The sequence below is a fragment of the Rhizobium hidalgonense genome, from assembly GCF_002914525.1.
GTDB lineage: Bacteria > Pseudomonadota > Alphaproteobacteria > Rhizobiales > Rhizobiaceae > Rhizobium > Rhizobium hidalgonense.
In genome coordinates, this window is record NZ_LODW01000049.1 from 54980 (window position 1) to 111406 (window position 56427).

A 56427-nucleotide genomic window follows, 5' to 3' on the forward strand; every position below is an offset into this window, starting at 1 on the left:
CAGGCCGCCTGAGCCCCTTCATCTGCCATGCGGGGGTGCGACATTCTGGCGTTAAGCATTTACCCAGCTTGACTTTTTTCGCGTTCGGGACCACCTACCATCTCACGCGGAAGGCACCTGCCTTCCGCGGATTTCAACGGAGCCATCTTAACGATGCCAAGCGACAGTAGCAGTCGATTGCCTTTGCCGTACGCGGCCCTCGTGCGCTGACCGACTCCTGTCGGCTCGCCCGTTCGGGACGCTACGGCGGATCGACGGAAAGGCGAGCCTCAAATGAATATCAATCGCTTCCCACTTCGGGCAGGCCATGCCGCCCGTGCCTTCATCAACAATAGCCGCGGCGCAACGATCGCCGAACGCGTCGATGCGTTGAACGCACTCACCGTCCAGGATGCGGGCCGCGTGCTGACAGGCATGCCGCTCGACTATGCCGTCAATATTCTCGACCGGCCGGAGCTTCGCAACGCCGCGCAGATCCTGGCGCTGATCAGTGCCGACGATGCCGCACGGCTGCTGCACGGCATGTCCAACGACCGCGTCGCCGACGTGCTGCTCGAACTCGACGGCGAGACCCGCGCCCGGCTGTTTTCCAGCCTCGACGAACCGGTGCGCATCGCGATCCAGCATCTGATGGGCTATCCGCCGCGCACGGCCGGCGGCATCATGACGACGGAATTCGTCAGCGTACCCGATAGCTGGACCGTCGCCCAGACGCTCGACCATGTCCGCCAGGTCGAACGTTCGCGCGAGACCGTCTACGCAATCTATGTGCTCGATGAGATCAGCCATGCGCTGCAGCATGTGGTGACGCTGCGCCGCCTGATCACCGGCGAGCCGGACGCTTCCATTCTGTCGGTGGCACAGAAGGGCGCGCCGGTTTCGGCCGATCCGCTGATGAAGCAGGAGGATGTCGCCCGGCTGATCCGCAAACACGACCTGCTCGCTTTGCCGGTCACCGACGATCATGGGCAGGTGCTCGGCATCGTCACGGTCGACGACGTCATCGACACGATGATCTCGGACACGACGGAAGCGGCCCAGAGGTTCGGCGGCATGGAGGCGCTCGGCCAGCCCTATATGAAGATCGGCTTTGCCGGCATGATCCGCAAGCGCGCCGGCTGGCTCGCCGCCCTCTTCCTCGGCGAAATGCTGACGGCAAGCGCCATGCAGCATTTCGAAGGCGAGCTGGAAAAGGCCGTGGTGCTGACGCTGTTCATCCCGCTGATCATGAGCTCGGGCGGCAATTCCGGTTCGCAGGCGACCTCGCTGATCATCCGGGCGCTGGCGCTCGGCGAGCTGAAGCTTTCGGACTGGTGGAGGGTGCTGTTGCGCGAGCTTCCGACCGGCATCGTGCTCGGCGCGATTCTCGGCCTCGTCGGCTTCATCCGCATCGTCTTCTGGCAGTCGGCCGGGCTCTACGATTACGGCCCGCACTGGCAGATGGTCGCCATCACGGTGTTTGCCGCCCTGATCGGCATCGTCACCTTCGGCTCGATCTGCGGCTCGATGCTGCCCTTCCTGCTGCAGAAGCTCCGGCTCGATCCGGCCAGCGCCTCGGCCCCCTTCGTCGCCACGCTGGTCGACGTCACCGGGCTCGTCATCTACTTCTCGGTGGCGCTGCTCATCCTCAGCGGGACGCTGCTGTAGAGCCTAAGACCCCTCCCCAACCCCTCCCTTGTGGGGAGGGGTTTTTACTAGTGAGAAAAAAGTTTGGGAAATTATCTTCCCTCGGGCAGTTTCAGCGGTCCATGCGTCTTAATGCTCCGGATGGCGAAGTTGGAGCGGATGTCGCTGACATTCGGCAGGGTCAACAGCGTTTCGGTCAGCAGCCGATCGTAGGCGGCGAGATCTTCCACCACCACTTCGGCGAGGAAATCGGCGGTGCCCGAAATCAGGAAGCAGGAGACGATCTCGGGGATGGCGAGCAACGCCTTGTGCTGCGCCTCGGAATTCTCGCGGCTGTGATGGGCAACCTTGAATTCGACGAAGACGGTCAGGCCGAGCCCGACTTCCTTACGGTCGATGTCAGCCGTGTAGCCGCGGATGATGCCGGAGCGTTCGAGATTGCGGATGCGGCGCAGGCAGGGCGACGGCGACAGGTTCACCTTCTCGGCGATCTCGACATTGGTGGCCCGCGCATCCTCCTGCAGGTATTTCAGGATGGCAATATCGAATTTATCGAGATTTGGCATTTTCTCGATCCTTGTTGGCATGGATTGGCAGAAGATTGCGCATAGCATGATTTTTGAGCTAGAGATAGCAAGGACATGCCCCGGCACCTCAAGCTAATCTTCTCTTCAACCGGACAGGATCCGGATGGAGGAAAGGATTAGGACGATGAGCACGATCGCATTTTCAAACGACAAATCGCCTTCGCAAACCCTCGGTTATGCCGCCGGCACCATTACCGTGCTGATCTGGGCTTCCTGGTTTCTGGCAACCCGCCACAGCGCGACGACGTCGCTCGGCTCGATCGATATCGGTCTCATCCGCTTCGGCATTCCGGCCGTGGCGCTGTCGCCGGTCTGGCTTCGCATCGGCCTGCTGCCGAAGGGTCTGCCGCTGCATCTTTTGGCAATCATGGTTGCCGGCTGCGGCGCGGTCTTCTTCCTGGTGACGACGCTTGCCATCCACTCCACACCGGCAGCCTCGTCGGGCATCCTGCTCGGCGGCTCCATGCCGCTTGCCACCGCACTGATCGGCATTCTGCTGTTTCGGGAGCGGCCGGATGCTACGCGCATCGCCGGGCTGGCGGCGATCGTCGGCGGCGTCCTGATCCTGCTCGCCCGCAGCCTTGCCGATGCCTCCCTGCCTTGGACGAGCTTTGCATTGCTGCCGGCGGGTGCCGTGCTCTGGGCAAGCTATACGCATGCCTTCCGCCGCTCCGGTCTGACGGCCGTTCAGGCCAGCGCGTTGATTGCCGTCTGGTCCTTCCTGATCATGGCGGTGCTCGCCCTCATCTTCGGCATCTCGCTGCCGCAGGCCCCGCTTTCGGAAATCGGCCTGCAGGTGCTGAGCCAGGGCATTCTTTCCGGCCTCGTCGCCATGGTGGCCTATGGCACGGCCGTTCGCACCCTCGGCGGCACACAGGCCGCCGCCTTCACGGCGCTGACGCCTGTTCTCGCGACCGTCGGCGGCGGTTTCCTGCTCGGCGAACCGGTCGGAATTGCCGAAATCAGCGCCGCTGTGATCACCGGCATCGGCGTGGCGCTGTCGACGGGAATTGCGGCGCGGCGCCGTTGAAACACTAAAAGCAAAAGCCGCCGACAGCGATTGCTTCGGCGGCTTTTGCACGTCTGCTGCCCAGGATCAGGCCTGGATGACGACAACCCTGGCGCCGACTTCGACACGGCTATAGAGGTCGATCACGTCGTGGTTCATCATGCGGATACAGCCGCTCGACATGGCAAGACCGATCGATTGCGGCTGGTTGGTGCCGTGAATGCGGAAATGCGTGTCGCCGCCGCCCCGATAAAGATACATGGCGCGGGCGCCGAGAGGGTTATTCGGGCCGCCCGACATGCCGCCGGCGAGCTTGCGATAGCGTTCCTCGCGGCGCTGCATGTTTTCCGTCGGCGTCCAGCTCGGCCATTCGGCCTTGCGGCCGATATAGGCGTTGCCGGCAAAGGCCAGCCCCTCGCGGCCGACACCGACCCCATAGCGCACCGCCCTGCCGTCGCCGAGGACATAGTAGGCGCGCCGGGCCGGCGTATCGACGATAATCGTGCCGGCTGCATGCGTGGTTTCGTAGGCTACTTCCTGACGGCGGAGCTCCGGCTTGATCTTGTCGATCGGCACCTGCTTCAACGGGAATTTTTCATCCGGAAGTGCGGCATAATTCGTCTGGCTGTTCAGGCCGGTCGAAGAGCAGCCGGCGACAAAAAGCGGCAGAGCGATCAGGAAGCCCCGGCGGGAGATCGTCATGAATGTGTCCTTAGTGCGTCAACATGATGTCGCAAGCTAAGGAAATTATGGTTAACGAACGGCTAACGGCGGCCCGCAACAAGTGATCACCAGGGTGTCAGCACGCAAAAAATTGTCGGCGGTGGGGATAATCCGCCTCACATATTCGGATAGACCGGTCCCTCACCGCCCTGCGGCGGTACCCAGTTGATGTTCTGGTTGGGGTCCTTGATGTCGCAGGTCTTGCAGTGCACGCAGTTCTGGGCGTTGATGACGAAGGTGTCCTTGCCGTCCTTCTCCACCCATTCATAGACCCCGGCCGGACAGTAACGCGTCGACGGGCCGGCATAGATGTCATGCTCGGAACGCTTCTGCAGGCCCATGTCCTTGACCTGCAGATGCACTGGCTGGTCCTCCTCATGATTGGTGTTCGACAGGAACACCGAGGACAGACGGTCGAAGGTCAGGACGCCATCCGGCTTCGGATAGGCGATCGGCTTGTGCTGGGAGGCCGGCTCGAGCGACTGCGCGTCGGTCTTGCCATGCTTCAGCGTGCCGAAGAACGAGAAGCCGAACAGCGTATTGGTCCACATGTCGAGACCGCCGAGCGCCACGCCGATCGCCGTGCCGAACTTCGACCACAGCGGCTTGACGTTGCGAACCCGCTTCAGATCCTTGCCGATGTCGGTGGCGCGCCATTCGTTTTCGATTTCGGCGACCTCGTCATGGCTGCGGCCGGCTGTCATCGCCGCGGCGAGCTTCTCGGCCGCCAGCATGCCCGACAGCACCGCATTGTGGCTGCCCTTGATGCGAGGAACGTTGACCAGACCGGCCGAACAGCCGATCAGCGCGCCGCCGGGGAAGGAAAGCTTCGGCACCGACTGGTAACCGCCCTCGGTGATGGCGCGCGCCCCATAGGAGAGCCGCTTGCCGCCCTCGAAGGTTCCGCGGATCGCCGGATGGGTCTTGAAGCGCTGGAATTCCTCGAAGGGATAGAGATAGGGGTTCTTGTAGTTCAGGTGGACGACGAAGCCGACGGCGACCAGATTGTCTTCGAGGTGATAGAGGAAGGAACCGCCGCCGGTCTTCATGCCGAGCGGCCAGCCGAAGGAATGCTGCACCAGGCCCGGCCTGTGGTTTTCCGGTTTGACCTGCCAGAGTTCCTTGATGCCGATGCCGAATTTCTGCGGCTCACGGTCTTTCTGCAGATCAAACTTGGCGATCAGCTGCTTGGCGAGCGAACCGCGCACGCCCTCGCCGATCAGGGTATATTTGCCGAGGAGTTCCATGCCGCGGGTATAGTTCGGGCCGGGCTCGCCATTCTTCTCGATGCCCATATCGCCGGTGGCGACACCGATGACCGCACCGTCGTCATTGTAGAGCACTTCGGTTGCGGCAAAACCCGGATAGATCTCGACGCCGAGTTCCTCGGCCTTGCCAGCCAGCCATCGACAGACGTTTCCGAGCGAAACGATGTAGTTGCCGTGATTGTTCATCAAGGGCGGCATCAACATATTCGGCAGGCGGATCGAGCCGGCCGGACCGAGCAGCAGGAAGTGGTCGTCCTTGACCTCGGTCTTGAAGGGGTGGTCGGCTTCCTCGCGCCAGCCGGGCAGCAGCCGGTCGATCCCAATCGGATCGACGACGGCACCGGAGAGGATATGCGCGCCGACTTCCGAACCCTTTTCCAGCACGACGACCGAAAGCTCGGGATTGACCTGCTTCAGCCGGATCGCCGCCGCCAGACCGGCCGGACCTGCGCCCACGATCACAACGTCGAATTCCATGCTCTCGCGATCGGGCAACTCAATCGTCTCGGTCATTCACTCGTCTCCGCTCGGCGGCGCGCGGCCGTCATCCAATGGGCACTTTCTTGTCAAAACGAGAAAGCATTGTCGAGCCGGGATACGACAAGCAATCTTCAATTCGCACAATGATGTGCCCTGTGGGCTCAAATTTTATAACGTTTACGTTAACGTCAATTTGGGAGCACCATCGAACCGGTCACTCTCCCTTTCCTTTTCCGCCGCTTGCGCCTTATACATCCCTCACAGATATTGGAGGACAATCATGGATCTCGGCATCGACGGCAAACGGGCGCTCATCCTCGCCTCCTCGCGTGGGCTCGGCCTCGGCATCGCCGTAGCACTGGCGCGTGAAGGCGCTAACGTGCTGCTCTGCGGACGCAGCGGCGAGCAGCTGGAGGCCAATTGCAAGGCCATCAATAGCGAAGGCAAAGGCCGGGCCGACTGGATCTGGGCCGACCTCGGCGACGAACGCTTCGTCGAGACGGTAACGAGCGCGGTGAAGGAGAAGTTCGGCGGGCTCGATATCCTCGTCAACAATAGCGGCGGACCGACGCCGGGCACGACCGAGGACATGACGGGTGAAAAGCTCGAGAGCTATTTCCTCTCCATGGTCGCCCGCGTGATCACGCTGACCAATGCGCTGCTGCCCGGCATGAAGGCACAGGGCTGGGGCCGCATCCTGACGGTCGCCTCCTCAGGCGTGATCGAACCGATCGCCAATCTGGCGCTGTCGAATACGCTGCGCCCGGCCCTTGCCGGCTGGAGCAAGACACTTGCCTCCGAAGTGGCGGGCTTCGGCATCACCACCAACCTGCTGTTGCCGGGCAGCATCCTGACGGGCCGTCTCGACGACCTCGACGGCGCGGCGGCAAAGCGGACCGGCAAGAGCCTCGAACAGATCCGCACCGACAAGGAAGCGCGTATTCCGGTCGGCCGCTACGGCCGGGTGGAGGAATTTGCCGCAACGGCTGCCTTCCTGTGCAGCCAGCCGGCAAGCTACATCACCGGCTCGCTGATCCGCTGCGACGGCGGCGCGGCGCGATCCGTCTGACGGCTGCTTTAAAGCGCGTCGCAGCAAACTTGCTTCATGCGACGCGCTTGAGCTCTTGGTTTTATGCGTGTCGTTATCCCGGAACCGCTCCACACTTCCGGGCGACATGCATTAGCCGACATGGGCGGCGGCAGCCCATGTCGCAACATTTTGGACCATCAAGCCGACATGGGCCGGATCGTCTGCGAGTTCGGCGAGCTCGGAAAGACGATGGAAGCCCGTCAGGATCGCAATGCGCCGCCGGTCGAGCCGGCGTCCGGTCAGCATCTCATAGGCCGATACGATGCGTGCGGTCAGATCCGGCGAGATGAAATTCGAGTAGATGAATTCCTGGTGCAGCGGGCCAAAACCTGAATCGGCGAAATCGTAAATACCGTTGAGCCTCCCTTGCGCATGGTCGAAGGCCATGTTCCAGCCATGGCCGTCGAAGAAGCCGAAGACCGTGCCGTGGGGATCAGGCGGCAAGGCTTCGAAATCGGCGATGACGGGCTCGGCAAAACCCCTGATGTCGGGCGGCAACAGCGGCAAGGCCTTCGTTCGCACCGCCTCGGGCGATTGCCATGGCTGGATGGCTCCGACCCCGGCTTGACGCAGACGATCGGCATCAACATCGTGCAACTCGGCGTAAAACCGTGCGAGGTCATCGGCGAGGTGCCGGCGAACGCCCTGCCCCAGCGCATCGTAATCTTCGGTGATGAGATGCTCGCCGTCGAGCTTGGCATGGCTGGAGAAGATCGGCGGCCCGTCGTGAATGTGCATGTCGGGAACCGCCATCGACAACGACGGCCGAACGATGTCGAGCAAGGCGGCTTCCTTCACAAGCGCTCTTTCTGCGCCTGGATGGCGGGGGAACTTGAAGATCAGCGTGTCGTCGACGTCTACGGCAAGCGAATCCCAGCCCTTCGCTGCCAGCTTGAAGACGGAGGCCGTGAGTTCAGGAAACACGCTTATGATGAGAGAGCGAAATTCGCTTGCGTTCAATTCGGTCATGACGACCTGCCTTCTCTTTTTCCGTGTTTTTTCGCCGGGCGACGAACGGCACGCGGACCGATCTCGTCTTGTCGCGAGCCGCCCGCCCTCCGCCGTCAAACGGCACCGGGGTTACACTGGCCTATATTAGTATAGTTTGAATATTACGGAATATTCATTACAAAAATTTAAGCCATTATAACCACTTAGTGATTGCGACCCGGGAATTATGTCTTTTTTGCGCCGCAATATAGGCGGCTCAATCAGAGCATAAAAATCGCAAACCCCGTTCAACCCCCGGTCTCGCCCATGAAGAAATTTTGGATCACTGTCAGCGTTATCGCAGTTGCCGCCGTCGGCGTCTGGCAATTCGGGAATCTTGTCCCTTATGCCTCCCGCATGCCCTACCTCTCGCAGTTCATCAAGCAGCCGGTCAGCGGCGATGACGGGCGGCCGGCACAGGGCGATCAGGCGCAGGCCGATCAAGCGCAGAACGGTGGGCAACACCAGGGCGGCGGGCGCCGACGCGGCGGCGGTGGCCCGACAGTCGTGAAGACCGTGGCAGCCGTGAAAACGACGCTACCGACGGATGTGACGGCTTCCGGCTGGGCCGATGCCGACGACAACACCACCATCGCCGCGCAGGAACAGGGCCTGATCGTCAGCATCAGTGGCCAGGATGGGGCGACCGTCAAAGCCGGCGATCTGATTGCCAAGCTCGACGACCGGACAGCCAAGGCCGCCGTCGACAAGGACAATGCGATGATCGTGCGGGACACGGCGACGCTTTCGGAATCCGAAACCGCACTGGTGCGCGCGCAGGACCTCTTCGACCAGAAGGCCGGCACCCAGCAGAGCCTCGATCAGGCGAGAGCCGCCCGCGATACCGCCGCCGCCACCGTCGATGCCGATAAGGCGACACTCGCCTCGGATCAGATAATCCTCGAAAATACCGATATCCGCGCACCCTTCGACGGAAGACTCGGCGATATCGCCATCAGCAAGGGCGCTTTCCTCAATGCCGGCTCGGCGATCGTCACCATCGCCAAATACGATCCGATCTATGTGAAATTCCATCTGCAGGAACGCTATCTCAGGCAATTGAAGACCGCGCTCGCCGCCGGCCCGGTCGAGGTCAGCACGGTTCCCGCATCCACCAAGGGGCAAGTCCGCAAGGGCGAGATCAGCTTCTACGACAACACCGTCGATACCGCTTCGGGCACGATCCTCGCCAAGGCGAAATTCGAGAATGCCTCCGGCGCCCTCTGGCCCGGCCAGTCGGTCAACATCATGGTGCATTTCAACAGTAACGAACAGCAGGTGGTGGTGCCGACGGTCGCCGTCAGCCCCGGCCCGGAAGGGTTCTTCGCCTTCGTCGCCAAGGACGGCAAATCGCATCTGACGCCAGTCACCGTTGCCCGCGCCAATGGCGGCTTCACCGCCATCGAGTCGGGTCTTTCAGAAGGTGACCATGTGGTCGTCGAGGGCCAGGGCCAGCTCAGCGACCAGCAAGCGATCAAAGAGCAGTTCGACGAAAAGGCGCTTGATGTCGCCTCCGCCGATGAGCCTCGGCAACCCCAGCAATCCGAGACGATCGCCGTGGGAGCTCAGCAATGATCCCGAATTTCTGTATCCAGCGCCCCGTCGCGACGACGCTGCTTGCCATCGGCGTCATTCTGGCCGGCCTTGCCGGTTACCGGCTCGTGCCGGTTGCGGCACTCCCCCAGGTCGATTTTCCCACAATCAACGTTTCGGCGCAGTTGAGCGGCGCCTCGCCGCAGACAATGGCGACCTCGGTTGCCACACCGCTGATCAAGCAGTTCGAGACCATTCCCGGGATCAGCGAAATCAGCGCCTCCAGTTCGCTCGGCAGCAGCAGCATCGTGCTGCAGTTCGACCTCAACCGTGATATCGACGCCGCTGCAGCGGACGTGCAGGCGGCGATCTCGCATGCCACCCGCCAGCTGCCCGACAATCTGACGACGCCGCCGAGCTACCGCAAGACCAACCCGGCCGATGCGCCGGTCATGCTGCTCTCCGTGCAGAGCAACACCATGCCGCGCAGCAAGCTTGATGAGATCGCCGAGGACATCATCTCGCCGTCGCTGTCGACTCTTCCCGGCGTTGCCCAGGTCAGCGTTTACGGTGCGCAGACCTATGCCGTGCGCGTCGAGGTCGATCCCAACAAGCTGCTCACCCGCGGCATCGGCATCGATACCGTCAACAAGGCGCTTTCTGCCGCCAACAGCCAGCAGCCGGTGGGAACGCTGCAGAACAGTTCGCAGAGCATGACCATCACGGCGAACACGCAGCGCACCAATGCCGAACAATTCCGCTCGCTGGTCATTGCCAATCCGAACGGGGCGCCGATCCATCTCGGCGACATCGCCGATGTGCAGGACAGTGTCGAGAACCAATATACCGGCAGCTGGTATGACGGCCAGCGCGGCATCATCCTCGCCATTCAGCGCCAGCCCGACGCCAATACGGTCGATGTCGTCGATGCGATCAACGCCAAGCTGCCGCAGCTTCACGCCGAAATCCCGCCTTCGGTCAACACGGTCGTCATGAACGACGCGGCGAAACCGATTCGCGCCGCCATTGCCGACGTGAAGTTCACGCTGTTCCTGACGATCGGCCTCGTCGTTCTCGTCATCTACCTCTTCACCGGCCACGCCACAGCAACGATCATTCCGGGCCTTGCCGTTCCGCTGTCGCTGATCTCGACCTTCGGCATGATGTATGTGCTCGGCTACAGCATCGACAACATCTCGCTCTTGGGACTGACGCTCGCGGTGGGGCTGGTGGTCGACGACGCGATCGTGATGCTGGAAAATATCCTGCGCCATGTCGAGGAAGGCATGCCGGTGCGGGAGGCGGCGATCAAGGGGGCCGGCGAAGTCAGTTACACCATCATCTCCATGTCGGTCTCGCTGATCGCGGTCTTCATCCCGATCCTGTTGATGGGCGGCGTCGTCGGCCGCGTGTTCAACGAATTCGGCATGGTGGTCGCCATTGCCATCATCTCGTCGGCGATCGTCTCGCTGACCGTAACGCCGATGCTCGGCTCGCGCCTCTCCAACAACCACAGCCGTCCGCCGCTCCTCATCCGCCTCTTCGATGCCGGCTTCGAGCGGACACTCAACGGCTACGACCGGGCGGTCGGCTGGTGCCTGCGCCACCGCGTCACCATCCTCGGGGTTTTCCTCGCTTCCGTGGCGCTGACGGTCTATTTCTTCATGACGCTGCCGACGAGTTTCTTCCCGCAGGAAGACATCGGCCGGCTGACGATCAGCACCCAGGCGAGACAGGACATTTCCTATACCGCCATGGAGGCGCTGCAACAGCAGGCGGCAGCCGCCGTCAAGGCGAACCCGGCGGTCAACCACGTGATGTCGACGATCGGCGGCAACCCGAACAAACCGCAGAACAATGGCTCGATGTTCGTCGAACTCAAGGACAAGAAGGAGCGCCCGCCGCTTGACCAGACGCTGCGCGAATTGCGCACGGCGATCAACAGGATCCCCGGATTGCAGGCCTTCGTGACGCCGAACCAGAGCCTGCGCTTCGGCGGCCGCCAGACCGCCAGCCAGTATCAGCTGGTGGTTCAGGCACTCAGCGCCGACCAGACCAACCTCTGGGCCGGCAAGATCCAGGCGGCGATGCGTGGTGACCGAGGCCTGTTCACGGATGTCACCTCGGATGCCCAGAACAACGCCCTGCAGGCCAATATCGTCATCGATACCGAGCGGGCAGCGGCCTACGGCATCGACAACGATACGCTGCGCACGACGCTGCAGGAATCCTTCAGCGGCTATGCGGCCGCGGAAATCCAGTCGACCGGCGATAGCTATGACGTCATCGTCGAATACGACACCAGCAAGCCCTGGGACGACCAGAAGCTGTCGGAAATCCGTATCGCCTCCTCCAATGGCAGCTTGGTGCCGCTGTCGAACTTCGCCCATGTGCAGCGCACCACCGGCCCGGTGACCATCAATCAGACCGGTCAGCTGGTCTCGACCACGGTGTCCTTCAACCTGCCGGACGGCGTCTCGCTCAGCGACGCGACGGCGGCGGTCGAACAGATCAAGAAGGATATCAGCGTGCCGGCCGACGTCTTCACTTCATATGGCGGTACGGCGGAGATTTTCCAGCAGTCGCAGGGCAATACGCCCTATCTGATCCTGGCGGCCGTTTTGACCATCTATGTCGTGCTCGGTGTGCTCTATGAAAGCTTCATCCATCCGCTGACCATTCTCTCCGGCCTGCCGGCCGCGGCCTTCGGCGCGCTGCTGGCATTGAAGATCATGGGCTTCGATCTGTCGATCATCGCGCTGATCGGCCTGCTGATGCTGATCGGCATCGTCAAGAAGAACGCGATCATGATGATCGACGTGGCGGTGGAGACCATGCGCACGACCGGCGAAAAGGCGACAGCCGCGATCCACGAGGCCTGCGTGCGACGCTTCCGGCCGATCATGATGACGACCTTCTGCGCCCTGCTCGGCGCCCTGCCGATCGCGCTCGGCACCGGCGCAAGCTCGGAACTGCGCCAGCCGCTCGGCATCGCCGTCGTCGGCGGCCTCATCGTCTCGCAGATGCTGACGCTTTTCATCACCCCCGTCATCTTCGTCGAGATGGACCGCTTCGGAAACTTCCTCGGCCGCCTGATCGGTGGAAAGAAGGTCGAGAAGCCGGTGCAGGTGCAGGAGGCAAGGGCAATGGCCGCCGAATGATGATGGCCCTCTGAGTTCGGCAGTGCTGAATGCCCTTCTTGCGGCGCACTTCTTCATCCCAGCGGGAGAAGAAGTGCGCCTCGATCACATCAACTTTCGCTCCTCTTGAATGTGTCACGCCGCTGTGGCATCACCCGCCCTCCTTGATCCGGGCGTTCGCACGCCCTTCGCGGAGCCATGCTCCGTCTCCAATAACAATCGGCATGAAAGAGGTGCGGGCATGGCTCAGGCGCTGGGTTTGGACTTCGGCACGACGAATACGGTTCTCGCCACGGCGGATGGCGGGGCGACGCGTTCGATGGCATTCACGAGCACGGCAGGTACGGCCGACAGCATGCGAACGGCGCTTTCCTTCATGAAGGATGCGCAACTCGGCGCTTCGGCGCTGAAGGTAGAGGCGGGCCATGCGGCGATCCGCCAGTTCATCGACAATCCCGGCGACTGCCGTTTCCTGCAATCGATCAAGACCTTTGCGGCAAGCGCGCTCTTCCAGGGCACGATCATCTTCGGCAAGCGGCAGAGCTTCGAAGACCTGATGGAAATCTTCATCCGGCGCCTTCGCCATTACGCCGGCGAAAGCTGGCCCGATGGCAGCAACCGCATCATCGCCGGCCGGCCGGTGCATTTCGCCGGCGCCAGTCCGGACCCGGCGCTTGCGGTGCAGCGCTATAACGAGGCGCTGACGCGGTTCGGCTTTCCGGAAATTCATTATGTCTACGAGCCGGTTGCCGCCGCCTTCTACTTCGCGCAGAATTTGAAGTCCGATGCGACCGTGCTTGTCGCCGACTTCGGCGGCGGTACGACGGACTATTCGCTGATCCGCTTCGAGACCCAGGCCGGTAAACTGACGGCAACGCCGATCGGCCATTCGGGTGTCGGTGTGGCCGGCGACCATTTCGACGCGCGCATGATCGACAACATCGTCGCGCCGCAGATCGGCAAGGGCAGCCATTTCAAGAGCTTCGACAAGATCCTTGAGGTGCCGTCAAACTACTATGCGAGCTTCAGCCGCTGGAACCAGCTGTCGATCTTCAAGACCTCGCGGGAATTCGAGGATCTCAAGAAGCTGGTGCGCACGGCGCTGGAACCGGAGAAGCTGGAAATCTTCGTCGACCTGATCGACCATGACGAAGGCTATCCGCTTTATCAGGCGGTCTCTGCTACGAAGATGGCGCTCTCCTCCGCCGAAGAGGCTCCGTTCGATTTCGCCCCGCTCGGCCGTGGCGGCCATCGCATGATCAAGCGCAGCGATTTCGAAGGCTGGATCGTCGATGACCTCGCCCGTATCGAAGGGGCGCTGGACGATGTACTGGAAAAGACCAACACCGATGCATCCGGCATCGACAAGGTATTTTTGACCGGCGGCACCTCCTTCGTGCCGGCGGTGCGGCGCATTTTCACCGAACGCTTCGACAGCAACAAGATCGAGAGCGGCGGCGAACTGCTGTCGATCGCCCACGGCCTGGCGCTGATCGGCGAACGCGACGACATCGCGCAATGGACTGTGCAATAGAGCTTGCAAGGGCGGCCAATGTGCGGCCTGCCCTTTCAATGCGCATTTCTCTCCGTTAAACTTGCCGCATGATTTCCGCCAACGACCTTTCCCCTGCCGAGCTTGCAGCGCTTCTGCATTTCCATGCGGATGCCGGCGTGGAATGGCTGCTGGAGGAAGAGGCGGTCGACCGCTTCGCCGAATTCGAGGCGATGAAGGCCCGGCGCCCGGCGCCACAAGCGCAGCCTCAACCTGGCGCCGCCGGGGAACGTCCCGCGTCCAGCGAAAGCCGGACACCGCCGCGCCCGACTACGGCGGCGCGCCCTGTCCCGGCAGCGATCGCGGCTTCCGGTCCGCAACCAGCAATCCCGGATGGCGAGGCGGTGCAGCAGGCGCGCTTCGTCGCCGAAACTGCGCGATCCCTGGCGGAACTCAAAACCGCGATCGAAGCCTTCAACGGCTGCAACCTCAAGCACAGCGCCCGCTCGACCATCTTTGCCAGCGGCGATGCCGAAAGCGGTATCATGGTGATCGGCTCGGCGCCGGGCGCCGAAGACGATCGCGAAGGTGTGCCCTTCTCGGGGAAATCCGGGCAGCTGTTCGACAAGATGCTGGCGGCGATCGGGCTGACGCGCTCGAGCGTGCTGCTGACGCAGGTCATCCCCTGGCGGCCACCCGGCAATCGTCCGCCTTCGGCCGCGGAAATGGACATCTGCCGGCCCTTCATCGAACGGCAGATTGCGCTGGCCGAACCGAAGGCGATCCTGCTGCTCGGCAATTTTGCCGCCCGTTTCTTCTTCGGCGAAAACGACACGATTCACGGCCTGCGCGGCCGTTGGCGGGAGATTGCCGCTGCTGACTGTGTCATTCCTGCCATAGCCAGCCTGCATCCGCAGGATCTGTTGACCGCGCCCGTCAACAAGCGGCTGGCCTGGAACGACCTGCTCGCCTTTCAAGCGAAGCTTAAGTCCCTCTCTTTGCTTAGAAATTAGCCAAAGTTGAATAATTTATGAATCGACCCATGCGTTTTGCGCATGACTGCATCCCGTCGTGACGCATTGCGGAATCAATGCTGCACCGCAATATAAGGTGGTGTCTTGGGAGGAACCACAGGAACCAAGGCCATGAACAAGCATTTTCGTCCTATCCACAGCGGGTTTGAAACCCTTCGCCTCGCCGGCGACCAGGTTCGTTCCACCCACGGCTACAGCCGTTTCGGCTTTGCCGCCAACGAACAGATGACCGCCCGCGGCACCGGCATCAACGGCCGCACGGCGCGCCCCGACGCCATTTTCTCGGACTTCCAGCAATATTGAGCGGCAGGCGCTTCGCCTGCTGTTCCGCGTCAAGAGTACCCATGAAATGACTACAATTCTGATATCGCTTCTGCGCAATGTCGACACGTTCGAGCATATCCGCTCCGCAATCTGCGCCGCGCGGGAGTATGAGCGCGAAAGACTCGCTCCGGCGGATGCCGGCGTTGCGGCAATTGCTCTCTGATCATACGGTCATTTCCTCGAACTGGGCTTTCGCCCATTCGAAGGCTTCGTCGACATAGGCGAACTTGACCGCCTGCCAGGCGCAATATTGCTCGACGAAATCCCGCGAAATCCAAAAATGCGTCTTGCGCGGTTCGTCATCCCAGCCGACGGAGCCGCGCTGCGCCGCCTTTGCCAAAAGCCGCTGCAGATGGGTGCGCGACATCATGAAGTCTGCCGCCAGCGCACGGGTGTCGACGCGGCCGACGGAATACCTCTCCGCATCGGTGTTTTCTATATCCATGCGGGCAATGAAGTTGTCGACCACGAGGCCGCCGGCTTCCGTCCAGAGGAACAACGCCACCTGTTCCGGCGGCTCGCGCCAGGCGGCATCTTCCAGGCAATTGCGGGCAATCCGCGGCTGAACCAGCCGCATCAACAATGGGTTCGCCTGGAAAAACGCTGCCCTTTGACCACCATCAAGCAGATCGAGTGCGCCGAGATTGCCGAGAATCCAGGCAAACATCGCCTGATGGCTGACATCGGCCGGCTCGAAATGCCGCGGCCGCCGCCGCTCGTCGCCGGGTGTGTGCACAATGAAGCGGTAGGTAAAAAGTTCTTCGATGAAGGCGAGCACGGTGTTGCGGCTCGCCACTTTATGCGCGGTGATACGTCCGGTCAGCCGAACGGCGGTAAAACCCGAGGTCGGGTCGCGCGCGTCATATTCCAGATTGAGGGCATAGGCAGTCTGGGTCAGAAGCCAGCGCTGATGCGAGGCCAGCAATCGCGCCAGGCGCGGGCCGGCATCGAACATGCCGCGCATCTGCCCAGCCAAAAAGCGGATGCTCAGCAGAAAGGAGCAGTTCCCCACCAATTGCTCCGCCGTGAATGCCATTGCGCTTCTCTCCACCTCCCCTCGCCGGCCGACGATGGAAGCAACGACACCGAGCGCTCCCTTCCGGCATCAGGGCCATTCAGACATGCACAGCTTCGAAAAATGATAGTCTCTCATCTTCAACAAACATATTCCGGGAAGCAGCGATATCCCAAGAATTCACCCCTCTTTTCACCCATTGCGAGCAATTTTCGAGCCGCGGCAATTCTTCTATTAAATCCTTTCCTATCATCAGTTTGCCGGTATCAGGCTGGCGGCATCGTGGCTTTGCGCGCCTCTCTCTGCTCGATGCCCAGTTGACGTTCGCGGTAGATGATGAAGATGCCGGCGGAGACGACGATGAGCGTGCCGATCAGCATGGTCACGCTCGGCACATCGCCGAAGACGAAATAGGCGACGATGCCGCCGAGCAGGATCGAGGTGTACTCGAACGGCGCGATGGTGGAGACATCGGCATGGCGGTAGCTTTCAGTCAACAGGATCTGCGCGACGCCGCCGCAAAAACCGGCCGCGATCAGATAGAGTGCCGATAACCATGGCAGGACGAGCCAGCCGAACGGCAGGGAGGCCAGCGAGAAGACCGAAGCGGTGAGCGAGAAATAGAGCACGATCGTCGCCGTCTTCTCCTCCTCGACGAGCCGGCGCACCTGGATCATCGCCATGCCGCCGAGAACGGCAGAGAACAACACGCAGAGCGCGCCGACGGCCTGTTCTGCCTCCATGCCGCCGTCGCGAAACAGGGTGAGCTTCGGCCAGGAGACGATGGCGACGCCGACCATGCCGACCAGGACGGCGCTCCAGCGATAGATGCGCACGGTCTCACCGAGAAAGACGGCGGCGAAGATAACGGCGACGAGCGGCAGCGCATAGCCGAGAGCGATCGCCTCCGGCAGCGGCAGATGCAGGAGGCCGTAGAAACCGAAAGCCATCGAGAGAATGCCGATCGTGCCGCGCTTGAGGTGACCGACCGGATTGGCGGTGTAGAAAGCGGCGCGCAACTGCCCGATATAGGCGAGATAGGCGATGATCGGGAAGAGCGCGAAGAAGGATCGGCAGAAAGTGACCTGACCCGGCGGGATGTCCGAGCCCGCCAGCTTGATGAAGGTCTGCATGGCCAGGAAGACCACGACCGACGAGACTTTCAGCGCAATGCCTCTCATCGGGTTTTTGAGAACCGCGTGCATGATCCTGGCTCTTGATACTGACTTACAGGTACGGGAAGACGCGTTCGACTCGGGAACGCAGGGATGACGTCCTCCATCGTAGCGAAAGAAAATCCCGAGTGGCAAAAAATCGCAAGCAGCGCGGAAAAATCGGGAAATTGCTTCCCACCGCAGGCCGAGGATGCGGCGTGCTTGCGCCAGCGTCGAATTTTTCCTGTTTCAAACCAATTCCCCTAAAATGTTCGCCTGGGACCGCCCGGCGTTAACCAATTGAAAACCATAGGCACGCATCGTTTTGTATGACTAATTCCGAAATTTCGTTCGTCAGCAGACGATTGCCCGCCCCTTCCAGGACCATTTGATGAAGCCGCTCAGCGCAGAAACCATTGCCGAGTCGCAGAATGCGACCCCGCGCTCGATGCGCGTCGTCACCGACGGCATCAGCACCGATCTCGAGCGCTTCAGCGCCGACAACACCCATATCGTCAAGCAGATCAAGCTGCTCGCCATCAATGCGCTGATCGAGGCGGCACGCGCCGGCGAGACCGGCAAGGGCTTTGCGGTCGTTGCCAATGAGGTGCAGCGGCTGGCGCAGATCGCAACCGACATCACCGGCAGGTTCGAGAGCAACGTGCTCGGCCGCATCGGCCTCAGCCGCGCCATGGCGGATTCGCTGGTCGAGGAGATGGAAGGCGTTCGCCTCACCGATCTGGCGCAGACGCTGGTGCAGCTTATTGTCCGCAACCTCTTCGAGCGGACCGCCGATGTGCGCTGGTGGGCGACCGACCCGGCACTCTGGCAGGCGCTTGAGAATCCAGATCGGGAAACCATCGCCTATGCGGCGGAGCGTCTCGGCGCCATCAATCGCTTCTACACGGTCTATCTCGATCTCGTCATGACCGATCTTTCGGGCAAGGTGATCGCGTCGGCCAATCCCAAGTTCCAGCGCAAGATCATGGGGACAAGCCTTGCCGGCGATCCGTGGTTCCGCGTGGCGTCGGCGTGCTCCTCCGGTGACGCCTACAGTGTCGACGAGGTCAAGGCGAGCGCGCTCCACGACAACAGGCATGCGCTCGTCTATGCCACAGGCATCCGCGAAGGCGGCAAGATCGACGGACGGCTGATCGGCACGCTCGGCGTCTATTTCGACTGGCAGAACCAGGGCCAGGCGATCGTCGAGAAAGAGGCGAACCTGCCGCCGCAACTGGCGGAGAAAACGACGGTCATGCTGCTCGACGGCAAGAGCCGGGTCATCGCCACCACCAATCCCGCCCTGCTGTTTTCCCATTTCGCCCTCGCCAACCCGTCCGGCCGGGCCAAGGGCAGCTATTACGACAATAGCGGCTCGATCGTCGCCTTCGCGCGCACCCTCGGCTACGAGGATTACGACGGGCTCGGCTGGTACGGCGTCGTCGTCCAGCGGACGGAAAATGACGCGACGATCAAAGCGGCGCTCAATCTGAAATAGTGCTGTCCGGCGGGCAGCGGCGCTCATCCGCGCCAAACAGGATATTTTGCCCGCGAACTTGGTGTTCGCGGGCAATTTGCTTTAAGTTTAGTTCAGACTTTAATGTAATCATGCCCGGCAAATTTATGGCAGAGTGCGCCCGCCTCTGTATTCCGCGGTTGTCAAATAACGGTCTTCAGGAAACACCATGCGAACAGATACCGGCCAGGTCATTCATCTGGCAGATTACCGTCCCACCGACTTCGTGCTGGAACGCGTGGACCTGACCTTCGAACTCGACCCGACGGAGACAAAGGTCGAGGCACGGCTGATCTTTCATCGCCGCCCGGGCGCCGATCCGGCAGCGCCAATCGTGCTCGACGGCGACGAGTTGACGTTGTCGGGGCTGCTCTTGGACCAGGTGGAGCTCGACCCTTCGCGCTATGACGCAACAGCGGAAAGCCTGACGGTGCGCGACCTGCCGGAAAGCGCGCCTTTCGAGCTGACGATCACCACGGTCATCAACCCCGAAGCCAACACCCAGCTGATGGGGCTGTACCGCACCGGCGGCATTTATTGCACGCAATGCGAGGCGGAAGGCTTCCGCCGAATCACCTATTTCCCCGATCGTCCCGACGTGCTTGCGCCGTTCACGGTCAACATCATCGCCGACAAGGACGCCAACCCGCTGCTCTTGTCGAACGGCAATTTCCTCGGCGGCGCCGGCTACGGCCCCGGCAAACATTTCGCCGCCTGGTTCGACCCGCATCCGAAGCCGAGCTATCTCTTCGCGCTCGTTGCCGGCGATCTCGGCGTCGTCGAAGACACATTCACCACCATGTCGGGCCGCGAAGTGGTACTGAAGATCTATGTCGAGCACGGCAAGGAGCCGCGCGCGGCCTATGCGATGGACGCGCTGAAACGCTCGATGAAATGGGATGAAGAGAGGTTCGGACGCGAATACGATCTCGACATCTTCATGATCGTCGCCGTCTCCGACTTCAACATGGGAGCGATGGAGAACAAGGGCCTCAACGTCTTCAACGACAAATACGTCCTTGCCGATCCGGAACTCGCGACCGATGCCGACTATGCCAATATCGAAACGATCATCGCGCATGAATATTTCCACAACTGGACCGGCAACCGCATCACTTGCCGCGACTGGTTCCAGCTCTGCCTCAAAGAAGGCCTGACGGTCTATCGCGACCACGAATTCTCGTCCGACCAGCGCTCGCGCCCGGTCAAACGCATCGCCGAGGTGCGTCACCTGAAATCGGAGCAGTTCCCGGAAGATGGCGGCCCGCTCGCGCATCCGGTGCGACCGACGACCTATCGCGAGATCAACAATTTCTACACGACGACGGTCTACGAAAAGGGCAGCGAAGTCACGCGCATGATCGCGACGCTGCTCGGCAAGGACGGCTTCAAGAAGGGCATGGACCTCTATTTCGATCGCCATGACGGCCAGGCCGTAACGATCGAGGATTTCGTCAAATGCTTCGAGGATACGAGCGGCCGCGACCTCACGCAATTTTCGCTGTGGTACCATCAGGCCGGCACGCCGCTCGTCACCGCATCGGGTAGCTATGATGCGGCCGCCGGCAGCTTCACCCTGTCGCTCGAGCAGATGACGCCTGCCACGCCCGGCCAGCCGAGCAAGGAGCCGATGCATATTCCGCTCAGCCTGGCGCTCTTCGGCGAAAACGGCGGCAAGCTCGAGCCAAGCTCGGTCGATGGCGCCGAATATGCCGGCGAGGTGCTGCATCTGACCGGCCGCACGCAGACGGTGGTGTTCCACGGCATTGGCTCGCGTCCGGTCGTTTCGATCAACCGCAGCTTCTCGGCGCCGATCAACCTGCATTTCGATCAGAGCCCGGCCGATCTCGCCCACCTCGCCCGCCATGAGACCGATCACTTCGCCCGCTGGCAGGCGCTCACCGATCTGGCGCTGCCGAACCTGCTGAAAGCCGCCCGCGACGCCCGCGAGGGCAAGCCCGTCGTCTGCGAGGCGACCTTCGTCGAGACGCTGATTGCGGCCGCCGCCGACGACAGCCTCGAGCCGGCCTTCCGCGCCCAGGCCCTAGCGCTGCCGAGCGAATCCGATATTGCCCGCGAACTCGGCGGCAATAACGATCCGGATGCCATTCATGCCGGCCGGCAGGCGATCTTGAAGCAGATCGCCGATGCCGGAAAGGATGTTTTTGCCGGCCTTTACGCAGCGATGACGACGTCGGGCGATTTCAGCCCGGATGCGAAAAGCGCCGGTCTCAGAGCGCTGCGCAATACGGCGCTGACCTATCTCTCGCATGCCGAACAGACGCCGGCCCGCGCCAAGGCGGCCTTCGACGCGGCCAACAACATGACCGATCTTAGCCATGCGCTGACGATCCTCGCTCATCGTTTCCCCGACAGCGCCGAGACCAGCGAGGCGTTGGCAGGCTTCCGCGACCGTTTCGCGGAAAATGCCCTCGTCATCGACAAATGGTTTGCAATCCAGGCCGGCATTCCCGGTGCAAAAACCCTGGAACGGGTCCGCACCCTGATGGACGATCCGCTGTTCAAGCGGACCAATCCGAACCGGATGCGGTCGCTGGTCGGCACCTTCGCCTTTGCCAATCCGACCGGCTTCGGCCGCGCCGACGGCGAAGGCTATCGTTTCCTCGCCCGTCAGATCCTCGATATCGACGAGCGCAACCCGCAGCTTGCCGCCCGCATTCTGACTTCGATGCGCTCCTGGCGCTCACTCGAACCGGCGCGCGCCGAGCTCGCCCGCGCGGCGCTGACTGAGATCGAACAGGCTGCTGCTCTTTCGACCGACGTGCGCGACATCGTCGAGCGCACGCTCAAGGGGTGATTTGCTTCGGCGGGCCGCTGCGAAAGACGCGGCGGCTCATTTCCGCGGCGATTCGAATCGCCTGAAAAACGCGAAATTATAAATAGTTAACGGATTTTTACCTTTGCCTCTGGACAAGGCGAATCACCCATGATTCTCTAGATCAGGTTCGAGCGAGCGGCGCGCGAATCACACGAGGGACAAGGCGAAGAGATGATGGACGTGCGACGGGCAACCGTGGCCGGTGGACGGCTGCGTGTCGATTTTGACGGGCTGAAAGCCTGGCGAGACAGCCTCTCCGGTCATGCGACATCGGAACCGCTTCTGCGTCATCTGCCGAAGGCCGAACTGCTCCTGAAGCGCGCCATTCCGGCGCTGATCGTCGCCTTCCTCTTCGTCGTCGCCGCCTCGCATTTCTTCGGCATGGTCAGCGAATATTCCCGCCTCGAAGCCTCGGCCCGCCATGCCACCGCGCTTTCGGCAGCGACCGCCTCCGCGGTGTTTGCCGATGCCTCCGACATCTTCGACAGCGGCGATATCGCAGAAGCGCAAGCCCGACTCGCCAAGTTCCTGCCGCAGGACCGGCTCGACACTGGCGCTTTCGTGCTGCTCGTCCAAGCAAGCGGCAAGGTCTTTGCCGCAACGACCGCCGGACTTTCGCATGTCGGCAGCAATGTCGGCGATTTCTTCCCGGAGGTCTCGGCGATCCGGCGTTTCGGCGATCGCGCCGGCGTCATCGAAACGACGATCGGCGGCGTGCCGCACTATGCCGAGATCACGCTGATGGGCAATGCCGGCGGCTATATCGTCGCCGCCACCTCGCTCGACGAGATCAGCCGGCTCTGGCGCGAGCAGCTGGCTCTCAACGTCACGCTGTTTGCCGGCATTTCCTCCATCCTGCTGGTCATCCTTTACGCCTATTACACGCAGGTGAAGCGCGCCCGCGACGCCGACGACATCTTCCTGGAATCGAACCTGCGCGTCGAGACGGCGCTGTCGCGCGGCCGCTGCGGCCTTTGGGACTTCGATTTCGAGAACCGCGAATTCTTCTGGTCGCGCTCGATGTACGACATGCTCGGCCTGCCGGGTTCCGACAAGACGATGGGCTTCGGCGAAGCCGCCCGCCTAATGCATCCCGATGACGGCGGGCTCTACGAGATTGCGCGCGCCATCGCCAAGGGCCATTCCGGCCAGGTCGATCAGATCTTCCGCATGCGCCACGCCGGCGGCCACTATGTCTGGATGCGCGCCCGCGCCCAGGTGATCCGCAGCAATTCCGGCCGCGTGCACCTGATCGGCATCGCCATGGATGTGACCGAGCAGCATCGGCTCGCCCAGCGCTACGCGGAAGCCGACCAGCGCCTTGCCGACGCCATCGAATGCACCTCGGAAGCCTTCGTGCTCTGGGACAAGAACGATCGGCTGGTGATGTGCAACACGCATTTCCAGCAGGCTTACGGCCTGCCGGACAGTGTGCTCGTGCCTGGCACCGAGCGCTCGATCGTCAATGCCGCCGCCGCCCGCCCAGTCATCGAGCGGCGGATCGCCGATGCCGACGGCCCCGGCTATTCACGCACGACGGAGGTGCAGCTTGCCGACGAGCGCTGGCTGCAGATCAACGAGCGGCGCACCCGCGACGGCGGCAGGGTCTCGGTGGGGACCGACATCACCCTGATGAAACGCCATCAGGAACGGCTGCGCGAATCCGAGCGCCGGCTGATGGCGACGATCGGCGATCTCTCCGCCTCGCGCCAGACGCTGGAAATCCAGAAATCCGAACTTTCGACCGCCAACGCCAACTACCAGGCCGAGAAGGAACGCGCCGAGGCCGCCAACAAAGCGAAATCGGAATTCCTCGCCAATATGTCGCACGAGCTGCGCACGCCGCTCAACGCCATCCTCGGCTTCTCGGAAATCCTGCAGAACCAGATGTTCGGCCCGCTCGGCTCGCTGAAATACGACGAATATGCCCGCGATATCCATGACAGTGGCAAACATCTGCTCAACGTCATCAGCGACATTCTCGACATGTCGAAGATCGAGGCCGGCCATCTCAGGCTGCACTGCGAGCGCATCGATCTGGTGCCGCTGATCGAGGAAAGCCTGCGCTTCACCGCCATTCCGGCGGCCGAGAAGAACATCGTCATCGACCAGCGCATCTCGTCCGGCCTGACACTGACGGCCGACCGCCGGGCGATGAAACAGGTGCTTCTCAACCTGCTCTCCAATGCGGTGAAGTTCACCGACAATGGCGGCCGCATCGCGGTGCGCACCCGCCGCATCAATGGCGCCGTCCTCGTCACCATCGCCGATACCGGCATCGGCATTCCGCGCTCGGCGCTGTCGAAGATCGGCCAGCCCTTCGAACAGGTGCAGAGCCAATATGCCAAGAGCAAGGGAGGCTCCGGCCTCGGGCTGGCCATCTCCCGCTCGCTGACCGCGCTACATGGCGGCCGCATGAAGATCCGTTCCCGCGAAAGTGTGGGCACGGTGATCTCGCTGCGCATCCCCGATGATGTCTAAGCCTTCACGACATTCAAAAATATTTTGCGCACTGCTTTCGAAAGCCGCTTCAGCTCCCCCTCCAACGTCCTGATGTCAGGGTAGTCGCCGGCACGGCAGACGAGTTCGATGAGGCCGGCCGGGGCGTCGTCCGGATCGAAGAGGCCGTCGATAGAGAGGCGGATCAATTGCGACAGGCCGGTATAAAGGGCGAAGGCTTCGAGGCAGATGTCGAGATCGGCGGTCGCCATCAGCCGGTCGCCAAGCACCTTCAGCGCCTCGCCGGTGCTTTTTCCGTTCACGGCCATGCCGACGCCCTTGGTCGGGGCGATCAGCGCCAGATACTGGGCGATGAATTCGAGGTCGATGACGCCGCCGGGGATCAGTTTTAAATCCCATGGGCCGGAGGACGGCTTTTCCTTGTCGATCAGTTCGCGCATTTCGGTGACGTCATGTGCCACCTTGGCGATGTCGCGATCGGCCGACAGCACCTCACGGATGATGTGTTCGGCCTCTGCAATCAGACTGTCATCGCCTGAAATCAGCCGGGCGCGGCTGAGCGCCATATGCTCCCAGGTCCATGCTTCCTGGCGCTGGTATTTGCCGAAGGCATTGATGCGGGTGGCGACCGGCCCCTTGTTGCCGGAGGGACGCAGCCGCATATCGACCTCATAGAGCACGCCTTCGGCGGTCGGCGCCGACAGGGCGGCGATCAGGCGCTGGGTAATGCGGGTGAAATAACGCGTCGCGTCGAGCGGTTTCGGGCCATCGGATTCGGAGGCCGCGTCGTCATAATCATAGAGCAGGATCAGATCGATGTCGGAACCGGCCGTCAACTCGAAGCTGCCAAGTTTTCCCATGCCAGCAACGGCGATGCGCCCGCCCGGATAATCGCCATGCGCGGCCCGCATTTCGCTCACCACCGCCTGGAGTGCCGCCGCGATGATGAGGTCGGCGAGATGGGTAAAGGCGCGTGCAGCCATATCCCCATTGATTGCGCCGGTCAGCAAGCGGATACCGATCAGGAAGCGCTGCTCGGCGGCGAAGATGCGCAGACGGTCGAGGACCTCCTCATAGTGACGCGCCTGGGCAAGCGAGGCTTTCAGCCGTTCGCCGAGATAATCGCGCGTCGGCAATTCGGCCATCAGGCCGGGATCGAGCATGCCGTCGAAGACATGCGGCCTCGCGGCGATCACCTCGGCAAGGCGAGGTGCCGAAGACATGATGTTGACGATCAGCGATAAGAGGGCCGGATTGCTGCCGAGCAGCGAAAAGAGCTGGATGCCGGCGGGCAGGCCCGAGATGAAGCTGTCAAAACGCAGCAGCGCCTCGTCGGCGCGCTTGCTTTCGCCGAAAACGCGCAGGAGTTCCGGCGCCAACTCCGTCAGCCTTTCGCGCGCCTCGACCGATTGCGTTGCCCGGTAGCGGCCATAATGCCAGGTGCGGATGATGCGGGAAATATCGGAGGGCCTGGTGAAACCGAGCTTCTTCAGCGTCTCCAGCGTATCGGGATCGTCACCCTGGCCGGTGAAGACGAGGTTGCCGGTGCCGGTGGAAAGCTTGCTTTCCTGTTCGAATAGGTGGGCATAACGGCGCTCGACCGTCTTCAGCACGCCGACCAGCCGTTCGGCGAAGCTCGGCGTATCGGTAAAGCCCATCATGAAGGCGATGCGCTTCAGGTCGGCATCGGTCTCCGGCAGCAGGTGGGTCTGTTCGTCGCGCACCATCTGGATGCGATGCTCGACATCGCGCAGGAACCAATAAGCCTCGGTCAGTTCGTCACGGGTCGCCGCGTCGATCCATTTCGCCTTGGTGAGTTCACCAAGCGTTTCTTCCGTCGCCCGGCCGCGCAGGGCCGGCATGCGGCCGCCGGCGATCAGCTGCTGCGTCTGGACGAAGAATTCGATCTCGCGGATGCCGCCGCGGCCGAGCTTGACGTTATGGCCTTTGACGGCGATTGCGCCGTGGCCCTTATGCGCGTGGATCTGCCGCTTGATCGAATGAATATCGGATATCGCCGCGTAATCGAGATATTTGCGGAAGACGAAAGGGGAAAGGCCGCGCAGGAATTCGCCGCCCGCCGCAAGGTCGCCGGCAACGGCGCGCGCCTTGATGAAGGCCGCCCGTTCCCAGTTCTGGCCCCTGCCCTCGTAATAGATCATTGCCGCTTCGACCGGGATCGCCAGCGGCGTCGAACCGGGATCCGGGCGCAATCTCAGATCGGTGCGGAAGACGTAGCCGTCGGCGGTGCGCTCCTGCAGGATGCGCACCAGCCGGCGCATCATCCGGGGAAAGATCTCGATCGCGTCATCGGGGTCGGGCACGATGCCGGCTTCTTCGTCGAAGAAGACGACGAGATCGATATCGGAGGAATAGTTGAGCTCGCAGGCGCCGAGTTTGCCCATGCCGAGCACGATCAGCCCGGAACCGTCGCTGGGAGCCGCCGGATTGCGCAGCTTGAGCTTTCCGCTCTCATGCGCCGCAAGCAGCAGATGGTCGATCGCCGCGGCAACCGAAGCCTCGGCAAGCTCGCTCAGCCAGGCTGTCGTCGCCCGCCCGTCAAAGATGCGCGCGAGATCGGCGAGCGCGACGAGGAAAGCGACCTTGCGCTTGATGATGCGCAGCCTGGTCATCACCGCCGATTCCGCCGGCGCGGCCCCCTCGCCGTCCGGCCGCCAGCTGCCGCGCGCCTCGGCAACCAGCGCCTCGATCTGCGGCTCCAGCGGCTCAGTGATAGCCCCGGCGAGAACGGCGGGATCGAGATTGGCGATTTCGCGCAAATAGGGCGACAGCGTCAGCGCCGCCGCGATAAAATCGCGCAGCGGGCCTTCCGTGTTCAGCATCGCAGCCACCGACGGCTCGCTTTTGCCGGCTTCCTGAAGGTCGGCGAGCGCCAGCTTCAATTCGGTCTGGTTCAAGGGGCGCAGCAGTCCTTCGGCCACATCCGTCAGACCATGCGTCGATTTCGTCAGCATGCGCTCTCCCTGGCTTTTGAGCGGAAGAAAACGGCCGCATGGAATCGCGAACCGCCTGCTTCGATCGGCATTAAACTAGGGTCTCGGCGGCAAACCGCCAATACGCGATTCAGCGGATCGCAATTCGGCAGCAGAGTTCAGGCAGCCTTGGCCGGGAAGATCATGCTGACAGTCAAGCCGCGCTGTCCGGGCCTGTCGGGATCGGTATCGGAGAGCTCCAGCCGACCATTGTGCAGCTCCATGACCGCTTCGACAAGCGAAAGCCCGAGCCCGGTCCCCGGCTTCGAACGGCTTTCATCGAGGCGAACGAAGCGCTTAACCACATCGTCGCGCCTGTCGGCCGGAACACCCGGCCCATGGTCGGCGACCGAAAGGCAGATCCCATCCGGATGGCGGGCAAGCTTCAGCGACACCGTGCCCGCCCCTTCGGTATCGGAGGAATATTTGATGGCATTGTCGAGCAAGTTGAAGATTGCCTGGCCGATCAACTCGCGGTTACCCTGCACCTCGACGCCCGGTTCGACGCTGGCGCTGAGGCCAAGCCCGGCTTCCTCGGCCGCCGGTTCGTAAAGCTCGGCGCTGTCGGAGACGATCGCCGAAAGTTCGACAGGCGACATCTCGGCGGCGACCGACCCGGCCTCGACGCGGGAGATCATCAGCAGCGCGTTGAAGGTACGGATCAACTGGTCGGATTCGGAAATAATGCCTTCGAGCGCAGTGCGCCGCGTCTCGCCATCGCCGAGATCGAGCGCATCGGCAGCCTTGTTGCGCAGCCGCGTCAGCGGCGTCTTGAGATCATGGGCGATATTGTCGGAGACCTGCCGCAGACCCTCGTTCAGTTTCTCGATGCGCTCCAGCATGGTATTCAAAGACATGGACAGGCGGTCGAATTCATCGCCAGAGCCGCCGACCGGCAGGCGCTGAGAGAGATCGCCGGCCATGATTTTCTTGCTGGCATCCGACATGCGGTCGATGCGTTTCAGCGCATTTCGGCCGATGGCGAACCAGATGATGATGGCGCCAAGTCCCATGATCGCCAAGGCCACCATCAGCGCCTGGCGCACCAAGAGACGGAAACGCTCGGGATCGCCGAGGTCGCGGCCGATCAGGATCCGCAAGCCGTTGTCGAGCACGAAGATATTGGCGATCGCCTTATGGCGGCGCTCGACGCCGCTGTCGGTATAACGCTGGTAGCTGAAGGGTGCCGAGGCCCAGCCGATTTCCTCGAAAACGCCAGGCTGCACCGAGGCGACGTTGCCGGCGAGAATATCGCCCGAGGGGCCGGCGATGACATAGAGATTGGCGCCCGGCTGGCGGGCGCGCCGCTCCATCGTGCGCAGCAGAAGGTTCATGCCGCCGCTATCATAGGCGCGCTGCACCTGCTCCACCTCCTGCTTGACGGCGTCGCGGATCTGGCCGGTCAGCAGCCGTTCCGACATCGCCGTCACATAGAAGACGAGCGTCGCGGCGCAGATGGCGAAAAGCAGGATATAGAGTGCCGAAAGGCGGACTGCGGTGGACTTGAATAGAACCCTGAAGCGGCTCATCCCTCGTCCTTGATCATGTACCCCGCGCCCCTGATGGTCTTCAGGAGCGGCTGGCTGTAGTCCTTCTCGATCTTCGAGCGCAGGCGCGAGACGTGGACGTCGATGACGTTGGTCTGCGGGTCGAAGTGATAGTCCCAGACGTTTTCGAGCAGCATGGTGCGGGTCACCACCTGGCCGGCATTCTTCATCAGATATTCGAGCAGGCGGAATTCGCGCGGCTGCAGGGGGATTTCCTTGCCGCCGCGACGCACCTCGTGGGAGAGCCGGTCGAGTTCGAGATCGGCGACGCGATAGACGACGTCCTGATCCGGCGTGCCCTTGCGCCGGCCGAGCACCTCGACGCGGGCCAGCAACTCGCTGAAGGCATAGGGCTTCGGCAGATAGTCGTCGCCGCCGGCGCGAAGGCCAGTGACGCGGTCATCGACCTGGCCGAGGGCCGAAAGAATGAGAACAGGTGTATGGATCGCCTTGCGGCGCAGCTCGCTGATGACGGAGAGCCCATCGCGGCGCGGCAGCATGCGGTCGATGACGATGACGTCGTAGGTATTTTCCGACCCCATGAACAGGCCGGCCTCGCCGTCGCTGGCGTGATCGGCGACGATGCCCGCCTCGCGAAAGGCTTTCGTGAGGTAGACGGCGGCTTCGAGATCATCTTCGATGATGAGAATCTTCATGCGGCCGACATTACCCACCGGCTGCGTTTCGGCAAGGCTCAAAGCATCTTCCTGCGGGGCGGCGCTCATCGCGATCATCCTTGAAAATCAGAACAATCGAGCCGCGCGGGTTTTCGCCCGCACGGCTCCGGTTTTCTTAAAAATTCAGCCCTGGCCGTTGATCGGAAGCGCAACGAAGCGGCTTCCTTCGCTGGACTGGATCTGGAACAGCGCCCTTGTGCGGCCGTCCTTCTTCGCCTGGTTCAGCACCTTGACGATATCGGCGGCGCTGGAGACTTCCTGGTTGTTGACCGATGTGATCTTCTCGCCTTCCTTAATGCCCTTGTCGGCAGCGTCGGAGTCCGGGTCGATGCCGGTGATCGCCAGGCCTTTGCCGTCATCGGAAGGACCAACCGTCAGGCCGAGATCGGCAAGCGCCTTTTCGGACGCCGGTGCCTCAGGCTGCTGCGGCTGGCTGTTTTCATCGGCAGAAGCATCCTTCTGGTCGGCCGGCAGGGTGCCGAGTTCGACGGTCAGGGACTGGGCCTTGCCGGCGCGCCAGACCGATAGCTCGGCCTTGCTGCCCGGCTGCATCGCACCGATGCGGCGGCTGAGATCACGTGCATCCTTGATCGTTTCACCGTTCAGCGCGGTGACGACGTCGCCGGCCTTCATACCGGCCTTGTCACCCGGCGATCCCGCCTGCGGGGCGACGACGAGGGCGCCGCTCGGCTCGGAAAGGCCGATGGATTCGGCGATGTCCTTGGTCACGGGCTGGATCTGGACACCCAGCCAGCCACGCGAAACTTGGCCGTCCTTCATCAGATCGGCGACGACATCCCTGGCGGTCGAAGCGGGAATGGCGAAGGCGATGCCGACGCTGCCGCCGGACGGCGAGAAGATCGCCGTGTTGATGCCGACGACTTCACCGCTGAGGTTGAAGGTCGGACCGCCGGAGTTGCCGCGGTTCACGGCGGCATCCACCTGCAGGTAATCGTCATAGGGGCCGGAGCCGATATCGCGGCCGCGGGCCGAAACGATGCCCGCGGTGACGGTGCCGCCGAGGCCGAAGGGATTGCCGACAGCGACGACCCAGTCGCCGACGCGGACATTGTTGTCATCGGCCCAGTTGACATAGGTGAACTTCTTGCCCTTGCCGTCGACCTTCAAGACAGCGAGGTCGGTGCGCGGATCCTTGCCGATCAGCTTGGCATCGAGCTCGGTGCCATCATTCATGACGGCGACGAAGGCCTGGCCATCGGAAACGACGTGGTTGTTGGTGACGATATAGCCGTCCTCGGAGATGAAGAAGCCTGAGCCCTGAGCGACCGGACGCAGACGGCCCTTGCCGCCGGGGCCATTCGGGCCGCCCGGACCACCGGGGCCGTTCTGGCCGAAGCGCCGCTGATGGCCCTGCTGGTCATTCGGCTCCTGGCCGAACTGCTTGAAGAAGCGCTTCAGCGGATGATCGTCGGGAAGATCGTCGAAGCCGCGGCCGTTGAAATCGAAGGAGAAGCCGTCATTGTTGTCGGAGACGGGATTGACGCGGTTTTCGACGCGAACCGAAACAACGGCCGGGGAAACGGCATCGACGACATTCGCGAAGCTCGGCACGGCAGGCGCCTGAACCTTGACGGCTTCAGCGTAAGACCGGGTGATTTCGAGCGGAACGCCGGTTGCGAGCACAGCGGCTGCAATACCGGCAACGGTAGAAGCCTTGAGCACGGTGGCGAGGGACGGACGTCCGTTGAAATTCTTGAGCATTGGAGCACCTTCTCTTGTTCTTAGTTCTCAGACCGGCGACGCCGGATCAGTCGATGAATGAAGATATAGGATGCCGCACCTTACTGCGAACTGTCCGGCCGATGAAAAGTTGGTAATGTTTGCAATGTTTGGCAAAGGGCTGAGTGCAGATGGCCTCAGCCGCGCCGGCCTGGGGCTCCGAAATTCTGCGCTCCGCGCGCTGCTTTCCTGCCGGAGGGGCGCGGCCGGAATTGCTGGCGGCCGATTATTTCTTCAACAGCTCGGTCAGTTGCGCCTGCTCCTCCGCCGTCAGCTTGCTGCCCGTCGGCTTTCCGGCCCTCCTGCGGGCAAGGAAGAGCAGCGACAGGCCGCCGGCGAGCACCAGCAGTACCGGGGCGCCCCAGAGCAGGCCCGTCTTCATGCTGAAACGCGGTTTCAGCAGCACGAACTCACCGTAGCGCGAGACGATATAATTCAGCACCGCCTCGTCGCTGTCGCCATCGGTGATGCGCTCGCGCACCAGCAGGCGCAGATCCTTGGCCAGATCGGCGTTGGAATCATCGATCGACTGGTTCTGGCAGACCATGCAACGCAGTTCCGCCGAAAGGGCGCGGGCGCGCGCCTCTAGCGCCGGGTCGGCCAGCACTTCGTCGGGATTGACGGCGAAGGCGGGTGCGGCCATCAGCATCATTGCCAAAACCAGGAAGAGGCACCGGATCATTCGGCTGGCCCCAGCGCCGGTCGCGTCTGCTTCGCCTTGCGGCGCGGCGCGCCGACGCGCAGGCGGCGGTCGCTGAGCGAGACGAGGCCGCCGAAGGCCATGAGCACAGCGCCGCCCCAGATGCACAGGATGAACGGCTTCCACCAGATGCGCACGACGATGCCGCCGTCCTTGGTGGCGTCGCCGAGCGAGACGTAGAGCTGGCTGAGCCCGAAGGTCAGGATGCCTGCCTCGGTCGTCGGCATTTGGCGGGCGGTGTAAAGGCGCTTGGCCGACCAGGTGTCGGCAACCGCAACACCGGCGCGCCGGACGGCGAAGTGGCCGCGCTCCTCGGTATAGTTCGGCCCGGTCGCCGGCTGCATGCCGTCGAAATGCAGGCTGTAGCCGCCGGCATCGGTCGTCGCGCCGGGCTTCATCTCGATGACGTGCTCGGTCTGAAAGGTCGTGACCGCGACGATGCCGAGTACGGTGACGCCGAGCCCGGCATGGGCGAGCGCAGAACCGAAGGCCGAACGCGGCAGGCCGGTAAAGCGGCGCCAGGCGACATTGCCCGCCACTTTGCCGATGCCGGCGCGATACCAGAGATCGGCAGCCGCGCCGAGGACCAGGAATAGCCCGGCCGCCAATCCGAGCACCGACAGCACCGGCCCGCCCTGTTCGAGATAGAAGAAGATCAGTGCCGCCGTAAAGGCGAGACCCGCAACGACGTAGAGCCGCTGAAAGGCGCCGAGCAGATCGCCGCGCTTCCAGGCGAGCAGGGGCCCGAAGGGCACGATGACGATCAGCGGCGCCATCAAGAGGCCGAAGGTCAGGTTGAAGAAGGGCGGCCCGACGGAAATCTTGTCGCCGGTGATCGTCTCCAGCAGTAGCGGATAGAGCGTGCCTGTCAGCACCGTGCCGCAGGCAACCGTCAGTATCAGATTGTTGACAACAAGCGCGCCCTCGCGCGAAATCGGCGCAAACAGCCCGCCGGCCGACAGCTTCGGCGCGCGGAAGGCAAACAGCGACAGCGCCCCGCCGATAAAGATCAGCAGGATACAGAGAATGAAGACGCCGCGGCTTGGGTCGCTGGCAAAGGCATGCACCGAGGTCAGCACGCCGGAGCGGACCAGGAAGGTGCCCATCAGCGACAGCGAGAAGGTGAGGATGGCGAGCAGCACCGTCCAGATCTTCAGCGCCTCGCGCTTTTCCATAACGAGCGCTGAATGCAGCAATGCGGTGCCGGCGAGCCAGGGCATGAAAGAGGCGTTTTCCACCGGGTCCCAGAACCACCAGCCGCCCCAGCCGAGTTCGTAGTAGGCCCAGTAGGAGCCCATGGCGATGCCAAGCGTCAGGAAGGTCCAGGCGGCCAGCGTCCAGGGCCGCACCCAGCGAGCCCAGGCGGCGTCGATGCGCCCTTCGATCAGGGCAGCAACCGCAAAGGAGAAGCAGACGGAGAAGCCGACATAACCGAGATAGAGCAGCGGCGGGTGGATCGCCAGACCGACATCCTGCAGGACGGGATTGAGATCGCGGCCCTCGGCCGGGGCCGGATCGAGTCGCAGGAAGGGATTGGAAGTGAGCAGAATGAACAGCGTGAAAGCGACCGAAATCCAGGCCTGCACGGAAAGTACATTGGCCTTCAGCGTCTCCGGCAGGTTGCGACCGAAGACGGCGACGAGCGCGCTGAACAGCGTCAGGATCAATAGCCAGAGCATCATCGATCCCTCGTGATTGCCCCAGACGCCGGAATATTTGTAGATCAGCGGCACCAGCGAATGCGAATTCTCCCAGACGTTCTCGACGGAAAAATCCGAGACGACATGGGCATAGGTCAAGACGCCGAAGGCGAAGGCGACGAGCGAAAACATCGCCAGCGAACCAATCGTCGCCACATCCATCATCGCCCGGTCATGGCGGCGGGCGCCCAACGCCGGCACGATCGAGAGGATGAGCGCCGTTGCGAGCGCCAATACCAGAGCGTAATGGCCGATCTCGATGATCATTGCGTGGCTTTCGCTTCCTGGGCTTTATTTTCTTTCCCCGGGCTTTCCTGCCCTTGGCCTTCTTTCCACAGCCCCTGCTGCTTCAGCCTGTCGGCTACATCTTTCGGCATATAGGTCTCGTCATGTTTGGCAAGCACGGTGTCGGCAACGAAGACGTTGGTCCCGGCGCTAAACATGCCTTCGGTGACGACGCCCTGCCCTTCGCGGAAGAGATCGGGCAGGATGCCGGTATATTGAACCTTCACGGCATTGGTGCTGCTATCGGTGACGGCAAATTCCACGGTCGAGCCAGCGCCGCGCACGACGCTGCCCTCTCCCACCAGGCCGCCGAGCCGGATACGGGTTTCCGGCGCCACCGGCGTCTTTGCCAGATCGGCCGGCATGTAGAAATAGGCGACCGACTGATTGAAGGCGAACATGACAAGCAGCACGGCGGCGGCAATGAAGCCCATGCCGCCTGTGATCACCGCCAGGCGCTTCTGCTTGCGCGTCATTCCGTCACTCCTTCCGTGGCGATGCCGAGCTCATTGGCAAGCGCCAGCAATTGCCTGCCCTGCTCGCTGCCCGCCGGAAAAGCAGCAAGCCCGCGTTTCAGGGCGCCGGCGGCGCGATCCTTATCGTTCAAGACCGCGTAAGAGCGGACGAGCCGCATCCAGCCTTCAAAATTGTTCGGATCGACGCTGAGCTTGGCGTCGAGGCTCTCGACCATGCCGCGGATCATCTGCTGCCGATCGCCGGTGCTCATATTCTCCGCCGCCGCCACATCTTGCTGCGTGGGATTGCCAGGGGCACTCGGATTGCCAGGGGCAGCCGGTTCGGCGTCCGGGGCAGCCGGCTCGCCGCCATTCATGGCGATATGCTGGTTGACCAGCGGCAGCCAGGGCGCTTCTGCTGGTGATTGTTTTGCCAGCGCCTCGAAGGCCCGGCGCGCTTCATCGGGCCGTCCCGCCTGCTCCATGCTAAGGGCGACATAGAAGCGGGCGCGCGGATTATTCGGTTCCAGCGTCAGCGATTGTTCAAGCACCCGACGCGCTTCCTCCGTCACTACGCCGTCGGAGACCGCCATCAGCGTCTCGGCCAGGCCATCGAGCCGGACCGGGCTTGGGCCAAGAAGGCGGATAGCATTGCGATAGGCGACCTGCGCGTCGTTCACGCGCATCGTGCGGAAATAGATCGGCGCCAGCACGTCCCAGCCCTTGCCGTCATCGGGACTTTGCGCCAGGTGCCGTTCCGCCTTGGCGATCAGCACCGCCACGTCGTTGCCGGGATTTTCCAGCCGCGCTTGCAGCGGCTGCGAGGGCAGGTCCGGCCTGCCGGTCGTCAAATAAAGACAGAGCCCGAGAAGGGGCAGAAGCAGAAGGACGAAGGCTTCGGTGAAACGGTGGTGCCGGGCGGGTTTCGGCGCCTCTTCCGGCTCGTCGGCAGAGACGGCGATCAGCCGCCGGCCGATTTCCGCCCGGGCATAATCAGCTTCTTCCGGCGTAATCAGTCCGCCATTCAGATCGCGGTCGAGTTCACGCAGCTGGTCGCGATAGACCGCCGCATCGCCGACACGGCTATTCTCCGCCGCCTTCGCTCCGCGCAGAAGGGGGTAGAGCAGGATGGCGGCAACGGCTGCCGTCAAAGCGGCAACGAGAATCCAGAACAGCATATCGGCCCAAATACGCGAAGCGCGCCGTCATTCCAACTGCCAAAGCCGGAATGACGAAGATTTGAGGCTATTGGCCGCAATTCGGAACGGAAATCGTCTCAACCGAGTGGCGACCAGCTGCCGTCCTCGTTGCGGCAGGCAGCGCCCCGCACCACGGTGTCCTTGCCGTCGACGGTCAGCGTATGGGTGTATTGCCGGCAGTTCTGCGAACCGACCTGATAGGGTGCTGCGGCGACAACCTTGCCAGTGACGTCCTTGCCGGTCCACAGCGTCGGCTGGCCGACGGCGGCACCTTCCAGCGCCCGATATTCCGCCTCGAGCGCCCGCTGCCTGTCGCTGTCGCTCAAGTTTACGCCGCTGCGGCCGACAAGGCCGCCCTGCAGCGCAGTGAGGAAGGCGGCTGAGGCCGAGGGCTTGCTCGAAAAAATGCCGCGCGAAGCGGCACCCTTCGTCGTCGTGCAGCCGGTGAGCGCGACGGCGACGAGAAGAGCGGAAGCGATCATGCCTTGCGAGCGTAAAATCATTGCGTCGAACCACGATCAGGGGTCAATTTCAGCCGATCGAAGTGCAGCGTCCCCGTGTCAGCATTAAGGCAAAGCATGCTATACATTTGCCAGTATCTTTGTGACATCAAGCAGTTGCTCATGCAACATCCTTTGTGATGCCGGGCAGGATAAGCTTCGCCTTCAGCCCCCCCCATTCGCCGCGAGAAAGCTCGAGCCGTCCCTGATACTCACCGGAAATCTCGGTGACGATCGAGAGGCCGAGGCCGGTGCCGGGCTTGCTTTCGTCGAGCCGGCGGCCGCGCTTCAGCGCCTCGCGGATCTGATCGGGCTCCAGGCCGGGCCCGTCATCCTCGACGGCAAGCTCCACCCAGTGGCGCCGCGCGCTTGCCTCCGCTCCCTTGACGTCGTCGCCGGCCTCGACGGCCGAAAGCCGTACCTTGCTTTTGGCAAAACGCGCCGCATTCTCCAGGAGATTGCCGACGGTTTCCTCGAGATCCTGCTGCTCCATGGCGACGGCCAGATGCGGCGGCGAGACGACGAGATCGAATTCGGTATCGACGTTCAGCCGGCGCATGACGCGCACTAGCCGCTCGAGCGCCGGTTCGGCATCGGTGCGGGCGAGCACGGATTCGCGCTGCGCGGCGATGCGCGCTCGGTTGAGATAGGATTGCACCTGCCCCTGCATCGATTCCGCCTGGCTGCGCACCAGTTCGCCATGGGATTTTTCGAGAACACGCGCCTCGTTGAGCAGAACGGCAATCGGCGTCTTCAGAGAATGGGCGAGATTGCCGACCTGCATGCGCGCCCGCTCGACGATGCGGCGGTTGCTGTCGATCAGTGCGTTGACCTCGTTGGCGAGCGGCAGGATTTCGCGCGGGAAATCACCTTTCAATTGCTCGCTCTCGCCGGCGCGGATGCGCTCCAACGCGGCACGCGCCTTGTCGAGCGGCTTCAGGCCGTACAGAATCGCCAGCGCATTGACGATCAGACTGCCGACGCCGAAACCGGCGAGCGCCAGATAGAGGCTATGGGAAAAGGTGCGCACGTCGTCTTCGACGACATCGACATTGCCGGTGACCCGCACGCGCGCCGCGCGCCCATCGGTATCGAGCACCACTTCGGTCTCGGCTACCTGGACGCGGTTACCAGAGGCATCCGTCACTTGGTAATAGCGTTCGTAATTTTTGTCGAAGGGCGCTTCGACGACGGAGGGAACCGGAATGAGCGCCGAGCCGAGCGAGGGCGAGACCAGCGGCGCCGTCGTATAGGTACCGAGCGGTTCTACCACCCAATACCAGCCGGTCTTCGGCTGAGCAAACCGCAGGTCGCCGAGCTGCGGGCTTCCGCTCAACGCCCCCTGATCGCCGATCGTCACCGAGTTGATGACGTTATAAAGCTGCGCGCGCAATAGATCCTGAAAACCACGTTCGGCGCTCTTGCGGTAGAGAGTGGAAATCAACAGGCCGATCACGACAAGCGCCACCGTCGACCAGACCGTGGTCAGCAGCAAGACACGTGCGGTGAGCGACTTAATTCGCATGTTTCGGCGCTTGGATGCGGTAACCGAGACCGCGCACCGTTTCGATCAGATCGACGCCCATTTTCTTGCGCAGGCGGCCGACAAAGACCTCGATCGTGTTGGAATCGCGGTCGAAATCCTGGTCGTACATGTGCTCGACCAGTTCGGTGCGCGAGACGACCTCGCCCATGTGATGCATGAGATAGGCAAGCAGCCGGTATTCGTGCGAGGTCAGCTTCAGCGTCGTACCATTGACCGTCGCCTTCGAGGATTTGGTATCGAGCCGCACCGGCCCGCAGATGATCTCGGATGAGGAGTGTCCCGCCGCACGCCGGATCAGCGCCCGGATGCGAGCCAGCACTTCCTCGACATGGAAAGGCTTGGTGACGTAGTCGTCGGCGCCTGCGTCGATGCCGGCGACCTTGTCGCTCCAGCGGTCGCGCGCCGTCAAGATCAGCACCGGCACGCCGCGGCCGGCGCCGCGCCATTTTTCGAGAACTGTCACCCCATCCAGTTCCGGCAGGCCGATATCGAGGATGATGGCGTCATAGGGTTCGGTATCGCCGAGGAAGTGACCCTCCTCGCCGTCGAAGGCCTGGTCGACGACATAACCCGCCTCCTTCAGCGTGTCGGCCAGCTGCCGGTTTAGATTGACGTCGTCTTCGACTACCAGGATGCGCATCGGTCCGCCTTCGTCCGCTTCAAATCGATCATGTTCTGAATAGACCGATTCCGACTACATCGGAACCTTTACCGTTACTTTGCGTGGACGCTGGCCGTTGCCCGACACCAGAACGGTGATGATGCAGGTATCGCCCACCGGTTGCACGGATAGGAGCTGGCCGCCTGTCTGCTCGACGACCTGGGCTGCGGCGGCGCTGCAATCGGCTGCCACGCGCAGGACGAGGGTGCCCGCGCCGTCTGGCGAGGGCGCCGATACCACCAGTGCGGCGGCCAGTGCTGCGACGCTCAGAGAAAAGGCCATGTGCTATGCTTTCAAGGGTAATGCCAACGTGCTGCGAATATGTACTCACACGACCTGAATGGCAAATGAATGCACTGTAATGCAGGGCATTTAGAACCATTCTCGACTGTTGGCGGCAGCCGGCGTCAGCGGCTGAAAACCGCTGCCGCGGCACGCTTCGGCTGCCTTTCCGTTCATCGGAAAATGGCGTTCCGCCTTTGGATTAACGAGGTTCTTCATCCTCTTCCCACGAAGGCAGGCGCAGGCCGAGCCGACCCCATCCAGCCGATCCCATGACGGTCGTCTTCGAATCGGCAGCACCGTTTTGTTTGCCACGTTTCAGCTGCCGGTATCGGCCCGACTTTCCTGCGCTTGACTTGAAATTACCACTCTATCTTTTCGCCCTTAGCGGGAAAAATGCAGGCCGCGGGGGGGGGCGAATTGCGATCGCGGCTTTGACCGGCCGATTGAAACTGTTATGTCCTTGTGGCTCCCGCATTCAGGCCATTTCAGCACCCATGCTAAATTCCTTTCGCTTTCGCTCGGCGCAGACGGTCACAGTGCTTGCCGTCACCCAGCTGATCGGCTGGGGCACGACCTTCGACATGCTCGGCGTCATGGGCCGCGTCGTAGCGCCCGCTCTCGGCTTGGCGAATGAGGTGGTGTTTGCCGGGCTGACAATCATGATGATGGTCAGCGCCATCGTTGGTCCGGCGACCGGCCGCTGGCTCGGCCGCTACGGTGCCGCCCGGGTGCTTTCGGCCGCCTCGCTGACCTTTGCGCTTGGCTTGCTCCTGCTTGCCGCCGCAAACGGCATCGTGCTCTATGCCAGCGCCTGGGTGGTCATCGGCATCGGGGGCGCATTTGGCCTTTCGGCACCGGCCTATACCGCCGTCGTCGAGCGCGAAGGGGAAAACGGCAAACGCGTCATCGCCATTCTTATGCTGTTCACCGGGCTTTCGAGCGCCATCTTCTGGCCGATCCTCAGCCTGCTCAACGAGACGCTCGGCTGGCGCCTGACCTTTCTCGTCTGCGCGGCGCTGCAATTCTTCGTCTGCCTGCCGCTGCATCTTTTCGCCTTGCCGAAACCGATCGTCACGCAGATCGCAGGCGGCGCGGCAGACATTGCCCCGGTGCCGCTCACCGCGGCGGCGCGGCGCAAAGCCTTCCTGCTGATTGCCGCGGCGACGACGATCTCGACCTTTATCACCTTCGGTATTTCGCCATCGCTGCTCGAAATCTTCCGCCAGTCCGGCGCCTCGCCAGCCTTTGCATTGCAGCTTGGCTCGGCGCGCGGCGTGCTCGGCATCTCGGCACGTTTCCTCGACATGCTGCTCGGCCGCCGCGGCAACTCCATGCTCAGCGCGGCCATGGGCATCGGCCTGATGATGATCAGTTTCCTGATCATGCTGGTCGCCAGTCAATCCGCACCGCTGCTTGTCACCTTCATCCTGCTTTACGGTTTCGGCGCCGGCGTCATGACCGTCGCCCGCGCGCTTCTGCCGCTGGCGCTGTTTTCGCCTGCCGAATACGGCCTGCAATCGGCCCGGCTGTCGCTGCCGCAAAACCTCGCCAACGCCATCGCCCCGGTCCTCTTCACCGCCATTCTCGACCGCGCCGGCACCGGGCCGGCGCTCGTCGCCTGCGCCGCTTTTGCGGCTTTGGCACTGGCCTTCGTGCTGATGCTGATGGCGCTGGTGCGCGGCGCCCACGCGTCACAGCCGAGCCCCGTCGCATCGTGAGAGCCCGGCCCGTCACGTCAGCCATTCTTAATATGTCTTGATTATCATCGACATTGGGACGAGAGCGGCTTTCCGTCCAGGCATCGCGGCTGTTGCCGCCAACTCACAACCAACGCGCAACCGCTTTTGGCGAATCTCTTGAATCGCTTGCCACCGCTTTTTCGAAAGTTGAGTCCGGCGGCTCAGAAGTTGAGTCAGCTTGGCATGGCCGCCGAATGTTTGCGAATTCAAAGCGGCCGCGTCACCGCCGTGCGGCTGTCGTAATCGGCGGCGATGCGCTTTTCCCGGAGCGGCCGGACACGCTCGATCGACAGCTGATAATCGGGATGGGCCTTGTAGGCGGCAAGGGCCGCCTCGTCGTCGAATTCGCCGTAGACCACGAGATCGATCTCGGTGCCCAGTTGATCGGTCTTCACATTGGTGCCGATTTCCAAGAGCCTCGCATAAGGAATGCCGGTGAGGATCGAAAGCCCGGCCCTCACCTCTTGCAGATGTTCCTCCTGCACGGTGAAGAAGACGATATGGCGGATCACGCGGAATCTCCTGTCGGATTTTATCTAGATGCCAGAGCGACCTTGGCGCGTCCTATCGGAGATGCGGCGCTCCAGCGGTCAGCCGGGCGATAACACGCAAGACCCATAGCTTCAACCGCACGAGCATGCCATGCGCCGTGACGGGACGTAACGCCGCATCGAAGACCACGGCATAGGCTGCGAGCTTTTCCGCCCGGTCGGTGCCGTTGACGATGCGGCGCGCATTCACCCAGTCCTCGTTCGTCTCGCTCAGGTGATCGGCAAGTTTGTGGCCAGTAAAACTTCCCTGCAGCATACCTTCGATCAGGATCGTCACCGCCGTATCCATCTCCATGGCCCGGTCGGGAGCGGCGACAAGGTCGATGCCGGTCAGCACGCTCATCGCCTCGTAGTTCCGCTTGTGGGTGAGTTGCACCAGGCCGCGCCCGAGCCAGCAGCAGCCATCCTCGTCCGGCCGCCAGTAGGGCGTTTTCACCCAGGAAAGCCGGCCGGCGGCAAAGGCTGTCTCGAGGATCTCGACCGCGCGGGTATCGCTTTCCGCCAGCGTCTCGCGAACCGGCTGCATCGTATAGGCGGTTTCGTGGTAGGCGGTTGCGAGGATGTAGGCGAGCCATCGCCGGTCGGCATGGGCAAAGCGCTTTTCCCAAGCGTCGAGGATCGCCGTGATGCCCACTACCTGAGGATGCGTCATCTCTCCCTTGAAGAGTTCTTGCCGCACCGCATCGAAAAAGAAACTTCGGTCCATGTGGACAACCATTCCCTCGCTTCCCAAAAACATCAAGGTTAAAACCGTCTTAATCGATTAAAATCTATTTAATCGTTTAAAGCGTTTAAGCTACTGATTTACACGCCTTTTGTCTTGTGTAATTCATCTTCCTGCCCTGAAGCCTTGACCCCGAAAAGAGGAGACTTCCGATGCAGGCGCCCGCCACTACGCAGCCCACCATTCCCCAGCATGTCGTCGACCAGATGGAAAACGAATGGCGCCAGATTCGCCCTGAACGGGAAAATCCGCGCCCGGCCCAGCAGCCTCAACAACAACGCTGATTATACGCAAAGCGGCACCGATGTAAGATCGAGCGCCGCCCAGCGCCCGATCGATGCCCCGGCCAGTCGATGTGGCCGGGTGAATTCCTTGCAGTGGCAATAAACCCTCCAGCGACTTGACCACCCTCTCATTGCATCACGGCATCGAGCCGTTTTGCCAGGGTCTGCAGCGATCGGGTGAAGACCGCTGTGTCATCAAGCGCCCGTGACAGCACCAGTGCGCCTTGAATGCCGGCAACGGCCTCCTCGGCAAGCGCCTGCGCCTCTTCCTCCGCACAGCCTGCCCGGATCAACGCCGAACGCAAGGCGGCGACCCAGCGGATGAAATAGTCGGCGACTGCCGCCGAAAATCGTTCCCGGGTCTCGTCAAGGGCGAAGGCACCGACGAGGCAGATGCGGCGGCCGGAGCGAAAATACGCGTTCACATCCGCCAACATTGCCACGATCGCCTCGCGGGTGTCGCCGTGTCTCAGCGGCCGGTAGATCGCTTGCTCGAACCAGGAATCGACATCGGCGAGCACGGCGCCCGCCATCTCCTCCTTGCCGCCGGGAAAGAAGTGATAGAGGCTGCCCTTGCCGATGCCGGTGCGTTCGGTGATGCGGCTGAGCGACGTACCCTGATAGCCGAGTTCGCGGAAGATTTCCGCCAGCAGCGGCACGATGTCGGCGCGTTCGTAGACGGTTTTCACCGGCGGGCCTTCCTTGCAGTGTTCAGAGGCCGAGTTCGCTCAGGCCGGGATGGTCGTCCGGCCGCCGGCCGAGCGGCCAGTGATACTTACGCTCCGATTCCCGGATCGGCAGGTCGTTGATGCAGGCGAAGCGGCGCTGCATCAGGCCGGCGGCGTCGAATTCCCAGTTCTCGTTGCCATAGGAACGGAACCAGTTGCCGCTGTCATCGTGCCATTCATAGGCGAAGCGCACGGCGATGCGATCATCGGTGAAGGCCCAGATCTCCTTGATCAGCCGATAGTCCAGTTCCTTCGCCCATTTGCGGGTGAGAAAGGCGACGATCTCGGCGCGGCCGTTGACGAATTCGGCGCGGTTCCGCCAGCGGCTGTCCGGCGTATAGACGAGCGACACGCGCTCGGGATCACGGCTGTTCCAGCCGTCCTCGGCAAGGCGGACTTTGCGGATCGCGGTCTCAAGGGTGAAGGGTGGGACGAGGCTGGACATGGGCGCTCCTGTACTGAACGGTTTTGTTTGTACCGATTGGTACAACGATTGGCAAGATGCGGGCGCAGCGTTTCGCTCTAGCGGTCGTTCAGCCAGACGGCTGCCTCACCCGCGGGAACGGCGCTGCAGCTCAGCGCTCTCCTGCCTCCATCGCAGTGGCAGAGCATCCGGGCGAAGCACGATCTGTTCGGGCGTGAAACGCCACAGCCGTTCCGCCCCTTGAAAGCCTGTAATTTCGGGCGAATCCAGCAGCACCTCGGTCCTCCCCGTCATCTGCAGCATATCGCCGGTTTCGAAATCGACGAAGACCAGCCCGGCCTTCGGGTTGACGAGGAAATTGCCCAGCGTGTTGAAGAACCGGTTGCCGGAAAAATCGGGAATGGTCAGCCCGCCCTCGGCGCTGACCCGCACGAAACCGGCATAACCGCCGCGATGGGAGACGTCCACCTGCCGCTCGCCATCCTCGCGATCGACATAGGAGGCGACGAAGAAGGTATCGGCGCTCTCGATCATTCGCCGCGTGCGATCATCGAGGTGACCGGAATGCAGCGGCGTCATCGCTGTCGGCACATCGGGGTCGCGGACAAATTCTGAAGAGCGGGGCTGGATATATTGGGGGCAATTGCCGAAACTCTGGCCGACGCGCACACGGAAAGCGCCGGTATACGTCCTGCCGATCAGGCCGTTCAGCCGGTTGCGCCGCCGGGTCTCGAGTTGGATGCCGAGCATTGCGATCGCGTCGCCATCTTCCATGCCTGAATCCGCAGGATCGGCCGGGTCGCGCGGCAGACGGACGTCAAGAACCTCCGGCTCCGGTGAGGACATGAAACCCGGCCGCCCGGCCCGCACCGTCGCCCAGACATCGCCTTTGGCATCGACGGCGCCGAGCACTAGGAACGGCAGCATCGGAAAGAAAGCCCGATGCTGCTCCGGCATGGCCTTGCGGACGAAATTCCGTCCCGGCCCGTCCATGCGCTCGACGACGCCGACGCTGCGCTGCATGGCGAGTTCACCCTCATGCCAAGGCGAACTCACATCCTGTCTCGTCTGCTCAAGCATCACGAACCTCCTTACGGGCAACTTTGAGAAACCGGGACGGCGATCCCGCCCCGACGGGTTTTATGCGGCGAGGCCGATCTTCGTCTTGCGAAAGCCGACGAAACCCGGCAGCGCCTCGATGCGCGCAAGCCAGGCACGCACACCTGGATAGGCCGAGATATCGACATTGCCCTCCGGGGCGTTGGCGATGTAGCTGTAGAGCGCGATGTCGGCGATCACCGGTCTGTCACCGAGCAGGAAATTGCGGCCGGAGAGCTCCGCCTCGATCAGCGTGAGAATGCGATGCGCCCGGGCGATCACCTCGTCGGTGCGGAAATCGGCGCCGAAGACGGTGACCAGGCGGGCAGCACATGGTCCGTAGGCGATTTCGCCGGCTGCAACCGAGAGCCATTTCTGTATACGCGCCGCGGCCAATGCCTCTTCCGGCAGCCAGTTGGTGCGGCCATATTTGCGCGCGAGATAGACGAGGATGGCGGATGAATCGGCAATGACCGTGCCGTCATCGTCGAGAACAGGCACTTGACCGAAGGGATTGAGCTTCAGAAATTCCGGCGCCTTGTGGGCGCCTGCCGCCAAGTCGACCTCGACCAAATCATAGGGCACGCCAAGCAGCGACAGGAACAGGTGAGCCCGGTGCGAATGGCCGGAAAGCGGGTGATGATAGAGTTTCATGATGGTTTCCTTCGTTATTCCCGATTGGCGGGGATTGACGATGGCCGCTTCGAACCATCTGCGGGGCAATTTATTGCCTTCCACTTCAATGCAGTAGAATGCTAAACTGGAAGGCATATTATCAATTTATGGAAGGATAGGATGGATCGCCTGGACGCCATGACCGTGCTTTTGGCCGTTGTCGAACAGGGCAGCCTGTCGGCCGCCGCACGGCATCTGCGCTCGCCACTCGCAACCGTCAGCCGCAAGGTTTCGGAACTGGAAACACATCTCGGCAGCCGGCTGCTGCAAAGGACCAACCGGAAGGTGGCGCTGACGGAGGCCGGCCGCTCCTATGTCGAGGCGGCGCGGGAAATTCTCGATCGGGTGGAAGAGGCGGAACGGGCGGCGGCCGGCGAATACAGCGCGCCGAAGGGCGAGTTGACGATGACCGCACCAATCGTCTTCGGACGGTTGCATGTCTTGCCTGTGGTGGTGGACTTCTTGAAGGCCTATCCCGATATCAATCTGCGCCTGATGCTTGGCGACCGGCTGTCGAACCTCGTCGAGGATCATATCGATGTGGCGCTCCGGATCGGCAACCTGCCGGACAGCAACCTGATCGCCATCAGGCTGGGCTCGATCCGCCGGACGGTCTATGCCAGTCCGGATTACCTGACGCGGCACGCGACACCGCGGCATCCGGGCGATCTCTCCACCCATGACTGCGTCACCTTCGAGGGCATGGCCTCGAAAGTGAGCTGGACTTTCGCCGAGGGCAAACGCGATCTCCCCGTGTCGATCCGTTCACGTCTTGCCGTCAACACCGCCGAGGCCGCGGTCGATGCGGCGGTCGCCGGCCTCGGCATCACCCGGGTGCTCTCCTACCAGGCCGCACGCGCCGAGGCGGCAGGCCTGCTGGTGCCGCTGCTTGCCGATTTCGAAGCGCCGCCGGCGCCGGTGCATCTCGTCTACCCCACACAGGGATTGGTGCCGCTGAAATTGCGGGCCCTGCTCGATTTCGCCACGCCGCGCCTGCGCGCGACGCTCAACAAGTCTCAAGCCAGCCTACCCTCTTCTGCCTTGTAGAAATACTGGCTGGCGACCAGCCAGCCCTTCAGCGGCCGCAGTGGTGGAATGCAGGTGGCGAGCATGAATGGGCCGGTGATCAGAAGATGCACCCAGATCGGCGCCGTAAACGCCACCTCCAGCCAGACGCCGAGCAACACGCTCGGGATGCAGGCAAAGCAGATGACGAAGAAAGCCGGGCCGTCAGCCGGATCGGCGAAGGAATAATCGAGGCCGCAAGCCTCGCATGCCGGCTGCAACGTTAGGAAGCCCTTGAACATATGGCCTTGGCCACAGCGTGGGCAACGCCCCCTGATACCGGTCTGCAGCGGAGGAAGCGGGGGAAATTCGGTCTCCATGATGATCTCGCCTTGTTCTGCGCGGGCATTCAAACCTATCAATGCCCAGCAATGTATGCATACAATATAGATACATTGCCTACACATTACCAGTCAACTCGTCAGAATGCCGCACACTTCCCTTGGCCCGGCGGCGGCTGACCGCAGATTTTCCACGCACCATCGCGACCCGCAGGCCCGACGCCTCAACCGATAGCGGGAAACCCAGCGGCGCAGTTCGTCGAGACGGATAGTCTCGCGGCGATCGGCCCGAGCGCTTCAAATCGGATGCGCATGACGGGTTCAGCGGCGATGCTAGCCTCAGAAGAACGAGGCGGCCATCTCAGGCGGGCCTTCCAGCGCATGGGCCATGAATTCCAGCGCGCCCTGCAGCTTCTCCCGGGTAATCGGTCCACCGAGACAGATCCGCACGGCCTCCGGTGCAGCGCCCTCGGCCGTGAAGGCGTCGCTTGCGACGACGCCGATGCCGGAGGATCGCATGTGGCTGCCGAAGGTGGAGCGGGTCCAGCCATTGAAGAGCGGCAGCCAGATATTGAAACTGATCGGATCCGCACGGTAGCTGCCGGCCGGCAGGATGGCGGCGACCATCTGCTGACGGGCGGCGGCTTCCATGCGGATGAAGCGCAGGATCGCATCGGCGGTGCCGTCCTCGATCCAGCGGGTGGCGAGCGCCACGGTCAGCGGCGAGGCCATGACATTGTTGGCGCGCATGGCGCTGACGAAGGGCCAGACGGCCTTGCTGTCCGGCGCCACGACATAGGCAAGACGCAGCCCCGCGCCGATGCATTTCGCCAGCCCGCCGATATGCCAGGTGAGATCGGGCGCCGTTGCCGCAAGCGGCGGCGGACCTTCCAGCGGAATGAAGCCGTAGGCATCGTCCTCGACGATCGGAACGTGATATTTGCGGGCAACGGCTGCGATTTCCTCGCGGCGTTTGGCCGGGATGGTCAGCGTCGTCGGATTCTGCAGCGTCGGATTGAGATAGAGCGCCTTCGGCTTCAATCTCTCGCAGGCTGTGGTAAAAGCGTCCGGCAGAATACCGTCCTCGTCCATTGGCAGACCGGTCAGATTGAGCCGCAACTGGGCGGCGATCGAGCGAATGCCGGGATAGGTGATGCTTTCCGAAAGTACGGTCTCACCCGGTTTTGCCAGCAGGCCGAAAATCGCCAACAGAGCCGGATGTGCGCCCGGCGTCACGAAGATCCGCTCCTGCGAGGGCTTTAGACCGCGACGGTCGAGCCAGGCGGCGGCAGCCTCCTTGTCCATGCCGGAGCCGCCGAAACCCTGATAGCGCAGAAGCGGAATGAGGTTGGCTGTCACCGCAACCATACCCTCGCGCATGCGGATGATCAGTTCCGGGTCATCCGGTTCCGGCGGCATGTTCATCGAAAAATCGACGACGGCGACGCGGCGCGGATCGGGCGCAGCGCCCGGCGCGAAACCCTGGCGCTGCTTGTCCACACCGCCGGTGACGAAGGTGCCGCGGCCGACATGCGAATCGACAAGCCCGCGCTTCTGCGCCTCGACATAACCTCGCGCCACCGTGGTGAAATCGACATTCAGCCGCTTGGCGAGTTCGCGCTGCGGCGGCAGCCGGTCCCCGAGCACCAGAGCGCCGCTGCGCAGATCCATTTCGATCACATCGGCGATCGCCATATAACGGGGGCTGCTGCTGCGGCTGAGATCGGGATGCCAGTTCTTCATGTCGTAATCCGCGTCAGTCTGATTGCTGATGGGATTGACTGTATATTGTTGCGTGGCGCCGCTGTCCACTGCGCCATGGAGTTGGTTTCGCAAATTCCCTCCCCTGCAGTCTTGCCGCCGCCCAACCATCTTCTTACTTATTCAAGGTGGAATGCGCCGGATTTCAGTCCTTCGTACCGGCGGCCCAGCGGGATGAAAGCATGAATATCGATCCGATTTTGCGGTCAGTCGTGGCCGTCCGTTCCTCCATTCCGGAAGATGCCTTTACGGCGGAAACGCTGGGAACCGTCCGGGAAGGCAGCGGCGTGGTCATTCGCGACAATGGGCTGGTGCTGACCATCGGCTATCTCATCACCGAGGCCGAAGAGGTGTGGCTGACCACCCATGACGGGCGTGTCGTTCCCGCCCATGCCCTCGCCTATGATCAGGAAAGCGGCTTCGGCCTGGTGCAGGCGCTTGGGGTGCTTGATGCGCCGGCGGTGGATCTCGGCGACGCGGCAAGCGCCAAGGCCGGCGACCCCGTCGTGCTTGCCGATGGCATCGGAGAATTCGTCGAGGCAAACATCGTCGCCCGGCAGGAATTCGCCGGCTACTGGGAATATCTGCTCGATGAGGCGATTTTCACGGCGCCGGCTCACCCCTCATGGGGCGGTGCGGCGCTGATCGGTTCGGACGGGAAGCTTCTCGGCATCGGTTCGCTTCGCCTGCAAATGAGCCAGGGCGACGAAGTCGCCGATATCAACATGGTCGTGCCGATCGATCTGCTCACGCCAATCCTCGACGATCTGTTGAATCGCGGCCAGGTCAACAAGCCGCCGCGGCCCTGGCTCGGTGCATTCTCCGCCGAGAGCAATGGCGGCGTGGTGGTAATGAGCGTGGCCGAAGGCGGGCCGGCAGCCCAGGCGGGCCTGCGGCAGGGCGATATCATCTCGGAGATCCGCGACGAAGAGGTCGACGGCCTGGCCGATTTCTACCGCAAGGTCTGGAACAGTGGCCCGGCCGGCGCCGAGATTCCGATGCGGATCCTCAGGAATGGCCGTGAAGCCTGGCTGCGCATCAAATCCGCCGACCGCAACAGCTTTTTGAAAAAACCGCAATTGCAGTAAGGCCGCGCCGCCCTTCGCGACCTCTGTCTGCAGGCAATTCTATCGGCGGAGATCCCCGGCGACCCAGCCGATCACCGCCTTCACCCGTCGCGGCACGAACTGCCGAGACGGGTGAACGGCATGGATGGGCAGGCTGTACTTTTCCCAATCGCCGAGCACCTCGGTCAGCCGTCCCGCGGCAATGTCTTCCTCCACCAGAACCTCAGGCGCATAGACGATGCCGGCACCTTCCACCGCGGCAACCCGCATGGCTTCGCCATTGTCGATACCGATATTGCTGTTGATCTTTGCCGCCACCACCCGTCCATCCCGATCTTCGAAATGCCATTGATCCCGCGGGACGAGGTTGAGGCTGAGGATGCAGCGATGCCGTTCCAACTGCTCGGGATGAGCCGGCACGCCGTTCTTGTCGAGATAAGCGGGAGAGGCGCAGCAGACGAAGCGATAAGTGCCGATCCTTCTTGCGATCAAGGAAGACGGGCGCAACTGCGCCACCCGAATGGCAAGGTCATAACCTTCCGAAATCATATCGACGTTACGGTCGGTAAGATTGAGCTCCAGGCTGACAGCGGGATGTCGATTGGCGAAGCGAGCGATGGACGATGCCAGCCGCTTTACCCCCAGAGTGGTCGGGCCGCTGATGCGGAGGTGGCCGGATATCTCGTCGTTCTGCGGCCCGGCGAGATCGTTCAACTGCTCTAGCTCATCGATGACCCGGCTTGCTCTCTCTAGAAACCTGACACCGATCTCGGTGAGCCTCTGGGTTCGGGTGGTGCGCTCGATCAGCTTGACGCCATAGTCCGTCTCCAAAGCCTGAATACGGCGGCCCACCATGGCGGGCGACAGGTTGAGCCTGGCGGCAGCCTTCGCGAAGCTACCTGATGTCGCAGCGGCGACAAAGGTCTGCAGGTTGGTGAGATCGTTCATTCGATACTTTTATGCAATTATATAATCGCATTCAATGCCATTAAAGATGGGATCGCGGTCGGCTATATCCGAGACATTCAATCTCACCAAGGAGACGACCACATGAAAACCGCCATCATCGGAACTGGAAACATGGGTGCCGGCCTGGCCCGTCGGCTGGCCGGCAAGCGCGATCTCATCCTCGCATCGCGCAACGAGGCCGCGGCAAAGTCGCTGGCAGCGGAGATCGGTGCTTCGAGCGCGCCGATCGCGAGCGCCGTGGCGCAAGCCGACATTGTGGTGCTGGCGCTGCCTTATGCTTCGGCACTCGAGTTTGCCGGCGCTGCGGCGCTGGAAGGCAAGATTGTCATCGACATTACCAACCCGCTCAAACCGGATTTCTCCGGCCTGCTGTTTGGCCATGATACGTCGGCCGCCGAAGAGATCCAGCGCCAGGCCGCAGGCGCCAAGGTCGTGAAGGCCTTCAACACGATCTTTGCCGAGCTTTTTGCTGCCTCTCCCGATCAGACCGTCACTCTTCCGGTCTTCCTGGCCGGCGACGAAGACGCCGTCGAAACCGCCGCGGCGTTGGTCAAGGACGCCGGCTTCGCTGTCGAGAAGACCGGATCGCTGGACGCCGCTCGCCTGCTCGAGCCCTTGGGCATGCTCAACATCCGCCTCGGTTACGGCTTGGGCCGCGGTACCGGCATTGCTCCGAAATGGGCTGCCGTGAAAGCCTGATGTGAGGACTGGCCGCGCGCGTGCGGGGCCAGTCATTCGGGCTGCTGGGCCGGAAGGGTTTGCTGGCAATGGTCACGCCGACCGCTCCCGACAGCGGGTTCGTTGACTTCGGAGAGCGGTTGAAAGATGGTGATGCCGCATCACCCCGAATCCGGATCGGCGTGTTATAGGAGTTTGCGGTCCATGTTCGATCATATCTCCCTCGGCGTCAAAGACCTCGAAAGAGCCCGGCGCTTCTACGATGCAGCGCTGGCGCCGCTCGGATATGAGCGCCTGGCCAATGCCGACACGATGATCGGTTACGGCCCGGAAAGGGTCGGGTTGTGGATCATGCAAGTCGAGCATCCGGTTGTTGCCGATCTCAGATCCGGACTGCATTTCTGCTTCGTCGCCCCCAACGAAGCCGCGGTCGATGCCTTTCATGCAGCCGCCGTTGCATCCGGCGGCACGGATAATGGCGAACCGGGCATCCGGCCGGATTACGGGCAGTTCTATTACGCCGCCTTCATCATCGACCCGGACGGCTACCGCCTCGAAGCCTATTTCCACAAGGGTGAGCTCTAACCGGCTCTATCTTTAAGCAATTCCGGACGGAACGCGGCGACATGTATCACGCCGCCGCTCTCGATATTGCGACGCGGCAGCCGGAGGCTTCGAGCGCCTCGCCGGCGACGTCGAGGAACAGGCGGCGGAACCAGCGCGCCCGGCCATCGGCCTGGTCGACCCGGCGATAGAGCATGGTCACCGGATCGGCCGGCAGCGAAATCGGCGGCGTTGAGATGGTCAGCCCATGCAATTGCGCCGTGCAGCGGCCGATCGATTCCGGCACGGTGGCGATGGCGGGCATCGCCCGCAGCGCCGTCGGCAGGGCGGAAAAGCGCGGCACCGTCGCCACCACCCGCCTGACATGGCCGGTGCGGCTCAGTGCGGTGTCGATGCTGGTCGAGGCATTGCCCTCGAACGAGACTGTGACGTGCGCGACATTGGCGAAATCCTCAAGACTCAATGGCGCTTTCAGTTTGAGCTGAACCTCGTCGTAAATGCACATCGAAGCTTGGTTGAACAGCGGCGCGCGGATGTGCCAGGAGGCCGGCTCGTCATGCATGGAAACGCTGAAATCGAAGACGCCCTCGTCCAGCCGGCGAGCGGCATCGCGCTTTTCCGAAGCGATGCCGATCAGCCGGGCGCCAGGTGAGAGCTGCAGCAGGCGTGCGGCAAGCGGGCCGAAGAAGGCCGATTCGAGATTGTCGCACATGCCGATGCGAAACTCGCCCTGCCAGCTTGCCGGATCGAATTCGGCCTGCGGGCGGATGGCGCGCTCGATACCCGACAGCGCATCCTCGATCGCCGGCGCAATGGAAAGCGCGCGCGGCGTCGGCTGCAGGCCGCGGCCGACGCGCACGAACAATTCGTCGTCCAGCGCCTCGCGCAGCCGCCGCAAAGCAGCCGAGAGGCCGGGCTGGCCAAGCAGCAGCCGCTCGGCGGCGCGGCTGACATTGCGCTCCTGCATCAGCACCGAAAAAGCCAGCAGCAGGTTCAGGTCGATTTTGCGAAGCGTGGCATCATTCATCATTGTGAGTAATACCTGGCATAGCTACTATCAATTTGCAATAGGAATGGAAGCTGTACATTTTCTCGTTCCCTGCCGCCCGGCGGCAGCAAAGAAGGAACGATTTCGATGACATTTTCCAAATCGAAAAGCGGAGCGGGGCTGGCATTGCTGCTGCTCTGCACCGCCAACTTTCTCGACGCTATGGACGTCTCCACGATCGGCGTCGCGCTGCCCGCCATCCAGGCCGAGCTCGGCATGGAGGCGACATCGCTGCAATGGGCCGTCAGCGCCTATGTGCTCGGCTATGGCGGCTTTCTCCTGCTCGGCGGCCGGGTCGCCGACGTCTTCGGCCATCGCCGCGTCTTCCTCTGGTCGCTGGCAATCTTTGCCGCCGCCAGTATCGCCGGCGGCTTCGTCGACAGCGGCCCGACGCTAATCGCCGCCCGGTTGATCAAGGGCATTGCCGCCGCCTTCACCGCGCCTGCGGCCCTTGCGCTGCTGCTCTCCGTCTTCGGCGAAGGAACGGCGCGCGCAAAAGCGCTCGGCGTCTTTGCCTCCACTGGCGCCACCGGATTCGTGCTCGGCATGGTGCTCGGCGGCGCGGCGACGATCTTCAGCTGGCGGGCGACGCTGGTCATGGGCGCGCCCGTTGCCATCATGACGCTCTTTCTTGCGCCGCTGGCGCTGCCGGCCGACCCGAAAAGGACGGGACCGCGGCCCGCTTTCGACTGGGCCGGCGCGCTGACGATCACGCCCGGGCTGCTGCTCTTCGTCTTCGGCATCACCAATGCTGCGGCCGCCGGCTGGCAGGCTTTTGCCACCTGGGGCTCGCTGATCGCTTCGCTGGCGCTGATCCTGCTCTTCCTCGCGGTCGAAGCGCGCCACGCCGATCCGATGGTGCCGCTTGGCATGTTCCGCCGGGCGAAACTCCGGCACGCCAATGCGATTGCCGCCCTCTTCCAAGGCGCCTATGTCGGCTTTCAGTTCCTGGCGACACTCTATTATCAGAACGTCATCGGCTGGTCGGCCTTCACCACAGGCTTCTGCTTTGCGCTTGGCGGCGTCTTCGTCATGTTCCTGGCGCCCCGTTTTGCGAGCCTCGCGCAAAATCGCGGCGCCACCGGACTGATGGCGATAGGTGTCGGTCTGCAAGCCTTCAGCTACATCTTCTGGGTGACCGCCCTCGGACATGTCGACCCGATCCTGCTCGTGCTGTGCTCGCAGATCCCGCTCGGCCTCGGTTACGCCCTGACCTACCCCTCGGTGCAGGTCGCGGCCCTGTCCGACGTCGAGGATGACAAGTCGGGGCTCGCCTCCGGACTGCTCTTCGCCTCCTTCCAGATCGGCGGCGGCATCGTGCTTGCAGCCGCCTCGGCCGTGTTCGGCGCCGCACCGCATTTCGGCTGGGATCCTTATGTCGCCGGCATCGCCTTCGTGGCACTGCTTGCGGTCGCGATCACCCTGCTTGCCGCCGCCGGTCCGCGGACATCGGCCGCCCGGCCGTCGGCCTATCAGGCGGCGGAATGACCGCCGCGCCCGCACCTTGAGGGGTGCGGGCTCTTCATAAGAAAAAGCGCATATTAGCAACAAGAAACTTATTGCCTTGCCTCGGCGAAAGGTGCATGGTCTCGCCGTCGGCAGCCATGGTACGGGCGCTGCCGACTGGGGGTTTTGGCCCCTCGCCCCGACGAAAGGAGGACCGATGTCTTCCCCTTCCGCAAAGCCGCATCTGACCTCGTCCGATCTCGACATGCTTCAGGGCGTGCTCGACGAGGCCGGCTACGACGCCAGAATCCCGACCGACGACGAATGCGTCTTCAACGTGGCGGCGGTGCTGCTGATCAAGCTGTTCCAGGAGGGCGTCACCTCGCCGGCCATGCTCTCAAAGGCTCTCGAATATCATTTCGGCAAGCCGAAGGCGCCGCCGAAACCGGTAACTCCCATCTGTAATCGATATGCGATACAGGGATTGCCGCGCGAAAGACGCGCCGCCGGCTGATATTAGGTATGTTCCGGAGAGCGAATTTTCCAGCCAGTCTGTCAAAGGACAGACGGGCTGCTGAAATATGGCTTTCTTGCGGCAACGCCTTAATAGCGTCTCATTTTCATGTTACACGACGAGCATTGACGATTGACCGAAATATGCGGTGGCGGGTTTCCGCTACGGCCGTTTTCCGGAGAAAGCCCCGGCATCGGGTTCAGCCAACGATTTCATTCCATTCCTGCGGTCCGCCGCTGCCGGGTTGCCTGCGTGACGATCCCGCGAACTTCGGTCGCGAACGACAAGCGAGGGCGATTGAGGCGCAGCCCGCAGCTTTCAATTGCAATGAGAGAGGAGATTTCATCCATGGCAAAAGGGCAAATGAGAAGCAATCGCGAGGTCCGCAAGCCGAAGAAGGACAAGCAGGCGGCGAAGACGGACAACACATTCTCCAACCAGATGAAGACGGCCGCCAATAGTGCGCCGCATGGCAGCGCCCCGAAGAAGTAGCGCCTCCATCTGCCCGGCGGGACGGCTTGCGCCCCGCCGGCCGGCAGGGACCACGCAATTCCTCAAAACGGAATCGATTTTCCGGAATCGATCATGGGCAGCCTCCAAGCGATGGAGCGTCTTGGCGCATGCCGGACGTGCGGCGCTGCGGCGCGGCACGATCACCCATTGACATGCTTTCAGAAAAACGGGAAGTGCTGCGACCATGACCTCTCTTCAAAGAATGTACCAGTTGGATAACCCGCCCTTCCTCGTTCGCTCGGCCCTCGGCCTTTCAAGCACCGCTGCTTTTCACGGCGTCATTCTGTGATCGAATCTGCGCGCCGCAACGAGAGCGAGGAAATGCAGATTGCCGTTTTGGACCGGCCCGATGAAAACTCGGCGCGATCCGATGCTCACACCGGCGCTTTCGCTGAAAAACGCTGGCTGAAAATCCTTGCCGGATATCGCCAGCCACGGGCCGGGCGCAGCGCTTTCGAGCTTGCCGTCACGGTCGTCCCTTTCGCGCTGTTCTGGGCTGCCGCATGGGCCGCGGTTCATTACAGTTTCTGGCCAGGCCTGATCCTCGTCATTCCCGCCGCCGCCTTCCTGCTCCGGCTGTTCATGATCCAGCATGATTGCGGCCACGGCTCGTTTTTCGCCCGTCGCCGCCTCGACGATTGGATTGGGCGGATCATCGGCATCCTGACGCTGACGCCTTACGACTATTGGCGCCGGGCGCATGCGGAACACCATGCCTCGGCCGGAAACCTGGACGAACGCGGCGTCGGCGATATCGAGACGCTGACGATCGCCGAATATAATGCGCTGTCGCGCTGGGGCCGGCTCGGCTACCGGCTCTACCGGCACCCGGCAGTGATGTTCGGGATCGGGCCGGCATGGCTGTTCATCATCAAGCAGCGCCTGCCTTTCGGCATGATGCGCTCCGGCGCCCTGCCCTGGGTCTCGACGATGGCGACCAACCTGGCCATCGCGCTCGCCGCCGCATTGCTGATCTGGGCGGTCGGGATCGTCCCCTTCCTGCTGGTGCATCTGCCGATCGTGCTGCTGGCCGGCGCCGCCGGCGTCTGGCTGTTCTATGTCCAGCACCAGTTCGAGGAAACGCATTGGTCGAAAAAGCCGGACTGGCAGTTCCAGCATGCGGCCCTGCACGGCGCCTCGCATTACGACCTGCCGCCGGTGCTGCGCTGGATCACCGGCAATATCGGCATCCACCATGTGCATCATCTGTCCAGCCGGGTCCCCTACTACCGGCTGCCCGAAGTGCTGCGGGACCATCCGGAACTTGCCGACCTCGGCCGCATCACGCTCATGGAAAGCCTGCGCTGCGTCAAGCTGGTGCTGTGGGACGAACAGACGAAGCGGCTGGTCTCGTTTCGCGACGCCGCACGGCTCGCAGCCGTACGATAGCAAGCGGCCCTAGCGGTAGCCGGTCACATCCGCAGGTTTGCCCGGCTCCTGCACTTCGGCCATATAGCGCCAGCAATCCGGCCGCGAACCATCGATATCGTCGAAGCCATAGATCTTGGCCACACCGCCGCTCGACAGTGACTGACTGTTCCAGCGGGCGCGGTCGGGATCGGCTGATATCGCAGCGACGGCGCGGCCGACGAAGCGCGGGGTTTCGGAAATGGCGAAATGCGGCTGCACCTTGGTCGCCTCGCGCCAATTCTCCTCGCGGACGCCATAAGCATCCAACATCATTTCGGAGCGCAGCCAGCCGGGGGTGATCGAAACGGCGGTGGCGCCGT

General features: G+C 62.6%; 51 protein-coding genes and 1 pseudogene (2 of these 52 only partly in view). 23 read left to right on the top strand and 29 right to left on the bottom strand.

Features of this window, described 5'->3' with window-relative positions:
- Positions 1-12: the end of an MFS transporter gene (locus tag ATY29_RS12420; RefSeq protein WP_097536449.1), read on the top strand. 1215 nt of this gene lie to the left of the window's left edge; the window shows 12 of its 1227 coding nt (coding positions 1216-1227); its start codon lies off the left edge, out of view; it ends in the stop codon at positions 10-12.
- 261 nt (positions 13-273) lie between these two features.
- On the top strand, positions 274-1647 hold the full coding sequence (mgtE, locus tag ATY29_RS12425) for a magnesium transporter (protein ID WP_097536451.1): 1374 nt from the start codon (positions 274-276) through the stop codon (positions 1645-1647).
- A gap of 71 nt (positions 1648-1718) precedes the next feature.
- Here mgtE and ATY29_RS12430 read toward each other — a convergent pair whose 3' ends face one another.
- Positions 1719-2240: an Lrp/AsnC family transcriptional regulator gene (locus ATY29_RS12430; protein ID WP_193550355.1), complete on the bottom strand. Its 522-nt coding sequence runs from the start codon at positions 2238-2240 to the stop codon at positions 1719-1721.
- A gap of 97 nt (positions 2241-2337) precedes the next feature.
- Here ATY29_RS12430 and ATY29_RS12435 point away from each other — a divergent pair, with 97 nt between their 5' ends.
- A complete protein-coding gene (locus ATY29_RS12435; protein ID WP_097536455.1) occupies positions 2338-3243 on the top strand; it encodes a DMT family transporter in 906 nt (301 codons plus the stop codon).
- Positions 3244-3309: 66 nt separating this feature from the next.
- On the opposite strand, the gene ATY29_RS12440 is transcribed toward ATY29_RS12435, so the two are convergent.
- Both ATY29_RS12440 and ATY29_RS12445 read right to left on the bottom strand, forming a co-directional pair.
- Positions 3310-3924: a L,D-transpeptidase gene (locus ATY29_RS12440; RefSeq protein ID WP_003569314.1), complete on the bottom strand. Its 615-nt coding sequence runs from the start codon at positions 3922-3924 to the stop codon at positions 3310-3312.
- Positions 3925-4061: 137 nt separating this feature from the next.
- A complete protein-coding gene (locus tag ATY29_RS12445) occupies positions 4062-5726 on the bottom strand; it encodes an electron transfer flavoprotein-ubiquinone oxidoreductase (protein ID WP_097536457.1) in 1665 nt (554 codons plus the stop codon).
- A gap of 247 nt (positions 5727-5973) precedes the next feature.
- Between ATY29_RS12445 and ATY29_RS12450 the strand changes: the two genes are divergently transcribed.
- The gene (locus ATY29_RS12450) at positions 5974-6762 is read left to right on the top strand and encodes an SDR family oxidoreductase (RefSeq protein WP_003569317.1); all 789 of its coding nucleotides are present in this window, start codon (positions 5974-5976) and stop codon (positions 6760-6762) included.
- A 111-nt stretch (positions 6763-6873) separates the two neighbouring features.
- On the opposite strand, the gene ATY29_RS12455 is transcribed toward ATY29_RS12450, so the two are convergent.
- Complete coding sequence (locus ATY29_RS12455) at positions 6874-7752, bottom strand: aminoglycoside phosphotransferase family protein (protein WP_003569319.1); 879 nt, start codon at positions 7750-7752, stop codon at positions 6874-6876.
- 288 nt (positions 7753-8040) lie between these two features.
- Here ATY29_RS12455 and ATY29_RS12460 point away from each other — a divergent pair, with 288 nt between their 5' ends.
- The 6 genes from ATY29_RS12460 to ATY29_RS36855 all read left to right on the top strand — a co-directional run bounded on the left by ATY29_RS12460 (position 8041) and on the right by ATY29_RS36855 (position 15459).
- On the top strand, positions 8041-9348 hold the full coding sequence (locus ATY29_RS12460; RefSeq protein ID WP_097536459.1) for an efflux RND transporter periplasmic adaptor subunit: 1308 nt from the start codon (positions 8041-8043) through the stop codon (positions 9346-9348).
- A complete protein-coding gene (locus ATY29_RS12465; RefSeq protein WP_097536461.1) occupies positions 9345-12467 on the top strand; it encodes an efflux RND transporter permease subunit in 3123 nt (1040 codons plus the stop codon). The genes ATY29_RS12460 and ATY29_RS12465 overlap by 4 nt, the downstream gene beginning before the upstream one ends.
- Positions 12468-12687: 220 nt before the next feature.
- Entirely contained in the window at positions 12688-13980 is a 1293-nt protein-coding gene (locus ATY29_RS12470) for an Hsp70 family protein (protein ID WP_003569324.1), read from the top strand.
- A gap of 68 nt (positions 13981-14048) precedes the next feature.
- The gene (locus ATY29_RS12475; protein WP_097536463.1) at positions 14049-14951 is read left to right on the top strand and encodes a uracil-DNA glycosylase; all 903 of its coding nucleotides are present in this window, start codon (positions 14049-14051) and stop codon (positions 14949-14951) included.
- Positions 14952-15083: 132 nt separating this feature from the next.
- Complete coding sequence (locus ATY29_RS12480) at positions 15084-15275, top strand: hypothetical protein (RefSeq protein WP_003569328.1); 192 nt, start codon at positions 15084-15086, stop codon at positions 15273-15275.
- A gap of 46 nt (positions 15276-15321) precedes the next feature.
- Complete coding sequence (locus ATY29_RS36855) at positions 15322-15459, top strand: hypothetical protein (protein ID WP_003569329.1); 138 nt, start codon at positions 15322-15324, stop codon at positions 15457-15459.
- Here the strand turns inward: ATY29_RS36855 and ATY29_RS12485 are convergent, their stop codons facing one another.
- Both ATY29_RS12485 and ATY29_RS12490 read right to left on the bottom strand, forming a co-directional pair.
- Positions 15460-16332, bottom strand: a complete 873-nt coding sequence (locus tag ATY29_RS12485; protein ID WP_025415730.1) for a hypothetical protein — start codon at positions 16330-16332, stop codon at positions 15460-15462.
- Between the two features lie 245 nt (positions 16333-16577).
- Positions 16578-17516, bottom strand: coding sequence for a DMT family transporter (locus ATY29_RS12490; protein ID WP_097536465.1), 939 nt, complete (start codon positions 17514-17516; stop codon positions 16578-16580).
- A 340-nt stretch (positions 17517-17856) separates the two neighbouring features.
- On the opposite strand from ATY29_RS12490, the gene ATY29_RS38190 reads away from it, so the two are divergent.
- From ATY29_RS38190 to ATY29_RS12505, 3 genes are all read left to right on the top strand, one after another.
- Positions 17857-18963 (top strand): methyl-accepting chemotaxis protein, encoded by a 1107-nt coding sequence (locus tag ATY29_RS38190; RefSeq protein ID WP_097536467.1) that lies wholly within the window; start codon positions 17857-17859, stop codon positions 18961-18963.
- A gap of 187 nt (positions 18964-19150) precedes the next feature.
- Positions 19151-21799, top strand: coding sequence for an aminopeptidase N (pepN, locus tag ATY29_RS12500; RefSeq protein ID WP_097536469.1), 2649 nt, complete (start codon positions 19151-19153; stop codon positions 21797-21799).
- A gap of 192 nt (positions 21800-21991) precedes the next feature.
- Positions 21992-24301 carry a PAS domain-containing sensor histidine kinase gene (locus ATY29_RS12505; RefSeq protein WP_097536471.1) on the top strand — a complete coding sequence of 770 codons (2310 nt, stop codon included), beginning with the start codon at positions 21992-21994 and terminating at the stop codon, positions 24299-24301.
- Here the strand turns inward: ATY29_RS12505 and ATY29_RS12510 are convergent.
- From ATY29_RS12510 to ATY29_RS12565, 12 genes are all read right to left on the bottom strand, one after another.
- Positions 24298-27255 carry a bifunctional [glutamine synthetase] adenylyltransferase/[glutamine synthetase]-adenylyl-L-tyrosine phosphorylase gene (locus tag ATY29_RS12510; RefSeq protein ID WP_003569339.1) on the bottom strand — a complete coding sequence of 986 codons (2958 nt, stop codon included), beginning with the start codon at positions 27253-27255 and terminating at the stop codon, positions 24298-24300. The two genes, ATY29_RS12505 and ATY29_RS12510, sit on opposite strands and share 4 nt — an antisense overlap.
- A 137-nt stretch (positions 27256-27392) precedes the next feature.
- A complete protein-coding gene (locus ATY29_RS12515) occupies positions 27393-28802 on the bottom strand; it encodes a sensor histidine kinase (RefSeq protein ID WP_003569341.1) in 1410 nt (469 codons plus the stop codon).
- Positions 28799-29554 carry a response regulator transcription factor gene (locus ATY29_RS12520; RefSeq protein WP_375164600.1) on the bottom strand — a complete coding sequence of 252 codons (756 nt, stop codon included), beginning with the start codon at positions 29552-29554 and terminating at the stop codon, positions 28799-28801. The genes ATY29_RS12515 and ATY29_RS12520 overlap by 4 nt, the downstream gene beginning before the upstream one ends.
- A gap of 66 nt (positions 29555-29620) precedes the next feature.
- Positions 29621-31219: a Do family serine endopeptidase gene (locus ATY29_RS12525; RefSeq protein WP_003569345.1), complete on the bottom strand. Its 1599-nt coding sequence runs from the start codon at positions 31217-31219 to the stop codon at positions 29621-29623.
- A 244-nt stretch (positions 31220-31463) separates the two neighbouring features.
- The gene (locus ATY29_RS12530; RefSeq protein ID WP_025415723.1) at positions 31464-31919 is read right to left on the bottom strand and encodes a cytochrome c-type biogenesis protein; all 456 of its coding nucleotides are present in this window, start codon (positions 31917-31919) and stop codon (positions 31464-31466) included.
- Complete coding sequence (locus tag ATY29_RS12535) at positions 31916-33904, bottom strand: heme lyase CcmF/NrfE family subunit (RefSeq protein ID WP_097536473.1); 1989 nt, start codon at positions 33902-33904, stop codon at positions 31916-31918. The genes ATY29_RS12530 and ATY29_RS12535 overlap by 4 nt, the downstream gene beginning before the upstream one ends.
- Positions 33901-34398 (bottom strand): cytochrome c maturation protein CcmE, encoded by a 498-nt coding sequence (gene ccmE / locus ATY29_RS12540; protein WP_097536475.1) that lies wholly within the window; start codon positions 34396-34398, stop codon positions 33901-33903. The genes ATY29_RS12535 and ccmE overlap by 4 nt, the downstream gene beginning before the upstream one ends.
- On the bottom strand, positions 34395-35555 hold the full coding sequence (ccmI, locus tag ATY29_RS12545) for a c-type cytochrome biogenesis protein CcmI (RefSeq protein ID WP_097536477.1): 1161 nt from the start codon (positions 35553-35555) through the stop codon (positions 34395-34397). Before ccmI ends, ccmE begins: the two co-directional genes overlap by 4 nt.
- 98 nt (positions 35556-35653) lie before the next feature.
- Positions 35654-36079 (bottom strand): RT0821/Lpp0805 family surface protein, encoded by a 426-nt coding sequence (locus ATY29_RS12550; RefSeq protein WP_097536479.1) that lies wholly within the window; start codon positions 36077-36079, stop codon positions 35654-35656.
- Positions 36080-36197: 118 nt separating this feature from the next.
- Positions 36198-37601, bottom strand: a complete 1404-nt coding sequence (locus ATY29_RS12555) for an ATP-binding protein (RefSeq protein ID WP_003569355.1) — start codon at positions 37599-37601, stop codon at positions 36198-36200.
- Entirely contained in the window at positions 37591-38262 is a 672-nt protein-coding gene (locus ATY29_RS12560; protein WP_003569356.1) for a response regulator transcription factor, read from the bottom strand. The genes ATY29_RS12555 and ATY29_RS12560 overlap by 11 nt, the downstream gene beginning before the upstream one ends.
- 54 nt (positions 38263-38316) lie before the next feature.
- The gene (locus tag ATY29_RS12565; protein WP_003569357.1) at positions 38317-38565 is read right to left on the bottom strand and encodes a hypothetical protein; all 249 of its coding nucleotides are present in this window, start codon (positions 38563-38565) and stop codon (positions 38317-38319) included.
- Between the two features lie 497 nt (positions 38566-39062).
- Between ATY29_RS12565 and ATY29_RS12570 the strand changes: the two genes are divergently transcribed.
- The gene (locus ATY29_RS12570) at positions 39063-40286 is read left to right on the top strand and encodes an MFS transporter (protein WP_003569359.1); all 1224 of its coding nucleotides are present in this window, start codon (positions 39063-39065) and stop codon (positions 40284-40286) included.
- A gap of 227 nt (positions 40287-40513) precedes the next feature.
- Here ATY29_RS12570 and ATY29_RS12575 read toward each other — a convergent pair whose 3' ends face one another.
- Together ATY29_RS12575 and ATY29_RS12580 are read right to left on the bottom strand one after the other, a co-directional pair.
- Positions 40514-40819 carry a Dabb family protein gene (locus ATY29_RS12575; protein WP_003569361.1) on the bottom strand — a complete coding sequence of 102 codons (306 nt, stop codon included), beginning with the start codon at positions 40817-40819 and terminating at the stop codon, positions 40514-40516.
- A gap of 52 nt (positions 40820-40871) precedes the next feature.
- Positions 40872-41576, bottom strand: a complete 705-nt coding sequence (locus ATY29_RS12580; RefSeq protein WP_097536481.1) for a hypothetical protein — start codon at positions 41574-41576, stop codon at positions 40872-40874.
- Positions 41577-41734: 158 nt separating this feature from the next.
- On the opposite strand from ATY29_RS12580, the gene ATY29_RS38195 reads away from it, so the two are divergent.
- Positions 41735-41866, top strand: coding sequence for a hypothetical protein (locus tag ATY29_RS38195; protein WP_003569364.1), 132 nt, complete (start codon positions 41735-41737; stop codon positions 41864-41866).
- Between the two features lie 128 nt (positions 41867-41994).
- Here ATY29_RS38195 and ATY29_RS12585 read toward each other — a convergent pair whose 3' ends face one another.
- The 4 genes from ATY29_RS12585 to ATY29_RS12600 form a co-directional block, all read right to left on the bottom strand.
- Complete coding sequence (locus ATY29_RS12585; RefSeq protein WP_097536483.1) at positions 41995-42555, bottom strand: TetR/AcrR family transcriptional regulator; 561 nt, start codon at positions 42553-42555, stop codon at positions 41995-41997.
- Positions 42556-42577: 22 nt separating this feature from the next.
- The gene (locus ATY29_RS12590; protein ID WP_025415715.1) at positions 42578-43039 is read right to left on the bottom strand and encodes a nuclear transport factor 2 family protein; all 462 of its coding nucleotides are present in this window, start codon (positions 43037-43039) and stop codon (positions 42578-42580) included.
- A 105-nt stretch (positions 43040-43144) separates the two neighbouring features.
- A complete protein-coding gene (locus ATY29_RS12595) occupies positions 43145-44098 on the bottom strand; it encodes a pyridoxamine 5'-phosphate oxidase family protein (RefSeq protein ID WP_097536485.1) in 954 nt (317 codons plus the stop codon).
- A 60-nt stretch (positions 44099-44158) separates the two neighbouring features.
- A complete protein-coding gene (locus ATY29_RS12600; RefSeq protein ID WP_025415713.1) occupies positions 44159-44770 on the bottom strand; it encodes a glutathione S-transferase family protein in 612 nt (203 codons plus the stop codon).
- Between the two features lie 141 nt (positions 44771-44911).
- On the opposite strand from ATY29_RS12600, the gene ATY29_RS12605 reads away from it, so the two are divergent.
- Positions 44912-45838 carry a LysR family transcriptional regulator gene (locus ATY29_RS12605; protein ID WP_003569374.1) on the top strand — a complete coding sequence of 309 codons (927 nt, stop codon included), beginning with the start codon at positions 44912-44914 and terminating at the stop codon, positions 45836-45838.
- On the opposite strand, the gene ATY29_RS12610 is transcribed toward ATY29_RS12605, so the two are convergent.
- Positions 45808-46176, bottom strand: a complete 369-nt coding sequence (locus tag ATY29_RS12610) for a DUF983 domain-containing protein (protein WP_003569375.1) — start codon at positions 46174-46176, stop codon at positions 45808-45810. The genes ATY29_RS12605 and ATY29_RS12610 overlap by 31 nt on opposite strands.
- A 300-nt stretch (positions 46177-46476) precedes the next feature.
- Positions 46477-47880 (bottom strand): aminotransferase-like domain-containing protein, encoded by a 1404-nt coding sequence (locus ATY29_RS12615; protein ID WP_097536516.1) that lies wholly within the window; start codon positions 47878-47880, stop codon positions 46477-46479.
- 200 nt (positions 47881-48080) lie between these two features.
- On the opposite strand from ATY29_RS12615, the gene ATY29_RS12620 reads away from it, so the two are divergent.
- Entirely contained in the window at positions 48081-48986 is a 906-nt protein-coding gene (locus tag ATY29_RS12620; protein ID WP_003569379.1) for a S1C family serine protease, read from the top strand.
- A gap of 39 nt (positions 48987-49025) precedes the next feature.
- Here ATY29_RS12620 and ATY29_RS12625 read toward each other — a convergent pair whose 3' ends face one another.
- Entirely contained in the window at positions 49026-49913 is an 888-nt protein-coding gene (locus ATY29_RS12625; RefSeq protein ID WP_003569380.1) for a LysR family transcriptional regulator, read from the bottom strand.
- 102 nt (positions 49914-50015) lie between these two features.
- Here ATY29_RS12625 and ATY29_RS12630 point away from each other — a divergent pair, with 102 nt between their 5' ends.
- Together ATY29_RS12630 and ATY29_RS12635 are read left to right on the top strand one after the other, a co-directional pair.
- Positions 50016-50633 (top strand): NADPH-dependent F420 reductase, encoded by a 618-nt coding sequence (locus ATY29_RS12630; RefSeq protein WP_003569381.1) that lies wholly within the window; start codon positions 50016-50018, stop codon positions 50631-50633.
- A gap of 183 nt (positions 50634-50816) precedes the next feature.
- Positions 50817-51197 carry a VOC family protein gene (locus tag ATY29_RS12635; RefSeq protein WP_003569382.1) on the top strand — a complete coding sequence of 127 codons (381 nt, stop codon included), beginning with the start codon at positions 50817-50819 and terminating at the stop codon, positions 51195-51197.
- A gap of 46 nt (positions 51198-51243) precedes the next feature.
- On the opposite strand, the gene ATY29_RS12640 is transcribed toward ATY29_RS12635, so the two are convergent.
- A complete protein-coding gene (locus ATY29_RS12640; RefSeq protein ID WP_097536487.1) occupies positions 51244-52206 on the bottom strand; it encodes a LysR family transcriptional regulator in 963 nt (320 codons plus the stop codon).
- A 105-nt stretch (positions 52207-52311) separates the two neighbouring features.
- Here ATY29_RS12640 and ATY29_RS12645 point away from each other — a divergent pair, with 105 nt between their 5' ends.
- From ATY29_RS12645 to ATY29_RS12655, 4 genes and pseudogenes are all read left to right on the top strand, one after another.
- Complete coding sequence (locus ATY29_RS12645) at positions 52312-53712, top strand: MFS transporter (RefSeq protein WP_097536489.1); 1401 nt, start codon at positions 52312-52314, stop codon at positions 53710-53712.
- A 95-nt stretch (positions 53713-53807) separates the two neighbouring features.
- A pseudogene (locus ATY29_RS12650) lies at positions 53808-54184 on the top strand (hypothetical protein).
- A 348-nt stretch (positions 54185-54532) separates the two neighbouring features.
- Complete coding sequence (locus tag ATY29_RS36860) at positions 54533-54676, top strand: hypothetical protein (protein ID WP_003569387.1); 144 nt, start codon at positions 54533-54535, stop codon at positions 54674-54676.
- Positions 54677-55018: 342 nt separating this feature from the next.
- Positions 55019-56086, top strand: coding sequence for a fatty acid desaturase (locus ATY29_RS12655; protein WP_003569388.1), 1068 nt, complete (start codon positions 55019-55021; stop codon positions 56084-56086).
- Between the two features lie 9 nt (positions 56087-56095).
- Here the strand turns inward: ATY29_RS12655 and ATY29_RS12660 are convergent, their stop codons facing one another.
- Positions 56096-56427 carry the final stretch of an SDR family oxidoreductase gene (locus ATY29_RS12660; RefSeq protein WP_003569389.1) on the bottom strand. Its footprint extends 583 nt past the window's final position, so only the last 332 of its 915 coding nucleotides appear in the window; its start codon lies beyond the right edge, outside the window — the gene reads right to left on this strand; its stop codon occupies positions 56096-56098.

What these genes read in the sequence shown, in the direction of transcription:
- mgtE (WP_097536451.1), top strand. Translation starts at nt 274, where the DNA reads ATGAATATCAATCGCTTCCCACTTCGGGCAGGCCATGCCGCCCGTGCC.
- ATY29_RS12430 (WP_193550355.1), bottom strand. Translation starts at nt 2,240, where the DNA reads ATGCTATGCGCAATCTTCTGCCAATCCATGCCAACAAGGATCGAGAAA.
- ATY29_RS12435 (WP_097536455.1), top strand. Translation starts at nt 2,338, where the DNA reads ATGAGCACGATCGCATTTTCAAACGACAAATCGCCTTCGCAAACCCTC.
- ATY29_RS12440 (WP_003569314.1), bottom strand. Translation starts at nt 3,924, where the DNA reads ATGACGATCTCCCGCCGGGGCTTCCTGATCGCTCTGCCGCTTTTTGTC.
- ATY29_RS12445 (WP_097536457.1), bottom strand. Translation starts at nt 5,726, where the DNA reads ATGACCGAGACGATTGAGTTGCCCGATCGCGAGAGCATGGAATTCGAC.
- ATY29_RS12450 (WP_003569317.1), top strand. Translation starts at nt 5,974, where the DNA reads ATGGATCTCGGCATCGACGGCAAACGGGCGCTCATCCTCGCCTCCTCG.
- ATY29_RS12455 (WP_003569319.1), bottom strand. Translation starts at nt 7,752, where the DNA reads ATGACCGAATTGAACGCAAGCGAATTTCGCTCTCTCATCATAAGCGTG.
- ATY29_RS12460 (WP_097536459.1), top strand. Translation starts at nt 8,041, where the DNA reads ATGAAGAAATTTTGGATCACTGTCAGCGTTATCGCAGTTGCCGCCGTC.
- ATY29_RS12465 (WP_097536461.1), top strand. Translation starts at nt 9,345, where the DNA reads ATGATCCCGAATTTCTGTATCCAGCGCCCCGTCGCGACGACGCTGCTT.
- ATY29_RS12470 (WP_003569324.1), top strand. Translation starts at nt 12,688, where the DNA reads ATGGCTCAGGCGCTGGGTTTGGACTTCGGCACGACGAATACGGTTCTC.
- ATY29_RS12475 (WP_097536463.1), top strand. Translation starts at nt 14,049, where the DNA reads ATGATTTCCGCCAACGACCTTTCCCCTGCCGAGCTTGCAGCGCTTCTG.
- ATY29_RS12480 (WP_003569328.1), top strand. Translation starts at nt 15,084, where the DNA reads ATGAACAAGCATTTTCGTCCTATCCACAGCGGGTTTGAAACCCTTCGC.
- ATY29_RS36855 (WP_003569329.1), top strand. Translation starts at nt 15,322, where the DNA reads ATGACTACAATTCTGATATCGCTTCTGCGCAATGTCGACACGTTCGAG.
- ATY29_RS12485 (WP_025415730.1), bottom strand. Translation starts at nt 16,332, where the DNA reads ATGGCATTCACGGCGGAGCAATTGGTGGGGAACTGCTCCTTTCTGCTG.
- ATY29_RS12490 (WP_097536465.1), bottom strand. Translation starts at nt 17,516, where the DNA reads ATGCACGCGGTTCTCAAAAACCCGATGAGAGGCATTGCGCTGAAAGTC.
- ATY29_RS38190 (WP_097536467.1), top strand. Translation starts at nt 17,857, where the DNA reads ATGAAGCCGCTCAGCGCAGAAACCATTGCCGAGTCGCAGAATGCGACC.
- pepN (WP_097536469.1), top strand. Translation starts at nt 19,151, where the DNA reads ATGCGAACAGATACCGGCCAGGTCATTCATCTGGCAGATTACCGTCCC.
- ATY29_RS12505 (WP_097536471.1), top strand. Translation starts at nt 21,992, where the DNA reads ATGATGGACGTGCGACGGGCAACCGTGGCCGGTGGACGGCTGCGTGTC.
- ATY29_RS12510 (WP_003569339.1), bottom strand. Translation starts at nt 27,255, where the DNA reads ATGCTGACGAAATCGACGCATGGTCTGACGGATGTGGCCGAAGGACTG.
- ATY29_RS12515 (WP_003569341.1), bottom strand. Translation starts at nt 28,802, where the DNA reads ATGAGCCGCTTCAGGGTTCTATTCAAGTCCACCGCAGTCCGCCTTTCG.
- ATY29_RS12520 (WP_375164600.1), bottom strand. Translation starts at nt 29,554, where the DNA reads ATGATCGCGATGAGCGCCGCCCCGCAGGAAGATGCTTTGAGCCTTGCC.
- ATY29_RS12525 (WP_003569345.1), bottom strand. Translation starts at nt 31,219, where the DNA reads ATGCTCAAGAATTTCAACGGACGTCCGTCCCTCGCCACCGTGCTCAAG.
- ATY29_RS12530 (WP_025415723.1), bottom strand. Translation starts at nt 31,919, where the DNA reads ATGATCCGGTGCCTCTTCCTGGTTTTGGCAATGATGCTGATGGCCGCA.
- ATY29_RS12535 (WP_097536473.1), bottom strand. Translation starts at nt 33,904, where the DNA reads ATGATCATCGAGATCGGCCATTACGCTCTGGTATTGGCGCTCGCAACG.
- ccmE (WP_097536475.1), bottom strand. Translation starts at nt 34,398, where the DNA reads ATGACGCGCAAGCAGAAGCGCCTGGCGGTGATCACAGGCGGCATGGGC.
- ccmI (WP_097536477.1), bottom strand. Translation starts at nt 35,555, where the DNA reads ATGCTGTTCTGGATTCTCGTTGCCGCTTTGACGGCAGCCGTTGCCGCC.
- ATY29_RS12550 (WP_097536479.1), bottom strand. Translation starts at nt 36,079, where the DNA reads ATGATTTTACGCTCGCAAGGCATGATCGCTTCCGCTCTTCTCGTCGCC.
- ATY29_RS12555 (WP_003569355.1), bottom strand. Translation starts at nt 37,601, where the DNA reads ATGCGAATTAAGTCGCTCACCGCACGTGTCTTGCTGCTGACCACGGTC.
- ATY29_RS12560 (WP_003569356.1), bottom strand. Translation starts at nt 38,262, where the DNA reads ATGCGCATCCTGGTAGTCGAAGACGACGTCAATCTAAACCGGCAGCTG.
- ATY29_RS12565 (WP_003569357.1), bottom strand. Translation starts at nt 38,565, where the DNA reads ATGGCCTTTTCTCTGAGCGTCGCAGCACTGGCCGCCGCACTGGTGGTA.
- ATY29_RS12570 (WP_003569359.1), top strand. Translation starts at nt 39,063, where the DNA reads ATGCTAAATTCCTTTCGCTTTCGCTCGGCGCAGACGGTCACAGTGCTT.
- ATY29_RS12580 (WP_097536481.1), bottom strand. Translation starts at nt 41,576, where the DNA reads ATGGTTGTCCACATGGACCGAAGTTTCTTTTTCGATGCGGTGCGGCAA.
- ATY29_RS38195 (WP_003569364.1), top strand. Translation starts at nt 41,735, where the DNA reads ATGCAGGCGCCCGCCACTACGCAGCCCACCATTCCCCAGCATGTCGTC.
- ATY29_RS12590 (WP_025415715.1), bottom strand. Translation starts at nt 43,039, where the DNA reads ATGTCCAGCCTCGTCCCACCCTTCACCCTTGAGACCGCGATCCGCAAA.
- ATY29_RS12595 (WP_097536485.1), bottom strand. Translation starts at nt 44,098, where the DNA reads ATGCTTGAGCAGACGAGACAGGATGTGAGTTCGCCTTGGCATGAGGGT.
- ATY29_RS12600 (WP_025415713.1), bottom strand. Translation starts at nt 44,770, where the DNA reads ATGAAACTCTATCATCACCCGCTTTCCGGCCATTCGCACCGGGCTCAC.
- ATY29_RS12605 (WP_003569374.1), top strand. Translation starts at nt 44,912, where the DNA reads ATGGATCGCCTGGACGCCATGACCGTGCTTTTGGCCGTTGTCGAACAG.
- ATY29_RS12610 (WP_003569375.1), bottom strand. Translation starts at nt 46,176, where the DNA reads ATGGAGACCGAATTTCCCCCGCTTCCTCCGCTGCAGACCGGTATCAGG.
- ATY29_RS12615 (WP_097536516.1), bottom strand. Translation starts at nt 47,880, where the DNA reads ATGAAGAACTGGCATCCCGATCTCAGCCGCAGCAGCAGCCCCCGTTAT.
- ATY29_RS12620 (WP_003569379.1), top strand. Translation starts at nt 48,081, where the DNA reads ATGAATATCGATCCGATTTTGCGGTCAGTCGTGGCCGTCCGTTCCTCC.
- ATY29_RS12625 (WP_003569380.1), bottom strand. Translation starts at nt 49,913, where the DNA reads ATGAACGATCTCACCAACCTGCAGACCTTTGTCGCCGCTGCGACATCA.
- ATY29_RS12630 (WP_003569381.1), top strand. Translation starts at nt 50,016, where the DNA reads ATGAAAACCGCCATCATCGGAACTGGAAACATGGGTGCCGGCCTGGCC.
- ATY29_RS12635 (WP_003569382.1), top strand. Translation starts at nt 50,817, where the DNA reads ATGTTCGATCATATCTCCCTCGGCGTCAAAGACCTCGAAAGAGCCCGG.
- ATY29_RS12640 (WP_097536487.1), bottom strand. Translation starts at nt 52,206, where the DNA reads ATGATGAATGATGCCACGCTTCGCAAAATCGACCTGAACCTGCTGCTG.
- ATY29_RS12645 (WP_097536489.1), top strand. Translation starts at nt 52,312, where the DNA reads ATGACATTTTCCAAATCGAAAAGCGGAGCGGGGCTGGCATTGCTGCTG.
- ATY29_RS36860 (WP_003569387.1), top strand. Translation starts at nt 54,533, where the DNA reads ATGGCAAAAGGGCAAATGAGAAGCAATCGCGAGGTCCGCAAGCCGAAG.
- ATY29_RS12655 (WP_003569388.1), top strand. Translation starts at nt 55,019, where the DNA reads ATGCAGATTGCCGTTTTGGACCGGCCCGATGAAAACTCGGCGCGATCC.